Source organism: Clostridium sp. Ade.TY (genome assembly GCF_000498355.1).
GTDB lineage: Bacteria > Bacillota > Clostridia > Clostridiales > Clostridiaceae > Clostridium.
In genome coordinates this window covers 1-57,671 of record NZ_AVSV01000028.1, presented here as the reverse complement: position 1 = coordinate 57,671, position 57,671 = coordinate 1, and the positions used below count along the sequence as shown (strand labels likewise).

Annotated in this window: 58 protein-coding genes, 1 other RNA gene and 1 riboswitch (1 of these 60 running past the window's edge); of the genes, 43 read left to right on the top strand and 16 right to left on the bottom strand. The window is 27.5% G+C overall.

What is annotated here, in order from left to right; genetic code table 11:
* From O212_RS0110790 to ppdK, 21 genes are all read left to right on the top strand, one after another.
* Nucleotides 1–688: the 3' portion of a carbohydrate ABC transporter substrate-binding protein gene (locus O212_RS0110790; RefSeq protein ID WP_024615118.1), read on the top strand. It extends 668 nt beyond the left edge of the window; the window shows 688 of its 1,356 coding nt (coding positions 669–1,356); the start codon falls outside the window, past its left edge; it ends in the stop codon at nt 686–688.
* A 75-nt stretch (nt 689–763) separates the two neighbouring features.
* The gene (locus O212_RS0110785) at nt 764–1,672 is read left to right on the top strand and encodes a sugar ABC transporter permease (RefSeq protein WP_024615117.1); all 909 of its coding nucleotides are present in this window, start codon (nt 764–766) and stop codon (nt 1,670–1,672) included.
* An 11-nt stretch (nt 1,673–1,683) separates the two neighbouring features.
* On the top strand, nt 1,684–2,529 hold the full coding sequence (locus O212_RS0110780) for a carbohydrate ABC transporter permease (protein ID WP_024615116.1): 846 nt from the start codon (nt 1,684–1,686) through the stop codon (nt 2,527–2,529).
* Between the two features lie 74 nt (nt 2,530–2,603).
* The gene (locus O212_RS0110775) at nt 2,604–4,052 is read left to right on the top strand and encodes an arylsulfatase (RefSeq protein WP_024615115.1); all 1,449 of its coding nucleotides are present in this window, start codon (nt 2,604–2,606) and stop codon (nt 4,050–4,052) included.
* A 135-nt stretch (nt 4,053–4,187) separates the two neighbouring features.
* Nucleotides 4,188–5,129: a 50S ribosomal protein L11 methyltransferase gene (gene prmA, locus O212_RS0110770; RefSeq protein ID WP_024615114.1), complete on the top strand. Its 942-nt coding sequence runs from the start codon at nt 4,188–4,190 to the stop codon at nt 5,127–5,129.
* Between the two features lie 18 nt (nt 5,130–5,147).
* A complete protein-coding gene (locus O212_RS0110765; protein WP_024615113.1) occupies nt 5,148–5,897 on the top strand; it encodes a 16S rRNA (uracil(1498)-N(3))-methyltransferase in 750 nt (249 codons plus the stop codon).
* Nucleotides 5,897–7,204 carry a tRNA (N(6)-L-threonylcarbamoyladenosine(37)-C(2))-methylthiotransferase MtaB gene (gene mtaB / locus O212_RS0110760; protein ID WP_024615112.1) on the top strand — a complete coding sequence of 436 codons (1,308 nt, stop codon included), beginning with the start codon at nt 5,897–5,899 and terminating at the stop codon, nt 7,202–7,204. Before O212_RS0110765 ends, mtaB begins: the two co-directional genes overlap by 1 nt.
* Before the next feature lie 33 nt (nt 7,205–7,237).
* Nucleotides 7,238–7,582: a histidine triad nucleotide-binding protein gene (locus O212_RS0110755; protein ID WP_024615111.1), complete on the top strand. Its 345-nt coding sequence runs from the start codon at nt 7,238–7,240 to the stop codon at nt 7,580–7,582.
* Between the two features lie 117 nt (nt 7,583–7,699).
* Nucleotides 7,700–7,876 (top strand): 30S ribosomal protein S21, encoded by a 177-nt coding sequence (gene rpsU, locus O212_RS0110750; protein ID WP_008429643.1) that lies wholly within the window; start codon nt 7,700–7,702, stop codon nt 7,874–7,876.
* Between the two features lie 22 nt (nt 7,877–7,898).
* A complete protein-coding gene (locus tag O212_RS0110745) occupies nt 7,899–8,351 on the top strand; it encodes a GatB/YqeY domain-containing protein (protein ID WP_024615110.1) in 453 nt (150 codons plus the stop codon).
* 154 nt (nt 8,352–8,505) lie between these two features.
* Nucleotides 8,506–8,793 carry a sporulation protein YqfC gene (gene yqfC / locus O212_RS0110740; RefSeq protein WP_024615109.1) on the top strand — a complete coding sequence of 96 codons (288 nt, stop codon included), beginning with the start codon at nt 8,506–8,508 and terminating at the stop codon, nt 8,791–8,793.
* The gene (yqfD, locus tag O212_RS0110735) at nt 8,790–9,908 is read left to right on the top strand and encodes a sporulation protein YqfD (protein ID WP_029699318.1); all 1,119 of its coding nucleotides are present in this window, start codon (nt 8,790–8,792) and stop codon (nt 9,906–9,908) included. Before yqfC ends, yqfD begins: the two co-directional genes overlap by 4 nt.
* Nucleotides 9,909–10,037: 129 nt before the next feature.
* On the top strand, nt 10,038–12,041 hold the full coding sequence (locus tag O212_RS0110730) for an HDIG domain-containing metalloprotein (protein WP_242829572.1): 2,004 nt from the start codon (nt 10,038–10,040) through the stop codon (nt 12,039–12,041).
* 78 nt (nt 12,042–12,119) lie between these two features.
* On the top strand, nt 12,120–12,620 hold the full coding sequence (ybeY, locus tag O212_RS0110725) for an rRNA maturation RNase YbeY (RefSeq protein WP_024615107.1): 501 nt from the start codon (nt 12,120–12,122) through the stop codon (nt 12,618–12,620).
* Between the two features lie 17 nt (nt 12,621–12,637).
* Nucleotides 12,638–13,339, top strand: a complete 702-nt coding sequence (locus O212_RS0110720) for a diacylglycerol kinase (protein ID WP_024615106.1) — start codon at nt 12,638–12,640, stop codon at nt 13,337–13,339.
* A gap of 96 nt (nt 13,340–13,435) precedes the next feature.
* The gene (locus O212_RS0110715) at nt 13,436–13,834 is read left to right on the top strand and encodes a cytidine deaminase (protein WP_024615105.1); all 399 of its coding nucleotides are present in this window, start codon (nt 13,436–13,438) and stop codon (nt 13,832–13,834) included.
* Between the two features lie 11 nt (nt 13,835–13,845).
* Entirely contained in the window at nt 13,846–14,736 is an 891-nt protein-coding gene (gene era, locus O212_RS0110710; RefSeq protein WP_024615104.1) for a GTPase Era, read from the top strand.
* Between the two features lie 21 nt (nt 14,737–14,757).
* On the top strand, nt 14,758–15,498 hold the full coding sequence (gene recO / locus O212_RS0110705; protein WP_024615103.1) for a DNA repair protein RecO: 741 nt from the start codon (nt 14,758–14,760) through the stop codon (nt 15,496–15,498).
* Between the two features lie 6 nt (nt 15,499–15,504).
* Nucleotides 15,505–16,101 (top strand): DUF4342 domain-containing protein, encoded by a 597-nt coding sequence (locus O212_RS0110700; protein ID WP_024615102.1) that lies wholly within the window; start codon nt 15,505–15,507, stop codon nt 16,099–16,101.
* A gap of 193 nt (nt 16,102–16,294) precedes the next feature.
* On the top strand, nt 16,295–16,927 hold the full coding sequence (locus O212_RS0110695; protein ID WP_024615101.1) for a helix-turn-helix transcriptional regulator: 633 nt from the start codon (nt 16,295–16,297) through the stop codon (nt 16,925–16,927).
* Nucleotides 16,928–17,000: 73 nt separating this feature from the next.
* Complete coding sequence (gene ppdK / locus O212_RS0110690; protein ID WP_024615100.1) at nt 17,001–19,631, top strand: pyruvate, phosphate dikinase; 2,631 nt, start codon at nt 17,001–17,003, stop codon at nt 19,629–19,631.
* Nucleotides 19,632–19,672: 41 nt separating this feature from the next.
* Here ppdK and O212_RS0110685 read toward each other — a convergent pair whose 3' ends face one another.
* Nucleotides 19,673–20,737 carry a CotS family spore coat protein gene (locus tag O212_RS0110685; protein ID WP_024615099.1) on the bottom strand — a complete coding sequence of 355 codons (1,065 nt, stop codon included), beginning with the start codon at nt 20,735–20,737 and terminating at the stop codon, nt 19,673–19,675.
* A 160-nt stretch (nt 20,738–20,897) separates the two neighbouring features.
* Here O212_RS0110685 and O212_RS0110680 point away from each other — a divergent pair, with 160 nt between their 5' ends.
* From O212_RS0110680 to O212_RS16950, 9 genes are all read left to right on the top strand, one after another.
* Nucleotides 20,898–21,929, top strand: a complete 1,032-nt coding sequence (locus O212_RS0110680; RefSeq protein ID WP_024615098.1) for a deoxyguanosinetriphosphate triphosphohydrolase — start codon at nt 20,898–20,900, stop codon at nt 21,927–21,929.
* Between the two features lie 201 nt (nt 21,930–22,130).
* Complete coding sequence (gene dnaG / locus O212_RS0110675) at nt 22,131–23,903, top strand: DNA primase (protein WP_024615097.1); 1,773 nt, start codon at nt 22,131–22,133, stop codon at nt 23,901–23,903.
* Between the two features lie 30 nt (nt 23,904–23,933).
* Nucleotides 23,934–25,037: an RNA polymerase sigma factor RpoD gene (gene rpoD / locus O212_RS0110670; RefSeq protein ID WP_024615096.1), complete on the top strand. Its 1,104-nt coding sequence runs from the start codon at nt 23,934–23,936 to the stop codon at nt 25,035–25,037.
* A 107-nt stretch (nt 25,038–25,144) separates the two neighbouring features.
* Nucleotides 25,145–25,843 (top strand): class I SAM-dependent methyltransferase, encoded by a 699-nt coding sequence (locus O212_RS0110665; RefSeq protein ID WP_024615095.1) that lies wholly within the window; start codon nt 25,145–25,147, stop codon nt 25,841–25,843.
* 18 nt (nt 25,844–25,861) lie between these two features.
* The gene (locus O212_RS0110660) at nt 25,862–26,656 is read left to right on the top strand and encodes a Nif3-like dinuclear metal center hexameric protein (protein WP_024615094.1); all 795 of its coding nucleotides are present in this window, start codon (nt 25,862–25,864) and stop codon (nt 26,654–26,656) included.
* 59 nt (nt 26,657–26,715) lie between these two features.
* A complete protein-coding gene (locus O212_RS0110655; RefSeq protein ID WP_024615093.1) occupies nt 26,716–26,979 on the top strand; it encodes a hypothetical protein in 264 nt (87 codons plus the stop codon).
* 47 nt (nt 26,980–27,026) lie between these two features.
* An RNA gene (gene rnpB, locus O212_RS16250) (RNase P RNA component class A) lies at nt 27,027–27,368 on the top strand.
* A 140-nt stretch (nt 27,369–27,508) separates the two neighbouring features.
* Nucleotides 27,509–28,165 (top strand): putative ABC transporter permease, encoded by a 657-nt coding sequence (locus tag O212_RS0110650; protein ID WP_024615092.1) that lies wholly within the window; start codon nt 27,509–27,511, stop codon nt 28,163–28,165.
* Between the two features lie 552 nt (nt 28,166–28,717).
* A complete protein-coding gene (locus O212_RS16950) occupies nt 28,718–29,647 on the top strand; it encodes an N-acetylmuramoyl-L-alanine amidase (protein ID WP_024615091.1) in 930 nt (309 codons plus the stop codon).
* A 35-nt stretch (nt 29,648–29,682) separates the two neighbouring features.
* Here O212_RS16950 and O212_RS0110640 read toward each other — a convergent pair whose 3' ends face one another.
* Both O212_RS0110640 and O212_RS0110635 read right to left on the bottom strand, forming a co-directional pair.
* Nucleotides 29,683–30,864, bottom strand: coding sequence for a 3D domain-containing protein (locus O212_RS0110640; protein WP_024615090.1), 1,182 nt, complete (start codon nt 30,862–30,864; stop codon nt 29,683–29,685).
* Nucleotides 30,865–30,947: 83 nt separating this feature from the next.
* Nucleotides 30,948–31,814 carry a 50S ribosomal protein L11 methyltransferase gene (locus O212_RS0110635; RefSeq protein WP_024615089.1) on the bottom strand — a complete coding sequence of 289 codons (867 nt, stop codon included), beginning with the start codon at nt 31,812–31,814 and terminating at the stop codon, nt 30,948–30,950.
* 111 nt (nt 31,815–31,925) lie between these two features.
* Here O212_RS0110635 and O212_RS0110630 point away from each other — a divergent pair, with 111 nt between their 5' ends.
* The gene (locus O212_RS0110630) at nt 31,926–32,786 is read left to right on the top strand and encodes a TraX family protein (RefSeq protein ID WP_024615088.1); all 861 of its coding nucleotides are present in this window, start codon (nt 31,926–31,928) and stop codon (nt 32,784–32,786) included.
* A gap of 114 nt (nt 32,787–32,900) precedes the next feature.
* Here the strand turns inward: O212_RS0110630 and O212_RS0110625 are convergent, their stop codons facing one another.
* Nucleotides 32,901–33,269, bottom strand: a complete 369-nt coding sequence (locus O212_RS0110625; RefSeq protein WP_024615087.1) for a DUF1667 domain-containing protein — start codon at nt 33,267–33,269, stop codon at nt 32,901–32,903.
* Between the two features lie 141 nt (nt 33,270–33,410).
* Between O212_RS0110625 and O212_RS0110620 the strand changes: the two genes are divergently transcribed.
* A complete protein-coding gene (locus O212_RS0110620; RefSeq protein ID WP_024615086.1) occupies nt 33,411–34,370 on the top strand; it encodes a D-2-hydroxyacid dehydrogenase in 960 nt (319 codons plus the stop codon).
* A gap of 40 nt (nt 34,371–34,410) precedes the next feature.
* Here the strand turns inward: O212_RS0110620 and O212_RS0110615 are convergent, their stop codons facing one another.
* Nucleotides 34,411–35,205 (bottom strand): HAD family hydrolase, encoded by a 795-nt coding sequence (locus O212_RS0110615; RefSeq protein WP_024615085.1) that lies wholly within the window; start codon nt 35,203–35,205, stop codon nt 34,411–34,413.
* 245 nt (nt 35,206–35,450) lie between these two features.
* A riboswitch (glycine riboswitch) is annotated at nt 35,451–35,557 on the top strand.
* Between the two features lie 70 nt (nt 35,558–35,627).
* Here O212_RS0110615 and O212_RS0110610 point away from each other — a divergent pair.
* Complete coding sequence (locus tag O212_RS0110610) at nt 35,628–36,950, top strand: sodium:alanine symporter family protein (protein ID WP_029699315.1); 1,323 nt, start codon at nt 35,628–35,630, stop codon at nt 36,948–36,950.
* A gap of 95 nt (nt 36,951–37,045) precedes the next feature.
* Here O212_RS0110610 and O212_RS0110605 read toward each other — a convergent pair whose 3' ends face one another.
* On the bottom strand, nt 37,046–37,318 hold the full coding sequence (locus O212_RS0110605) for an acylphosphatase (RefSeq protein WP_024615084.1): 273 nt from the start codon (nt 37,316–37,318) through the stop codon (nt 37,046–37,048).
* Nucleotides 37,319–37,460: 142 nt separating this feature from the next.
* Between O212_RS0110605 and ndk the strand changes: the two genes are divergently transcribed.
* On the top strand, nt 37,461–37,856 hold the full coding sequence (gene ndk, locus O212_RS0110600) for a nucleoside-diphosphate kinase (RefSeq protein WP_024615083.1): 396 nt from the start codon (nt 37,461–37,463) through the stop codon (nt 37,854–37,856).
* 35 nt (nt 37,857–37,891) lie between these two features.
* On the opposite strand, the gene O212_RS0110595 is transcribed toward ndk, so the two are convergent.
* Genes O212_RS0110595 through O212_RS0110575 form a run of 5 tightly spaced genes read right to left on the bottom strand, consistent with a single transcriptional unit; the run spans nt 37,892 to nt 42,191 of the window.
* A complete protein-coding gene (locus O212_RS0110595) occupies nt 37,892–38,953 on the bottom strand; it encodes an ABC transporter substrate-binding protein (protein WP_024615082.1) in 1,062 nt (353 codons plus the stop codon).
* The gene (locus O212_RS0110590) at nt 38,954–39,736 is read right to left on the bottom strand and encodes an ABC transporter permease (protein WP_024615081.1); all 783 of its coding nucleotides are present in this window, start codon (nt 39,734–39,736) and stop codon (nt 38,954–38,956) included.
* Nucleotides 39,730–40,566 carry an ABC transporter permease gene (locus O212_RS0110585; protein ID WP_024615080.1) on the bottom strand — a complete coding sequence of 279 codons (837 nt, stop codon included), beginning with the start codon at nt 40,564–40,566 and terminating at the stop codon, nt 39,730–39,732. Before O212_RS0110585 ends, O212_RS0110590 begins: the two co-directional genes overlap by 7 nt.
* Nucleotides 40,559–41,617, bottom strand: coding sequence for a spermidine/putrescine ABC transporter ATP-binding protein (potA, locus tag O212_RS0110580; protein ID WP_347452296.1), 1,059 nt, complete (start codon nt 41,615–41,617; stop codon nt 40,559–40,561). Before potA ends, O212_RS0110585 begins: the two co-directional genes overlap by 8 nt.
* 34 nt (nt 41,618–41,651) lie before the next feature.
* Complete coding sequence (locus O212_RS0110575; RefSeq protein ID WP_024615078.1) at nt 41,652–42,191, bottom strand: XRE family transcriptional regulator; 540 nt, start codon at nt 42,189–42,191, stop codon at nt 41,652–41,654.
* A 421-nt stretch (nt 42,192–42,612) separates the two neighbouring features.
* Here O212_RS0110575 and O212_RS0110570 point away from each other — a divergent pair, with 421 nt between their 5' ends.
* Entirely contained in the window at nt 42,613–43,698 is a 1,086-nt protein-coding gene (locus O212_RS0110570; RefSeq protein ID WP_024615077.1) for a GNAT family N-acetyltransferase, read from the top strand.
* Nucleotides 43,699–43,711: 13 nt separating this feature from the next.
* On the opposite strand, the gene O212_RS0110565 is transcribed toward O212_RS0110570, so the two are convergent.
* Both O212_RS0110565 and O212_RS0110560 read right to left on the bottom strand, forming a co-directional pair.
* On the bottom strand, nt 43,712–44,032 hold the full coding sequence (locus O212_RS0110565) for a hypothetical protein (RefSeq protein ID WP_024615076.1): 321 nt from the start codon (nt 44,030–44,032) through the stop codon (nt 43,712–43,714).
* Nucleotides 44,032–44,406 (bottom strand): YtxH domain-containing protein, encoded by a 375-nt coding sequence (locus O212_RS0110560; protein WP_024615075.1) that lies wholly within the window; start codon nt 44,404–44,406, stop codon nt 44,032–44,034. The genes O212_RS0110565 and O212_RS0110560 overlap by 1 nt, the downstream gene beginning before the upstream one ends.
* Nucleotides 44,407–44,690: 284 nt before the next feature.
* On the opposite strand from O212_RS0110560, the gene O212_RS0110555 reads away from it, so the two are divergent.
* The gene (locus tag O212_RS0110555) at nt 44,691–45,407 is read left to right on the top strand and encodes a hypothetical protein (protein ID WP_024615074.1); all 717 of its coding nucleotides are present in this window, start codon (nt 44,691–44,693) and stop codon (nt 45,405–45,407) included.
* 29 nt (nt 45,408–45,436) lie between these two features.
* Here the strand turns inward: O212_RS0110555 and O212_RS0110550 are convergent, their stop codons facing one another.
* Nucleotides 45,437–46,840 carry an alanine/glycine:cation symporter family protein gene (locus O212_RS0110550; RefSeq protein ID WP_024615073.1) on the bottom strand — a complete coding sequence of 468 codons (1,404 nt, stop codon included), beginning with the start codon at nt 46,838–46,840 and terminating at the stop codon, nt 45,437–45,439.
* Nucleotides 46,841–47,067: 227 nt separating this feature from the next.
* Nucleotides 47,068–49,599 (bottom strand): PBP1A family penicillin-binding protein, encoded by a 2,532-nt coding sequence (locus O212_RS0110545; RefSeq protein WP_024615072.1) that lies wholly within the window; start codon nt 49,597–49,599, stop codon nt 47,068–47,070.
* 101 nt (nt 49,600–49,700) lie between these two features.
* On the opposite strand from O212_RS0110545, the gene yunB reads away from it, so the two are divergent.
* Nucleotides 49,701–50,342 carry a sporulation protein YunB gene (gene yunB, locus O212_RS0110540; RefSeq protein ID WP_024615071.1) on the top strand — a complete coding sequence of 214 codons (642 nt, stop codon included), beginning with the start codon at nt 49,701–49,703 and terminating at the stop codon, nt 50,340–50,342.
* A 39-nt stretch (nt 50,343–50,381) separates the two neighbouring features.
* On the opposite strand, the gene hpt is transcribed toward yunB, so the two are convergent.
* A complete protein-coding gene (hpt, locus tag O212_RS0110535) occupies nt 50,382–50,909 on the bottom strand; it encodes a hypoxanthine phosphoribosyltransferase (RefSeq protein ID WP_024615070.1) in 528 nt (175 codons plus the stop codon).
* 166 nt (nt 50,910–51,075) lie between these two features.
* Between hpt and hflX the strand changes: the two genes are divergently transcribed.
* The 6 genes from hflX (at nt 51,076) to O212_RS0110505 (ending at nt 57,578) form a co-directional block, all read left to right on the top strand.
* Entirely contained in the window at nt 51,076–52,875 is a 1,800-nt protein-coding gene (gene hflX / locus O212_RS0110530) for a GTPase HflX (protein WP_024615069.1), read from the top strand.
* 128 nt (nt 52,876–53,003) lie between these two features.
* On the top strand, nt 53,004–53,900 hold the full coding sequence (locus O212_RS0110525; protein ID WP_024615068.1) for a nucleotidyltransferase domain-containing protein: 897 nt from the start codon (nt 53,004–53,006) through the stop codon (nt 53,898–53,900).
* Nucleotides 53,901–53,905: 5 nt separating this feature from the next.
* Nucleotides 53,906–55,330 carry a PLP-dependent aminotransferase family protein gene (locus O212_RS0110520; RefSeq protein ID WP_029699313.1) on the top strand — a complete coding sequence of 475 codons (1,425 nt, stop codon included), beginning with the start codon at nt 53,906–53,908 and terminating at the stop codon, nt 55,328–55,330.
* Nucleotides 55,318–55,965, top strand: a complete 648-nt coding sequence (locus O212_RS0110515; RefSeq protein WP_024615066.1) for a YigZ family protein — start codon at nt 55,318–55,320, stop codon at nt 55,963–55,965. Before O212_RS0110520 ends, O212_RS0110515 begins: the two co-directional genes overlap by 13 nt.
* Nucleotides 55,966–56,103: 138 nt before the next feature.
* Entirely contained in the window at nt 56,104–56,841 is a 738-nt protein-coding gene (locus O212_RS0110510; protein WP_024615065.1) for a YebC/PmpR family DNA-binding transcriptional regulator, read from the top strand.
* A gap of 275 nt (nt 56,842–57,116) precedes the next feature.
* Nucleotides 57,117–57,578, top strand: a complete 462-nt coding sequence (locus tag O212_RS0110505; protein WP_024615064.1) for a hypothetical protein — start codon at nt 57,117–57,119, stop codon at nt 57,576–57,578.
* Nucleotides 57,579–57,671 lie beyond the last annotated feature (93 nt).

The following is a 57,671-nucleotide window of genomic DNA, read 5'->3' as shown; positions in this document are numbered from 1 at the left end:
TATAGCATCAGCTGGTGGAGAAGGAGCTCTTAAAGATGTATTAAATTATAAGGAAGGTGCATGGAAATCAGAAGGAGCAAAAAAAGCTCTTGAAATTTTTGAAACAATAGCTAAAAAAGGCTATTTAATGGATGGAACTGTTGCTATGAGCCATACACAAGCTCAAACAGAGTTTTTAAATGGAAAAGCTTTATTTATACCAAATGGTAACTGGTTTGAAGGAGAAATGAAAGATGCAATACCTGAAAAAGGATTTTCATTTGGATTTATAGCTCCACCGGTGTTTAAAGAAGGACAAGATAGATATGCAACAACTATGATAGAACAAATGTATATACCAAAAGATTCTAAAAATGTTGAGCTTGCTAAGAAATTCTTATTATATCAATATGAAGATGAAAATATTAAGTTAAATGCTGAAAAATCAGGTGGAGTTATTCCAACTAAGAATGGTTTAGAACTTGCTAAAGAATTCTTACCTAAGTCAAATTACGAATCATTCCAAGTATTTAATGAAGGTGTTAAGCCAATAACATTATCATTTGCAACTACAGGTCAAACAGAAATCAATATTAAAGATGAAATATTTAATCCAGTTAGTTCAATAATGAATGGAGAACTTACAGCTGATAAGTGGGCAGATCAATTAGAAAAAGCAGATGCTAAACTTAGAGAAGTTATGGAGTAATTTAAATTTATAATAGGGGGAATAGTTTCCCCCTTATTATTTATAAATAAAAGATAAAATAATGGGGGGAAGCAAATGTTAGTTAAACAAAAATATAATAGCAAAAATAAAAAAAGAAATATATTTTTAGCTTTAAGTGTACTGCCTGCTTTTCTATTATTTTTAGGGTTTTTAGTGTATCCTCTTATAAAAGGTTTTAGTATGTCATTTTATAAATGGAGTGGTTTATCTTCAAATCCTGAATTTATAGGACTTAAAAATTTTGAAACATTATTTACTGATGAAAAATTTTGGCAAGCACTTAAAAATACATTAGTAATAATGATAGCATTTCCTGCTATAACTATAGTATTTGCATTATTGCTAGCTGTTTTACTTACACAAGGAAAATTAAAAGAAAAAAATTTCTATAGATTAGTATTTTTCTTTCCAAACATATTATCAATGGTTGTAATTGGGGTTTTATTTACTTATATTTATGATCCATCAATTGGTATATTAAATTCTTTTTTTAATAAATTAGGACTTGAACATTTAGCTCATGCATGGCTTGGAGATTCAAAAACTGTACTTATGGCAATAGTTATGGCAATGGTTTGGCAGGCTGTTGGATATTATATGGTAATTTACATGGCTGGTCTTGATAGTATATCGCCAGAACTTTATGAAGTTGCAGATATTGAAGGAGCAACATTTTGGCAAAAGTTTAGATATGTAACAATACCTATGCTTTGGGAAATTGTAAGAGTTACCTTTGCTTTTTATATTACAGGTGTGTTTAATTTAAGTTTTATATTTGTAACCGTAATGACAAAAGGTGGACCAGATGGCAATTCTGAAGTTTTATTAACATATATGTATAAGCAAGCATTTACTAATTCAAATTATGGCTATGCAATGGCAATAGGAGTAGTTGTTTTTGTTGTGGCAGTTGGACTAGCTTTAATTATGAATAAAATATCTGATAAAAAGGAAAGTGCATAGGGGGTGATTGAATGGCTGTATCAAATAAAAAAGATAGAATTAAAACGTGGATATTAAGAATTGTTATGATGATTGGTAGTTTAATAGTTATATTACCTTTAATATGGACTTTAATATCATCTTTAAAAACAACTAAGGAATTTTATGCAAACCCATGGTCTTTGCCAGAATCTCTTCACTTTGATAATTATATAAATGCATTTACTAAATCTAATATGGGAGATTACTTTTTAAATTCAATTTTTGTTACAGTATTATCATTAATATTTTTAATGATTTTAGTAATACCATCAGCTTATGCATTATCAAGATATAAATTTATTGGAGCAAATTTTATAAAAAATAGTTATATGGCTGGATTATTTATTCAAGCTGTATACATAATAGTTCCATTATTTTTAGTTTTAAATAATTTAAAGCTTTTGGATAATTTGATTGCTTTAAGTTTAGTTTATGCAGTGTTGCATACTCCTTTTGCAACATATATGCTTATTGGATTTATGCAAGGCATACCAAAAGATTATGAAGAGGCAGCAATGATTGATGGATGCTCTTACTTTAAAACACTTATTAAAGTTATAGTACCTCTTGCAAAGCCTGGAATAATAACTGTTTTAATATTTAATTTTATGGCTTTTTGGAATGAATATGCCCTTGCAATAACATTTATAATGACAGATGCTAAAAAAACACTTCCAGTTGGACTTCAAAACTTAATGGAAGTACAAAAGTTTGCAACAGACTGGGGAGCAATGTTTGCTGGAATGGTTATAGTTATGATACCGACTATGATAATTTATTCAATATTCCATAAAAAATTAACTGAAGGTATAAATATTGGTGGAATAAAAGGATAATTATAAAGATTAAAATATAAACCTCTGTATGATTTCATATTAGGGGTTTTTATCACATTGAGGAGGATTATATTATGAAACCTAATATAGTTTTAATTATGGTAGATCAAATGAGAAGTGATTGTATAGGAATAAATGGTAATGATGAAATAGAAACACCTAATTTAAATATGCTTGCAAAAAATGGATTTAATTTTAAAAATGCTTATACTGCTGTACCAAGTTGTATTGCATCTAGAGCTGCAGTATTAACTGGTATGAAGCAAAAAAATCATGGGAGAGTCGGATATGAGGATGGAGTAATTTGGAATTATAAAAATACAATAGCTTCTGAATTATCAAAATATGGATATCAAACACAATGTATAGGGAAGATGCATGTTTTTCCAGAAAGGAATTTATGTGGCTTCCATAATGTTATCTTACATGATGGATATTTAGATTTTAGTAGAAATAGAAATAAAAGTTCTAGAACACAATTTGAAAATGTAGATGATTATTTAAAGTGGTTTAAAGAAAAGAAAGATTTAAATGTTGATTTAATGGATTTAGGTATTGATAAAAATTCATGGGATGCAAGACCGTGGTGTTATGAAGAAAGGTTACATCCAACTAATTGGGTAGTTAGTGAGTCGATAGATTTTTTAAGAAGAAGAGACACTACTAAACCATTTTTTTTAAATATGTCTTTTGTAAGGCCACATTCCCCATTAGATCCACCAGAATATTATTTTAATAAATATATTAATGAAGATTTAAAAGAGCCTAATGTAGGGTATTGGAGTAATGAAGAAGATATAAATGATTTAGGATATAATATAAGTTGTACAAAGGGTAAAATTAGTAAAAAGGCAAATAAGCGAGCAAAGGCTGCTTACTATGGATTAATAACACATATAGATCATCAGATAAGAAGATTTATTTCTTCATTAGAAGAATATGGAGAGTTAGAAAATACTATAATAATATTTATATCAGATCATGGGGATATGCTTGGAGATCATAACTTTTATAGGAAGGCATTACCTTATGAAGGTAGCGTTAAAGTTCCTTTTATAATTTATGACCCAGGAAATTTTATTAATGGAATAAAGGGAAAAGAATTTCATGAACTTGTAGAACTTAGGGATATAATGCCAAGTATTTTAGATATTGTTGGAACACATATACCAAATACAGTTGATGGTAAAAGTGTAAAAGATATTATTCAAGGAAAAAGTAAATTTTTAAGAGAATATATACATGGAGAACATTCTTTTGGAGAATATTCAAATCATTATATAACAGATGGAAAAGAAAAATATATTTGGTTCTCTCAAAGTGGAAGAGAACAATTTTTTGATTTAGAAAAAGATAAGTTTGAACTTAATAATTTAATAGATGATGAAAAATACAAAAATAGAATAGCATATTATAGAAATATTCTTATTAAAGAACTAGAAGGAAGAGAAGAAGGATACTCGGATGGAAAAAAATTAATATGCGGAAAGATACCTTTAAATACTTTAAGTCATATAAAATAAATAAAGAGCCTGGTTTAAGTTGCCAGGCTCTTTATTTATGTTTATATTTATATTAGTAACCTTGACATATTCTTAATAAAAAGGTTAAAATTATTTATTAGTTTATTATTGACATAGAAGAAAGGAATGATTTTCATGGAAGGATCATGGATAGAGATAAAGGTTATAACAACAAGTGAGGCACTTGAACCAATAGAAGGAATTTTTTACATATTAGATTGTAAAGGGGTTTCAGTTGAGGATCCAAATGATATATTAGGAAGAGAACAAGGTCCTTTAACTTGGGATTTTGCAGATATAAATGTTTTAGAACATAAAGGTGAATTTGCAGTTGTAAAGGGATATTTCTCAGAAGAGGATAATATAGATGAAGTTGTTACATATGTTAAAGAAAAAATAGAAGAAATAAGAAATATGGGCTTTAATGTTGGAGAAGGAAGAGTCGAAGTTTCTAAAACTCATGAAGAAGATTGGGCAAATAACTGGAAAAAATATTATAAACCATCAAAGGTTGGAGAGCAAATAGTTGTAAAGCCAATATGGGAAGAATATGAAGAAAAAGATGGAGAATTAGTAGTAGAATTAGATCCTGGAATGGCCTTCGGAACAGGAGATCATGAAACAACTAAAATGTGTATTAATGCACTTGAAAAGTATGTTAAAAAAGATAGTATAGTATTTGATGTTGGAACAGGTTCAGGAATACTTGCTATAGCTGCAGCTAAACTTGGAGCAAAGAAAGCTGTTGGTGTAGATTTAGATCCAGTTGCAGTTGAATCAGCAAAAGAAAATGTAGAATATAATAATTTAGATAACATAGAAATTCTTTATGGAAACTTAGTTGAAGTAATAGAAGGAAAAGCTGATATAGTTGTAGCAAATATTATTGCAGAAGTAATATGCATATTAATAGATGATGTTAAGAGAGTTTTAAAAGAGGGTGGAGTATTCATAACATCAGGTATAATTCATGATAGAGTTGATATGGTTACATCTAAATTAGAAGAAAGCGGCTTTGAAGTAATAAAGGTAAATAAAGATGGAGAATGGAACTGCATAATTGCAAAATCAAAATAAAGGTTAGGTGATTATTTAATGCATAAATTTTTTACACCATCAGACTATGTGTTTGGAGATTATGCCAAAATAATAGGAGATGATGTTAAGCATATATATAAAGTTTTAAGACTTTCAGAAGGTGAAGAAGTTGTTTTAAATGATTGTGCTGGAAGTGAATATTTAGCAAAAATTAATGAAATTACAAAAAGTGAAGTAACTTTAGATATAGTAAAAAAGTTAAATCTAAATAATGAAAGTAATGTTGAAATAGTTTTATTTCAAGGTATGCCAAAAGCACAAAAGATGGATTTAATAGTGCAAAAGGGAACAGAACTTGGAATAACAAAATTTGTTCCTTTAATAACTGAGAGAGTTGATGTAAAATTAAAAGGCGATTTTAAAAAGTTAGATAGATTAAATAGAATAGCACTTGAAGCTTGCAAACAAAGCAAGAGAAGTATAATTCCAAATGTTTTGGAGCCTATGAAATTCAATGATTTATTAAAAGAAATTAAAGAGTTTGATTTACTTATAGTTCCTTATGAAAACAAAGAAGATTTTGGTATAAAGTCTTTGATGAATGAAATAGATAAAAATTCTATAAAAAGAGTTGGAATTGTTGTAGGTCCAGAAGGTGGATTTGAAGAAGAAGAGATAGAAATTTTAAAAAGAGAGGGAGCATATATAATAACACTAGGGAAAAGAATCCTTAGAACAGAAACGGCAGGTTTCGTTGCTACCTCATTGATTCAATATGAATTAGGTGACTTAGGAGGAAATATTTAATGAAAGTTGCATTTGCTACATTAGGATGTAGAGTAAATATGTATGAATCAGAGGCTATGACAGAAAAATTTATAAGAGAAGGTTATGAAGTTGTAGATTTTTCAGAAGTTTCTGATGTATATGTTGTAAATACATGTTCAGTTACTAATATGGGTGATAAAAAATCAAGACAAATTATAGGAAGAGCTAGAAGATTAAATCCTGAGGCTATAATAGCTGTTGTTGGATGTTACTCACAAATAGCGCCAAAAGAAGTTTCAGGTATTGAAGGAGTAGATGTAGTTCTTGGAACTAGAAATAAAGGAGACATAGTATACTATGTAAACAAGGCTAGGGATGAGAAAAAACCTCAAGTTAAAGTTGGAGCTGTACTTAGAAATAAGAAGTTTGAAGAACTTAAAATAGAGGATTATAGAGATAAAACTAGAGCTTTCTTAAAAATACAAGATGGATGTAATAGATTTTGTGCATATTGTTTAATCCCATATACTAGAGGAGCTGTTTGCTCAAAAGATTTTAATAGTGTATTAAATGAAGTAAAAGAGCTTGCAAAACATGGTTTTAAAGAAATAATTTTATCAGGAATACATACAGCATCATATGGATTAGATTTAGACGGTAATGTAGATTTAGTAACATTATTAGAAGAAATTGAGAAGATAGATGGAATAGAAAGAGTTAGAATTGGTTCAATAGAGCCAGCATTCTTTACTGATGAAGTTGTAGAAAAGATAAAGAATATGAAAAAGTTATGTCCTCAATTCCATTTATCACTACAAAGTGGTTGTAATGAAACCTTAAAAAGGATGAATAGAAGATATTCTGCTGAAGAATATGAAAGAATAGTTAATGTTTTAAGAGAAAATTTAAAAGATGCTTCAATAACAACTGATGTAATTGTTGGATTCCCAGGAGAAACTAATGAAGAATTTGAAGAAACTTATGAATTTTTAAAGAGAAATAAATTAACTAAAACTCATATATTTAAGTTTAGTCCAAGAACAGGAACAAAAGCTGCCACAATGGAAAATCAAATAGATGGAAATATAAAAGAAGAGAGAAGTAAAAGACTAATAGAACTTAATAACATAAATGAAAAATCTTATACTGATAGCTTAATAGGCAGAGAAATGGGAGTTTTAATTGAGCAAGAAGTTAAGGGATTAGAAGGTGTATTTGAAGGATATACTAGGAATTATGTTAAAGTTCATGTTATAGGTGCATCAAAAGAAGATGTAGGAAATATAATAAAAGTAAAACTTTTTGATTCAAAGGGTGACTATGCAGAAGGAAAAGTGGTAAAATAATAAGGTAACTACTCTGTAAAGGGGGTGAAACTTATGACAGATTGTATTTTTTGTAAAATAGTAAAAGGTGAAATTCCTTCAAATAAAATATATGAAGATGAGTTTGTGTATGCATTTTATGATATAAGTCCAGAGGCTCCAGTTCATTTTTTAGTTATACCAAAAGAGCATATAAAAAGTGCTAATATGATATCTAGTGAAAATTCTCATATTATAGCACATATTTTTGAAGTTATAAATAAAATAACAAGTGAGCTAGGTATTTCTGAGGATGGATATAGAATAGTAAACAATTGTGGAGTTTTAGGTGGGCAAACTGTAGACCATATGCATTTCCATATTTTAGGCGGCAGGGAATTAAAATGGCCACCAGGTTAAAAATGTTTACGTAAAATGTTGACATAAATAACAAACCTAATGTATAATATAGCTTGTGTTATTAAGCCCGTAGCTGATTGAATTTGTAATTTAAGCTAGCGGAGGGAGGGATAATAGATGTCAGAAATAAAAGTTGGAGAAAACGAAACACTTGAAAGTGCATTAAGAAGATTCAAAAGAAAATGCGCTAGAGCTGGAGTTCTTTCAGAAGTAAGAAAGAGAGAACATTACGAAAAACCAAGCGTAAAGAAGAAAAAGAAATCAGAAGCTGCTAGAAAGAGAAAGTTCAAGTAGTATTTTGAAAGAAGGTATAAAAATGCCAGGAATTAAAGAAAGACTTCAAGAAGATTGGAAAACTGCTTTAAAGGCAAAAGACAAATTTAAAGCTAATGTGTTAAGTACCGCTAGATCTGCCATTTTATTAGTTGAAAAAACGACCGGTAAACAAGTAGAGGAAAGCGAAACAATTGAGATATTAGCTAAAGAAGTCAAGCAAAGAAGAGAAGCTGTGCTTGAGTTTGAAAAAGGTAACAGACAAGATTTAGTAGATGAAGCTAATGCTGAAATCAAGATCTTGCTAGATTACCTTCCTCAGCAATTAAGCGAAGACGAAATTTTAAAGATAGTAGAAGAATCAGCTGAAGAAGCGGGTGCATGTAGCATAAAAGACATGGGAAAAGTTATGGCGTTAGTTAGACCTAAGACTGTAGGGAAAGCTGATGGCAAGCTTGTAAGTCAAATAGTTAAAAATTATTTAAATAATAAATAATAAATAGCAAAAGAGCTCTTTTAGAGCTCTTTTTGCTATTTATTATTAAAAAGATAGGAGAGTTTTTAAACTCTCCTATTTTTTTGTAATTAAAATTATTTAAAAATCATAAATTACTATGATAGAAGTATTAATTTAAGGGGGAGGGTTTGTTTTGAAAGAAAGTATAAATAAAAAAAAGAATAATTTAATAGAAAAAATAGATTTGCCAAAGGATGTACTTCTTAATTTACCTAAAATAACTGTTGTTGGCAAAGAAGAAATAAGTATAGAAAATCATAAGGGAATAGAAGTATTTGAAAAAGAATTTATAAAAGTAAAAACAAATATAGGAATTGTTAAAGTTGAAGGCGAAAATTTTGAAATATTATATATAGCATCTGAAACTATAGTTTTAAGTGGTAAATTCAAATCAATATCATATGAGGGTATAAGTTTATGAGGTATTATACAAAAAGAATATCTATAATAACAGTTGAAGTTGTTTGTATGAATACAGAACAAATATTAAATGGACTATGGAATAATGGTATAAAGAGTAATAAAATAAAAAAAATAGATGCTGTTACATTTCATATGGATATATATGGAGATGATTATGGAGATTTAAAGAAAATAGTAAAAAGGTGTAATGGAAAAGTAAAAATAATAAATAGAAAAGGGAAAATAATAAACATATCAAAGTTAAAAAAGAAACTAACATTTACTATCGGTGGAGTAATATTTGTTTTAATATTATTTGTTTTATCAACAAGAATATGGGCCATAGATATATATACAGAAAAAAATGTTTCTCCTTTTGAAATAAGAAAAATATTGAATGAATTTGGAATAAAGCAAGGTATTGGGAAAAGTGAAATTGATGTTTATAGTTTAGAGAAAAAACTTGAAGATATACATGATGAAATATTGTGGGTTAGGGCTAGGGTTGAAGGTTCTACTTTAAAAGTGAAAATAGAGGAAAAGGTAAATCCACCAGATTTTCTTGAAAATGAAAATAAAGAAATATTAGCTAAAAAGGATGGTGAAGTTAAGAGAGTTTATACTCAATTTGGAACTGCTGCTGTAAGTCCGGGTGATATGGTGAAAAAGGGTGATATTTTAATATATCCATATGATGGACTTTTAGAAGAAAAGTATGAAGTTAAACCAGAAGGAACTGTTATAGCTAATGTGTTTTATGAAAGAAGTTTAGAAGTTCAAATAAATGGTGAAAGGTTAGTCAAAAAAGGAAATAAGGAGACTGATTTATATTTAAATTTATGGGGAAAGAAAATTTACTTAAAAAAGGCTACAAATTCATTTGAAAATTATGATAAAATAGAAGATAATACTGGAATCATTAGGTCAACTACTTATTATGAAATGGAAGAAGAAAAAATACATTTAGATAAAGATACTGTAGTAAAAGACTCTTTAAAAAAGCTAGAAAGCCTTTTGTTAAAGGATTTAAGTAATGAAGCTAAAATAGTTAAAAGAAGTCATAAAGTTGAAAATACATCAGATGAAAAAATTCAAATAACAGCGCAGTTTGTAGTAGAAGAAAACATAACGTAAAATTTAAGTAGTATGTAATTGATAAGAAGGTGATAAACATTGGGTATAAAGGAAAAGTTGTTTTTTAATAGAAATTTATCAAATAAGGCTAATAAGTCTAAAAGGGTATATGTTAGAACATTAGTAAATATAGTTACAATACTTATAACATATGTATTACTTATTACTGCTATAGCACCTAAGCAATATGACTTAAAAGAAGGGGATATAGCTAGAGCGGATATAAAAGCACCTAGAGATACAGTAAATGAAATAGCGACTAATGAACGAATAAAGGAAGCAACAGAAAAGATAGATAAGCCATATACTTCTAAAGGTGAAGTTAAAACGGAAGCTATAAAAAATATAGATACCGTTTTAAATAAGGTTATAAATTTAAATGCAACAGTAGAAAATGAAAATGATAAATTAAAAGAACTATCTAACCTTAATAATAAATATTTAAATGAAAATGATTATAAAATATTATTATCGCTTCCAGAAGCAAAACTTAATGATATAAAATTTGAAGTAAATACAATAATAAATGAAGTTTATCAAAATAATATAGAAGATGGAAATGAAGAAAGTCTAAATAATGCAATTGATCTTGCAAATAAACAAATTGAATCAATAGATACTAAATCTTCAGTTCAGAAGGTTATTAAAAAATTAGTTATACCAGAAATAAAACCAAACTTTTTTTATGATAAAGAAAAAACAGAAGAACTAATAAAAGAAGTTCAAAAAAGTGTACCAAAAGTAATAATCAAGAAAAATCAAACAATAGTAAGTGAAGGTGAACCTGTAACAGCAGAGCAAATAGCTATACTTAAAGATTTAGGCCTTTTAGACCAAAATGGGGGAAGTGGTTTTTTGCTTCTTTACTCAATGCTTGCTATATTTACAGTTGTAATGTTTTTTATTCAGTATTTTTATATATACAAACATCATAAAAAAGTGTACAAAAATACTAAGCTTATAATACTTATAAACATAATAAATATATTTAGTTTTATTTTAGCTAGAGTTATTGGAGAAATTTCTCCTTTTGCTATTCCTTTAGCATGTGCACCAATACTTATTGCATTACTCATTGATTATAAGTTATCTCTTATTGTATGTAGTATTAATGTTATAATTATAGGGGCTTTAGTTAACTTTAATCCTCAAATAATGATGCTTGGAATATTAAATGCTATTTTAGGTGCAACAAGCTTTAAGAAAATGCAACAAAGAAATGATATATTTTATTCATCAATATGGCTTGTGATAATAAGTGCTATAATTACATTTACAACTGGGGTACTATTATCAAATAACTTTAAAGAAATACTTATATTTAGTGGATTATCAGCTGTAGGTGTTATATTCTCAGCAATACTTTCAATAGGTGTATTGCCATTTTTAGAATCAAGTTTTGACGTTGTAACGACACTTAAGCTTTTAGAACTTTCAAATCCTAATAATCCATTACTTAAAAAACTTTTAATGGAAGCACCAGGAACATATCATCATAGTATGTTAGTTGCAAACTTGGCAGAAATGGCTGCTGAAGAAGTTAATGCAAATCCTGTTATAGCAAGAGTAGGAGCTTATTTTCATGATGTTGGTAAAACTAAAAGACCTTACTTTTTTGGTGAAAACCAATTTGGAAAAGAAAATCCTCATGATAAAATTACAGCTAACTTAAGTACTCTTATAATAACATCTCATGTTAAAGATGGTGTTGAACTTGCAAAAGAATATAATATACCAGATGTTATAAAAGATATAATAGAACAGCATCATGGAACAACTTTAGTTAAATATTTTTATTATAAGATGAAAAATAGTGCTGAAAATCCAGAGGACGTAAAAGAGGAAGATTTTAGATATCCAGGTCCTATACCAAGCAGTAAAGAGGCTGGAATAATAATGTTAGCAGATAGCACAGAAGCAGCAGTTAGGTCGATTTCTGAGCCGACTAAAGGTAAAATCGAGGAAATGGTAAATAATATAATAAAGGATAAACTTTATTCAGGACAGTTAGATAATTGTGATTTAACTCTTAAAGATTTAGAGAAAATTAGAAAATGTTTTTTAAAAGCTTTATATGGTATATATCATCAAAGAATAGAGTATCCAAGTGAAAAGAAAGAGAAAAATAATTAATTATTATGGGGAGTGTTAAACTCCCCATAATTTAGTTTATAATATAAATATAAAAATAAATATAAAGGGAGAAAAAATATGATATATGTAGATAATAGACAGGATAAAATAAATATAACAGAAGATTTTATAAATAATTTAGAAAAAGTAATAACCTTTGCTTTAAAAGAAGAAGAAGTAAACGTTGATTGTGAAATATCTATGTTATTTGTTGACAATAATGAAATAAGAGAAATAAATAATGAAACAAGAGGTATAGATAGAGCAACAGATGTTTTATCTTTTCCAATGTTAAACTATGATGATAAAAAAGTATTTAAAGAAGTTTATTTAAACAAAGATTTTGATGAAACATTCTTAGATGGAGAAGAATTAGTGTTAGGTGATATAGTATTATCACTAGAGAGAACTTTAGAACAAAGTAAGGAGTATAATCATTCCTTTGAAAGAGAAGCTTGTTATTTAGTTGTTCATTCAGTTTTACATCTTTTAGGTTATGACCATATGGAAGAAGATGAAAAGAAAATAATGAGAAAAAGAGAAGAAGATATACTTTTAAAATTAAATATTACTAGGTAAATTATAAGGGTGGTTTTATGAGACTGAAAAAAATGGTAGATAGTTTTAATAATGCTATAGATGGGGTTATTTATACAGTTAGAACTCAAAGAAATATGAAAATACATATGATAGTTTCAGTATTAGTTCTTATAGGTTGTTTGTTTTTTGATGTTTCAAAAATTGAATTTCTAATATTAGCTATAACTATATCTATGGTAATAAGTGCAGAGCTTTTTAATACAGCTATAGAAGCTGTTGTTGATATGAATACAAATTATTATCATCCATTAGCTAAAATAGCTAAAAATGTTGCAGCAGGGGCAGTAATAATTACTGCTATAAATGCTGTTGTAGTTGGTTATGTTATCTTTTGGGATAAATTATCTAATTTTTCATTTATATTACTTCATAAAATAAAAAGTTCAGAGCCATATACAATATTTATTGTATTAGTTGTTGTATGTATATTAACTGTAATTATAAAGGCTGTATTTGGTGAAGGAACACCTCTTAAAGGTGGAATGCCAAGTGGCCATAGTGCTTTGGCATTTTCAATAGCAACTGCTATATCATTAATAACAGAAGAACCAATATGTATAGTTCTAAGTTTTATTATGGCTTTTATTACAGCACAAAGTAGAGTCGACTCAGAAGTACATTCTACTTTAGAAGTTTTAGTTGGTGCTATTTTTGGAATATTAATTACTCTACTTATATTTACAATATTTAATGGGTAAACATATAGATATAACTTTTTAAATTTTACTATTAGTGATATAATATATAGCACATATGGTTAAATAGATTATACAATTTAAAGTGAGGGATTTTATATGGTAAATAAAAACTTAATAAAAGAAGCTATAGAAGTGAGAGAGAAAGCATATTGTCCATATTCAAACTTTAAAGTAGGAGCAGCAGCTCTTTTTGAAGACGGAAATATATATACAGGATGCAATATAGAAAATGCTTCATATGGAGCTACAAATTGTGCAGAGCGTAGTGCAATATTTAATGGAGTTTCAAAAGGAAATAGAGTGCTTAAGGCTCTTGCACTTATAGGTGATCCAAATAACTATACTTATCCTTGTGGAATTTGCAGACAGGTAATAAGTGAATTTGCAGAGGATGAAAATATAAAAATTTATATAATAAAAAATGAAAATGATTATATAGAAAAAACTTTAGATGAGATAATGCCAGGAACTTTCACAAGAAAGGACCTAGAGTAACAGGAGGAAAAATGTTTAAATCAGGATTTGTTTCAATAGTAGGAAGACCAAATGTTGGGAAATCTACATTAATGAATTATATAATGGGAGAGAAACTTTCAATAGTTTCTAATAAACCACAAACAACAAGAAATAATATACAAACAATTTTAACAACAGATGACTATCAAATGATATTCGTTGATACACCAGGTATTCATAAGCCTAAGCATAAACTTGGAGAGTATATGGTTAATTCAGCAAAAGATTCAACTAAAGATGTTGATTTAATTCTTTTTTTAACTAATCCAGGAGAAGAGATTGGAAGAGGAGATAAATATATATTAGAATCTTTAAGAGACAAAAAAGCACCAGTTTTTTTAGTTTTAAATAAAATTGATGAATTCAGTAAAGAAACTGTAGCTAAGTCATTAGCAGATTTTTCAAAGGAATTTGATTTTAAAGAAATAATTCCAATATCAGCAATGAAAGGTAAAAATGTTGATAAATTATTAGAACTTATGGTAGAAGAATTACCAGAAGGACCTAAATATTATCCAGAAGATATGATAACTGATGTACAAGAAAGATTTGTTGTAGCTGAAATTGTAAGAGAAAAGGCTCTAAGAACATTAAGAGATGAAGTTCCACATGGTATTGCAGTAGATGTAATTCAAATGAAACAAAAAGAAAATGGAACTTATCATATAGAAGTAGATTTAATATGCGAAAAAGATTCTCATAAAGGAATAATAATAGGAAAAAATGGGCAATGTTTAAAGAGAATAGGTGAATCTTCAAGATATGAATTAGAAAGATTTTTAAGAAGTAAAGTTAATATAAAAATATGGGTTAAAGTCAGAAAAGAATGGAGAGATAACCAAATACTGCTTAAGGAACTTGGATATAAAAAACTTAAGTAAATATTTGGAGGTTGATTTTAATTGTCTTTAATAAATACAAGAGGTGTTATTATTAAAGCTCTTGATTATAAAGAAAATGATAAATTAATTTGGATTTACACTGAAAATTTAGGTAAGATTACAGCTGTAGCTAGAGGAGCTAAAAAGAGTAAAAGTAGTTTATTTGCAATCACTCTTCCTCTTTGTTATGGAGATTATACAATTTTTAAAGGTAAAAATTTATCTAACATGCAGGAAGGTAAAATAATTAACTCATTTCAAGGCCTTATGAGTAACTTAGATAAGCTTACATATTCTTCTTATTTATGTGAGCTTATTGATATAGCATTAATAGAAGGAGAGAAAAACTTATATCTTTATAAAGAATTTATAACTACATTATACCTTTTAGATACAGATGCTATAGATTATGAGTTACTTATAAGGTCATTTGAATTAAAACTTTTAAAAGCAACGGGTTATGGACTTATTTTAGATAATTGTGTTAATTGTAGAAAAAAAATTAATGTATCTAATTATATAAGTCTTTCAAACTTTGGTGGAGTTTGTGATGAATGTGAAAAAACTCATGGACTCTATGTTTCTAAAGGGTGTTATAATTCCTTAAAGTTTTTATCTAACACTACTGCAGATAAAATTTTTAGACTTAATTTATCAAAGGATATAAAAAAAGAAATTGAGAGAGTTACAAGCTTTATAATATCATCAAATTATTCAAAAAAACCTAAGAGTTTAGAAATGTTAAATTACTTAAAGGAGTGATAATTCATGAAGGAAATTACTTTAGAAAAAGTAGATCAAATAAGAGAAAGAACAGGAGTTACTTATGAAGCTGCAAAAAAAGCTCTAGAACTTAATGATGGAGATGTTTTAGAAGCTTTAATATATATAGAAAGTAATGTTGTAGTTCCATTTGCTGAAGAAAATTCAAACAAGAAAGAAGATGAAAAAAAATCAGTAAGTATAGATGAACTTAAGGCATGGTTAAAAGATATTATAGAAAAGGGAAATGTAAGCAGAATAAGAGTTAAAAAAGATGATTCTGTAATAGTTGATGTTCCTGTAAATGCTGGAATAGCAGCAACTGTTATAGCTGTTATAATTCCACCAATATTAGCATTTGGAGTAATTGCAGCTGCTATAACAAAATTAACTATTGAAATAACAAAATGTGATGGTAGTGTTGAAGTAGTAAATAAATATGTTGAAAATGCTGCCAAAGAAGTTAAAGGTAAAGCATTAGATTTTACTGAAATGGTTAAGGATAAGTTTAATAATGTAAAAAATAAAAAAAATAAAACTAATGTTTATACAGGAGATGATACTGTATATACATATACAGTAAAATTTGACGATAAAGAATAAACAAAAGAAATTATAAGAAAAACAGATTAAATTTTAAGATAAAATCAATAAACAAGGAATATTTTATGGATTTATTACAAATTTTTGAAAAAATAGTATAGTCAAATTGGAATTACATGGTATAATTAGATTATAATTTCAAAAATTTAACAATTTGTTCAATATTCCTTGTATTTGGAAAGAGGGATCGATTTTGAAATTGTCAGAAAGACAAGAAGAGATAATTAAACTAGTAAAAGAGGGACAGCCTGTAACTAGCGAAGCTTTAGCAGAAAAATTAGGGGTTACAAGAGCTGCTTTAAGGGCAGACCTTGCAATTTTAACAATGATAGGAACATTAGATGCAAGACCTAAGGTTGGATATGTATACTCAAATAAACCAAAAAGCAGTTTAGTAAATGAATATATAAACGAAATAAAAGTTAAAGATATTATGTCAAAACCTTCAATAGTAAATGAAAGTACAACGGTTTACGATGCAATCGTATACTTGTTTTTGAATGATGTTGGAACTTTATTTGTTGAAAATGCAGGAGTTTTAACTGGTGCAGTTTCAAGAAAAGATTTTCTTAAAATTGCAATAGGAGGGACTGATATACACAAAGTACCTGTAGGTGTAATAATGACTAGAATGCCCAATATAGTATGTGGTACAGTTGATGATCCAGCTTATGATATAGCAAAAAAAATAATAGAACATGAAATTGATAGTATTCCAATTGTTGAAAAAATTATGGTAGAAGAGAGAGAACAATACAAAATAGTGGGTAAAGTGTCAAAGACTAACGTTACAAAGTTATTTGTTAAATTAGGAAATAATAAATAATTAAATTAAGCTAACTGCGGTAAATATTACCGATAGTATAGATAACATTAGTATTGAACGGAGGAGTATTGAGATGGAGAAAAAGTACGTTTATCTTTTTAAGGAAGGAAACGCATCAATGAAAAATTTGCTAGGTGGAAAGGGTGCCAACCTAGCGGAAATGTCAACCCTTGGAGTGCCGGTGCCACAAGGATTTACAGTTACAACAGAGGCTTGTAACAAATATTATGAAGATGGCAAAGTAATTTCATCTTCAATAATAGAAGAAATAGAGAAGTGTATGAGAGAATTAGAAAATATTACTGGAAAGGAATTTGGAAGTACTGAAAATCCACTTCTTGTTTCAGTAAGATCAGGGGCTAGAGTTTCAATGCCTGGTATGATGGATACTATATTGAATCTTGGACTTAATGATATTTCTGTTGAGGCAATTGCAAAGGCTACAAATAATCCAAGGTTTGCTTATGATTCATATAGAAGATTTATTCAAATGTTCTCAGATGTTGTTATGGGAATTGAAAAAAGATTATTTGAAAATAAAATTGATGAAATGAAAGAGCGTAATGGAGTTGAATTTGATACAGACTTAACTGCTGATGATTTAAAAGAGCTTGTTTCAATGTATAAAGCAATATATTTAAAAGAAAAGGGAGAAGAATTTCCTCAAGATCCAAAAACACAATTAATAGAATCAGTAACAGCTGTATTTAGATCATGGAATAATCCAAGAGCTATAGTATATAGAAGATTAAATGACATACCAGGTGAATGGGGTACAGCAGTAAACGTTCAAGAAATGGTATTTGGTAATAAGGGAGAAACTTCAGGAACAGGGGTTGTATTCTCAAGAAATCCAGCTAATGGAGAAAATGAAATATATGGAGAATACTTAATGAATGCTCAAGGTGAAGATGTTGTTGCAGGAATAAGAACACCTCTTCCTATAAAAAAATTAGAAGAACAAAATCCAGCAATATATAAAGAGTTTGTTGAAATTGTTAATGTATTAGAAAAGCATTATAAAGATATGCAAGATATGGAAATAACTATTGAAGAAGGTAAACTATACTTCCTTCAAACTAGAAATGGTAAGAGAACAGCACAATCTGCACTTAAAATTGCCGTTGATTTAGTTGAAGAAGGAATGCTTTCAAAAGAAGAGGCAATACTTAAGGTTGAGCCTAAACAATTAGATACACTTCTTCATCCAGCTTTTTATGATAATGATTTAAAGAAAGCAAATCCAATTGCAAAGGGTTTACCTGCTTCACCAGGAGCTGCATGTGGTAAAATATCATTTACTGCAGAGGAAGCTAAAGAAAGAGCTGCAAATGGAGAGCAAGTAGTCTTAGTTAGACTTGAAACATCACCAGAAGATATAGAAGGTATGATAGCAGCACAAGGAATACTTACAGTTAGAGGTGGTATGACTTCACATGCAGCTGTTGTAGCTAGAGGAATGGGAACTTGTTGTGTTGCAGGATGTGGAGAGTTAAAAGTAAATGAAGAAAATAAAACTTTAGAAGTTAACGGTAAAGTTTATACTGATAATGATTACATTTCAATAGATGGAACTACTGGAAATGTATATGGAGAAAAAATAAAAACAGTAACTCCAGAAATTACAGGACATTTTAAAACATTTATGGAGTGGGTTGATGAAATAAGAGCATTAAAGGTTAGAACTAATGCTGATACTCCAAGAGATGCTAAACAAGCTGTAGAGTTTGGGGCAGAAGGTATAGGACTTTGTAGAACAGAGCATATGTTCTTTGCTGAAGATAGAATATTAGCAGTTAGAGAAATGATAATAGCTAAGACAGAGGAAGATAGAAGAAAAGCACTTAATAAAATACTTCCAATGCAAAGAGCAGATTTTATAGGAATTTATGAAGCACTTAAAGGAATGCCAGCTACAATAAGACTTCTAGATCCACCTCTACATGAATTCTTACCTCATACTGATGAGGATATGGAAGTATTAGCTAAAGAGCTAGATGTTGATGTAGTAGAAATTAAAAATGCTGTAGATAGTAAGCATGAATTTAATCCAATGATGGGACATAGAGGATGTCGTCTTGCAGTAACTTATCCTGAAATTGCAGAAATGCAAACAAGGGCAATTATTGAGGCTGCAATAGCTGTTAATGTTGAGAGAGGGTATAATGTAGTTCCAGAAATTATGATTCCATTAATTGGAGAACTTAAAGAGTTAAAATATGTTAAAGATATAGTTGTTAATACTGCAGAATTAGTGATGGATGAAAAGGGAACTAAAATAGAATATAAAGTTGGAACTATGATAGAAATTCCAAGGGCTTGCATTACTGCTGATGATATTGCAAAAGAAGCTGAGTTCTTCTCATTTGGTACAAATGACTTAACTCAAATGACTTTTGGATTCTCAAGAGATGATGCTGCTAAGTTCTTAGGTTCATACTATGAAAAAGGAATTTATGAACAAGATCCTTTTGCAAAACTTGACCAAGATGGAGTTGGTAAGCTGGTTAAAATGGCAGTAGAAAAAGGTAGAGAAACAAGAAAAGATATAAAACTTGGTATATGTGGAGAACATGGTGGAGATCCTTCATCAGTTGAATTCTTCCATAATATAGGATTAGATTATGTATCTTGTTCACCATTTAGAGTTCCGCTTGCAAGACTTGCAGCAGCTCAAGCACAAGTTAAAAATAAAAGAAAATAATCTTAATAAAAATCCTAGAGATAATATTCTCTAGGATTTTTTTAAAGTTTAACCCCATATTCTGATTCAATTCTAGGTAATATTTCTTGAATAAATTTTAGTTGGAAATAAGTTTTATCATTAGATTTTTGAAGTAAATTTAAGAAAGCTGTTTTATTACATTTAGTTATATTCTTGTAGTAATCTCTTGAAAGTTTCCAAAATTTTTGTGGGAATGATGTATATGCTAAAATATATCTTAAATCAGAAGGAGTGAGTTTTGATATATTATTGTATTCTCTTAAAAGAGATAAAGTAAGCTCAACATTAAAACAAGTATTATCTCTTTTTAAAAGCCTTCTAAGAAAATAAGCAAAATCTCTAGGAGAATAATCAAATCTACATTTATCTAAGTCTATTACCCATATATTAAAGTCATGGTCAAAAATAATATTTTTATTAACATAATCACCATGACATAAAGATTTAGATAGTTCATTATCATTTATATTTGATGTTAGATATAATGAAGTTTTAGCAAGTTCTAAATTATCATCAAAGTGTTGTAAAAATTCATTAGAAAATTTATCTGATATTTTATAAGCTAAATTATAGTATGATAATAACTGATTAAAATGTTTTGCTGTAGATATGTAATAATCAGAAAGGCCTATACGATTTTCACTCCCAGGTATTGGTTTAAATTTCCTTGAAGAAGCATGTATTCCTGCAAGCTGTCTTATTGAGATTATTAAATGATTTGAATTATCAAAATCACATTTAATACCATCTATCCAAGTAGTCAGTATGAAAAACATATTTTTAAATTTTACATACTTTTCTTTAGATAATGTATTTAAAAGTCTTGGAGTTTTTATTCCGTTTTTCCATAGCCATTCTAAAGCTGAATAAACAAAAAGTAGATTTTTTTCATCAAAATAAACTTTTTTTAAGCAATAAGAAATATTATCTTTAGTAACTTTATAAACTACTCTTTGTTTATCAGTATCTTTAAATTTTATTATTTCAAGTTTTGCATTATCTAAACCATAATGAATTAATATTTTCTTTTTAATATTTTCTTCAGAAAATATATCTTTATAATTATCTTTAAACTTTTTATTCATTAAATAATCTCCTTAAATAAATTGCTTATTACTATGTTTATTAAAGTATTTATCTAAATAGAATAATAATAAAATTAAAATTTTTGCAAATACTAAGATGAAGTCATAAATAGAGGATTTTAGTGATATATATAGAATTGTTTAATAAGAGGTGAATTATGTGTATATAAGAGAAAAAATTGAGAGTTTTGAGAGTTTGACATTAAGAAAAGAGGCACAAAAATCTTCAAAAAGTAGGGGAAGAAGAATTAGTGAAGAAAATGATGATATAAGAACTTGCTTTATGGTAGATAGAGACAGGATAATACATTCTAAAGCTTTTAGGAGATTAAAAGATAAAACGCAAGTATATATAAGAACTAATGGAGATCATTATAGAAAAAGATTAACTCATACTTTAGAAGTATCACAAATTGCAAGAACTATAGGAATAGGAATAGGTCTTAATGAATACTTAATAGAAGCTATAGCATTAGGGCATGATTTAGGTCATGTAGCATTTGCACATAATGGAGAAGAAGTATTAAATGATTTTTTAAAAGAAGGATTTAGACATAATGAACAAAGTGTTAGAGTTGTTGAAAAATTAGAAAGAGATGGAAGAGGTTTAAATTTAACAGAAGAAGTTTTAGATGGAATTATAAATCATAGTGGGCTTTCAAAAGAAATAAAAAATAATGCTTTTACTTTAGAAGGAAGAGTTGTTAAATATTCAGACAAAATTGCGTATTTAAATCATGATATAGATGATTCTATAAGAGCAAATATGTTAAGTGAAGATGATATTCCAAAAGAAGTAGTTAAAGTTTTAGGGAATAATCACTCAAAAAGAATAGAGAGCTTAGTTAAGGACTTTATAAATGAATCTAATAAGAATTTAGAAAAAGGTATTTTGAAGGTTGGACTTAGTGAGGAAAAAGATGAAGCTATGATAGAACTTAGAAAATTTATGTTTAAAAATATTTATTTAGGTGAATTTTTAAAAGTAGAGAGAGAAAAAGCTAAGTTTATATTAGAACAAATATTAAATTATTATATAAAAAATCCAGAAAAAATGCCTAAACTTTATTTGAAAATTGTTGAGAATGAAGGATTAGAGCGAGGTGTTTGTGATTATATTGCTGGAATGAGTGATGATTACTGTTTAAATAAATTTAATGAAATTTATGTACCTAAACTAGTTATTTACTAAAAAAAGGAATAAAAAATACAAAATTAGGAAAAATAAATTTGTATATAAAAGAAGGAATTTGAATATTTAAGAAGAATATGTATAAAAAGAGCAACAAAATATAATATTCTACAAAAATGTTTATAAGAAAAGAAGGGATAAGCAAAAAAATGTCGAATATAAAATAAGTTGCATAAAAAAGCTGAGGAGGGAGAGAGCTCCTTGCGTATTACAGAAGAAACTATTGAAAGAATTAAGCAAGAGAATGATATTGTTGATGTTATTTCAGATGTAGTAAAACTAAAAAGATCAGGTAGAAATTATATGGGACTTTGTCCGTTCCACAATGAAAAATCACCTTCCTTTAGTGTTTCGCAAGATAAACAAATATATAAATGCTTTGGATGTGGTGAAGCAGGTAATGTGCTTACATTTGTTATGAAACAAAAAAAATTAAATTTTGTTGAGGCATGCAAACTGCTTGCAGAAAGAGCAAATATTCAGTTAAGTCTTGGAAATGGTGAGGAAAGTCAAGTAGTTAAAAAGAAAAAGCTTTTATATAAAGTTAATGTAGAGGCTGCTAGATACTTTTTTTCTAATCTTCAGAGAGACTCAAAATCTAAAGAATATTTTAGTAACAGAGGGATTAAAGATTTAACTATAAAGAGATTTGGACTTGGCTATTCAAAAGAAGGATGGCAAAATTTAAGATATTATTTAAACAAACGTGGTTTTAGTGATGAAATAATGCTTGAGGCAGGACTTATAATAAAAAGCCAAAAAGGAACATTATACGATAGATTTAGAAATAGAGTTATGTTTCCTGTGTTTAATATAAAAGGCGATGTTATAGGATTTGGAGGAAGAGTTCTGGATGATTCTAAACCAAAATATTTAAATTCTCCAGAAACTTTAGTATTCCAAAAAGGAACTAATTTATATGGGTTAAATTTTGCAATAAAAAATAATCTAAAAGATAGATATTTTATAATAGTTGAGGGATATATGGATTTAATATCTCTCCATCAGTATGGAATAACTAATGTAGTTGCATCACTTGGAACTGCATTAACTGTAAATCAAGCACGTCTTCTTAAGAGGTATGCAGATAAGGTAATTATTTCATATGATGCAGATGTTGCAGGACAAACAGCTACACTTAGAGGACTTGATATATTAAGAGAAGCTGGTTTTGATGTTAGAGTATTGCAAATACCTCAAGGGAAAGATCCAGATGAATTTGTAAGAAGTAATGGGAAAGATGCTTTCTTAAAGTTAGTTAATAATGCCGAAGATTTAATATCTTATAAATTAAAAAAAGCAAAAGAAGGAATAAACTTCAAAGATAAAACTTCTATTATAGAATATGGTGATAGGGTTACTGAAATATTAGCGAAATTAAATCCTGTAGAGAAAGATATTTATGTAAAGAGTATATCTGAAGATACAGGAATAAAAGAACAATCTTTATATGATTTAATCGCTATAAATAGAAATACGAAAACTGATGATTTAATGAATAAAAAGGAAGAATTTGGAACAAAATTATATGTAGAACCTGGTTATTTAAAAGCTGAAAAAGCATTAATAAAATTAATGTTAGATGAAGATTTTTATGGTGAGATAGTTAATAATATTTCATCAGATGATCTAATTTCTAATTCTTACTCTAAAATTTTCAATCTTATTAAAGAAGGAAAAGAAAATGGGTTAAAAGATATTATTTTACATGTTGAGGCTGGTTGTGATGATGTAGAATCTTCTAAAGAATGGGTAAAAATAAAAGAATTCCAAGTTTTAAAAGCTGCAGATAAACAAAGACTAATATTAGATTACATAAAAGAGGTTAAGAGTTTTAAATTAAAAAAAGAAATTGAAGAGCTTAAAAAGAAACAAAAGGAATTAGCTGAAAAGGGATTAATAGAGGATTCAATAAAAATCGCACTTGAATTAAATAAATTAAATAGTGAACTAAAAAAGGGCGAGAGGGATTAAGTTGGTCATGACGGAAGGAGGTAACAAATTATGGCAGGAAAAACAAAGGTAAAGGTTAAAGAAGAAAAAAAAGATAGAAATCAAAAAATGGTTGTAGTTAAAAATTTGATAGATAAAGGTAAAAAGAGCGGTTCTTTAACATACAAAGAAATTATGGATGAAATTGATAATATTGAATTAAGTCCAGAACAAATAGAAAAAATATATGAAGTATTAGAATCAATGGGAATAGAGGTAACTGGAGAGCCACATACAGAAACTGAAGAAGAAACAGAAGAATTAGATTTAAGCGTACCAGAGGGTATAGCAATAGATGACCCAGTTAGAATGTACTTAAAAGAAATTGGAAAAGTACCTCTATTATCTTCAGAAGAAGAAATTAAACTTGCAAATCAAATTGAAGAAGGAAGTCAATATGCTAAGAAAAAACTTGCAGAAGCAAATCTTAGACTTGTTGTAAGTATTGCTAAAAGATATGTAGGAAGAGGTATGCTTTTCCTAGATCTTATACAAGAAGGTAACTTAGGACTTATAAAGGCTGTAGAAAAATTTGATTATAGAAAAGGGTTCAAGTTCTCAACTTATGCTACATGGTGGATAAGACAGGCGATTACAAGAGCAATTGCTGACCAAGCAAGAACTATAAGAATACCTGTTCATATGGTTGAAACTATAAATAAACTTATAAGAGTACAAAGACAATTACTTCAAGAACTAGGTAGAGATCCATTCCCAGAAGAAATATCAAAAGTTATGGATTTACCAGTTGAAAAGGTAAGAGAAATTCAAAAAATAGCTCAAGAACCAGTTTCACTTGAAACACCAATAGGTGAGGAAGAAGATAGCCATTTAGGAGATTTCATTCCAGATGACGATGCTTTAGCACCAGCTGAAGCAGCAGCATTTACAATGCTTAAAGAACAACTTATAAATGTATTAGATACTTTAACTCCAAGAGAAGAAAAAGTATTAAGACTTAGATTTGGTTTAGATGATGGAAGAGCAAGAACTCTAGAAGAAGTTGGTAAAGAATTTAATGTAACTAGAGAAAGAATTAGACAAATAGAAGCAAAAGCTTTAAGAAAATTAAGACATCCATCAAGAAGTAAAAAACTTAAGGACTATTTAGATTAGTCTTAAAATAGCACCAAAATGTGGTGCTATTTTAATTTTTAATTTATGATATAATAAATACCTAAACAAAAGAAAATAAATCATCATTAGAAAATAGGAGAAGACATATGGAATTAAGTAAAAGATTAAATTTAATAGCTAATTATATTGATAAGTGTGATACTTTAGTTGATGTTGGGACAGACCATGGATATATTCCTATATATTCAGTTTTAAAAGATATATGTAAAAAGTCTATTGCCACAGATATAAATAAAGACCCTTTAGATAAGGCAAAGCTAAATTCAATATTTGAAGGAGTAGATGAAAGTGTTGAAGTTAGATTAGGTGGAGGTCTTGAACCTATAACAAAAGGTGAAGCACAAGGATTAGTTATAGCAGGTATGGGAGGAAATTTAATAAGAGATATACTTGAGGCTGATAAAGAAAAAGCTAAAGGGTTTGATTTTATAATACTTCAACCAGCTCAAAATCCAGAAGTTTTAAGAGAATATATTTATACAAATGGATATGAAGTAATAGAAGAAGACTTATGTATAGATGAAGAAAAGTATTATGAGTTATTTAAAGTTAGGGTGAAAGATGGAGAAAGTACAGAATTAGATCCAATATATTATGAAATTAGCCCTAAATTATTAAGGGATAAAAATCCAATAATGAAAGAATACATAGCTTCTAAAATTGAAAAATATAATAAGATTTTAAATTTTATAGATGATGATACAGAGAGTGCAGTAGAAAGAAAAAAAGAATTAAAAGAAAAAATAGATATATTAAATAATTTAGCACAATATATAAATAATTAATATATGGAGATGAGATTTATGGGTATAACAGTTAGAGATATAAATAATTTTATGAATAAAATGGCTCCAGAAATACTTAAAGAAGGTTTTGATAATGTAGGTCTTATGGTTGGAGATGAAGATAAAAAGGTTTCTAAAATTTTATTAGCTCTTGATTGTACAAATGATGTAATAAAAGAAGCTATAGAAAATAAATGTGATATGATAATAACACATCATCCATTAATATTTAGGAAACCAAATAAAATTGTTAAAAACGATTTGCTTGGAAATAAAATAATAGAGCTTATAAAAAATGATATATCTCTTTATTCAAGTCATACTAATTTAGATTCAGTTAAAAATGGAATTAATGATAAAATTGTAAATATATTAGGATTTGATTCTAATATTATAATAGAAAAATCAAAAAATCCAGAGTTTAATGAATCTGGACTTGGAAGAGTTATAAATTTGAAAGATAATTTAAAAGTAGAAGATATAGTTAATTTAATAAAGAAAAAACTTAACATTGAAAGTTTAAGAGTTGTTAAGGGAAATGAAGTTGTGAAAAGATTAGCTATAATAAATGGCAGTGGTCAAGATTTCTTAAGTGATGCAGTAAAGCTTGGAGCAGACTGTATAATAACAGGGGATACTACATATCATTTTGCATCAGATTATAAAGAACTTGGAATTACTATAATAGACCCTGGGCATTTTGGAACAGAATGGCTAGCTTTTTTAGAAGCTATAAAACCATTAAAAGATAACTTTACTGATATAGAATTTATAGAATCTAAAGTTACTAAAGATCCATATACATTTGTTTAGTTAATAAATTTATAATATCATCATATATTAAATAATAATAATGTTTAATGGATGGTGTTATGAGTAAGAAGGCAAAGTATAGAGGGAATAGTGAAAAAAATGGATTTAGTAAATTTATGAATGGATTTAAAAATTTAGGATCAAGAAGAGGCTCACCTTTTAAGCAATTTAAAAATACAATTTTCTTTTGGTGGTTTACACCGGCAAAATGCATTGTTTGTGGTGCAATGGTTTGTGCATTATTGTTGTTTGGTGTTGGACTGACAGGTGTAGTTATAATGGCATTATTACTTATAATATTACTATTGCTTTGCGAATTGTAAAAAATTTCATTTGTAAAAATAAAAGATATATGATAATATATACGATGTGAGTAAGACGTGCAATCGCTGCTAGCCTTTGAGCTAGGAGAGGAAAGTCGGAGCTCCATAGGGCAGGGTGCTGGCTAACGGCCAGTCGAGGCGACTCGAAGGATAGTGCAACAGAAATATACCGCCTATATTTTAGGTAAGGATGGAAAGGCGAGGTAAGAGCTCACCAGCATAATGGAGACATTATGGCTATGTAAACCCCACCTGGAGCAAGACCGAGAAAGAAACATTTTGGGGCTGCCCGTCCCGTTTCGTGGTGTGTCGCTTGAGCTTGCTAGCAATAGTAAGCCTAGATAGATGATTGCTTAATACAGAACTCCGCTTATGGCTTATCTCATATATGAAAAACACTAGGGGATTACCTAGTGTTTTTCTTTTTTTATATTTAAAATTTAAAAAAATTTAAAAAGAAGTTCCCTATTAATATTTAATATAATGATATCATTTTTTATGTTGATATTATAAAAAGGGGATGAAAAAGATGTTTGATTTAAAAAAAGAAATAAATTTATATAAGCTGATTTGGATATTTATGATAGGTTCAGTTTTAGGTTATGCTATAGAAATGCTTTGGTGTTTTATAAGAAATGGATATTTTCAAAGTAGACAAGGATTATTATATGGACCTTTTAGTCCTGTGTATGGAATAGGTTGTGTTCTTTGTACAATACTTTTATATAAAATTGCAAAATGGGATGGATTTATAATATTTTTAATAAGTGCAGTTTTAGGTGGATTTTTTGAATATACTTGTTCATTGGTTCAACAAAAGATGGTAGGAACAATATCATGGGATTACACTAGTAAAGCACTTAGTATTAATGGTAGAACAAGTATTGAGTATTGTGTTTTTTGGGGAATATTAGGTTTGTTTTTTATAAAAGAAGTATATCCTTGGTTTAATAAAATTATTAATCATTTTTCAAATAAAACAATAAAAATTTGTACATATATTTTTATAATTATTATGGTACCTAATATAATATTATCAGCACTTGCAGTAAGAAGAGAAGTAGCTAGAATAAATCATGTAAAGGCAGATAATGCAATAGATAGGTTTTTGGATGAACATTATCCAAACTCATATTTAAAAAAAGTATATCCAAATATGATTTTCCCAGAACCAAAAAATAAATAAAAGTAAAAAAGCATTAAAGGTAACTTTAATGCTTTTTATAATTAATAGAATCTTAGTCCTGATAATTCTGATACATTTATCACTGTAATATCTTTTGCTTCTATTCCAATTTCTCTACATAAAAGTTCAATTAATTTTTCTTTTGACAGTTCACAATATGCATGATAACTCGTTTTGCCAAACTTTGACCATTTTATAGTATTTTTCAATTGCTTGTAATGATTAATATTAATGTTATTATTTTAAAATTTAACTATATAGCAAGTTATAAATGAATTTTTAGGAAAAAATTTAAAATGATTTTTTGAGTTCATATAATCTCTCCTTTTATTATTTATATATTACATTAATTTATATTTTTAATTACAGCTAAAAATAAGTTATATAATATATTTTACTTTTAAATTTAAAATTCTTTTTAAGATAGTAGAATCTTTAGAAAAATATTATATTTTTATTTATAATAGTATAAATAAAAAGCAAAAGTATAATAAAATGCATATTTATATATAGAGCGTTAATTTTTACTAAAGTTTAAAAGGAGGGTTTTATATGAAAATAGCAATAAGGGCAGGGCACACATTTTCAGTACGAGGTGCTAAAGGTATATTAGATGAAACGACAGAAAATAGAAAAGTAAAAGATGCAGTAATAAAATATTTAAAAATTGCAAAAGTAGATGTTGTAGATGTAACACCAAGTGATTCATACAACACAGTAGGTTCAGAATTAGCTTATGGAGTAAATAAAGCTAATGAATTAATGGTAGACTTATTTGTAAGCTGTCATTTTAATAAGGCATATGATAAATATGATGGTGCTATAGGCTCAGAAGTGTGGACTTATAGTGACAATTTTATAGAAGCGAAAAGAGTAGTAGATAATTTAGGTAAGCTTGGATTTAAAAATAGAGGTGTTAAAAATAGTACAAGTCTTTATGAACTTAGAAATACAAATATGAAAGCAATGATAATAGAAGTATGTTTTGTAGAAGCAACTAAAGATGTAGAACTATATAAGGCCTTAGGATATGATAAAATAGGTAAAAAGATAGCAGAAGGGATAATAGGAAAAGAAATAATAGAAGAAGTAATTAAAGAACCAGATAAAGATTCAACTTCAGCTAAACCTAACACAAATATATCTAAAAAATTATGGGAAAAATCAATAAGTGGTCAGGAAGTTAAAAATCTTCAATTAGAATTAAATAATCAATTTAATAGAAACCTTAATGTAGATGGATATTTTGGAGAAGAAACATTAGATGCATGTGTAACTTTAAGAAAAGGAAGTAGTGGAAATATAACTAAGCTAGTTCAAAAAAGACTTTTATATAATAAATATAGTTTAGGCCCATATGGAGCAGATGGAACTTTTGGAGAAGTTACAGAAAAAGTAATAAGGAAATTTCAAAAAGATAATGGATTATTAGTGGATGGAATAGTAGGAAAGAATACTTGGAAGAAATTATATGAAAAATAAATAAAAATAGCCAGGCTAAAAGCTTGGCTATTTTTTTACCATTCATTTGGATAAGCTATTATAGTTACTGTAACTTGTTGTCTACCAAACTGAGTACATTCTGCTTCTGAATTCATAAATAAATCAATTATATTTCCTTTAATAACTCCACCGGTATCTGATGCTATAGCGTATCCGTATCCACTTACATATACCTTACTTCCAAGAGGAATAACATTTGGATCTACAGCTATTGTGCTTATTCCATTTGGATCTCTAACAGGTTTTAAACCCATAGCTGTAGTTGTGTGTCCAGAATAAGCTGTAGCCTCCATAGTCATAGTTTTTTTACCACCAGATGGTTTACCAGGTGTTCCGGAATTATTATTTTGAGCAGGAGCTTTTTCAGCTTCATTTTTTTTATTAATTAAGCTATTTCCTTTTGAAATATAAGAATTTGCCTTATCTATAACTGATGAAGTAGATAATTGAGGCAATAATTGTTTTAATGTTTGAACAGCATTTTGTAAATCACTAATAGATGAAGATGATGAATCTATAATATTTATTGGGTAAGAAATAAGTTTTGATTCATTTTCTTGTATTACTGCTTCAACTTGTGATTTTTGAGAATCGAATTTAGCTTTAGATTCTTTTAGTTCATTTTGTTTAGAAACAACTGTTTTTAAATTTTTAGAATTTTCCTCATTGAGTTTTACTATTTCATTTTTTTGATTTGTTAAATTAGTTATATCATTTTGTAAATTGCTTTGATTATCTTTAAGTTCTTTAATTGTATCATTATCAGCATTTATAAGTTTTTCAATAGCTTCAATTCTTCCAATTAAATCACTTAAGCCTTTAGATTGAAATAGAAAAGTAACATATGATGAAATAGAGTAACTACCAGATTTATATGCTGAACGTAATCTTTCTGATAAGATAGCTTGTCCTTTATCTATATCTTTTTTAGTTTCATCTATTTTACCTTCTGTTGTATCAATTTCTTTTTCGATTGAATTCATTTTTGATTTGTTATCGTTAATGCTTTGATTTATTCCGTTTATTTCTGAATCTAAATTTGCTATTTTGTTATCTAAATTTTTAATTTCCTCACTTAGTTGTTTGTACTCAGCTTTACTTTTTTCTATGTCGGCTTTTGTATCAGCAAATGCAGGCATTGCAAAGTTTAATATTAAAGCTGTCATAGTAAAAAAACATATCAATATTTTTTTCATATGAATACCTCCTTCAGAAGAAAATCTGATATTAAGTAGTATTATAGCACAATAATAAAAAATGAGGAAATTAATTGCAAGTATTAGTTAATACTAGAAAATATTGCCGTACACCATTCGTTGCTTTGTATCTTTTCATCCATTGTAAATCCATTTGATTCTACAATAGATTTTATAGAGTCAAAACTCCATTCCACAAGTCCAGAAACGAGTAATTTACCATGTGGTTTTAAATGTTTTTTTATAAGTGACATAAACATTTCTGTTTCAGCACCACCTATATTTATATAAATCCAATCAAATAAACCTTCAATTTCTACTTCATTTGATAAGGCATCACCAACTAAAACATTAATAGTATTTATATTATTTAATGATGCATTTAACATAACTTCATCATATACATCTCTAATATCTAAGGCAACAACTTCACTTGCACCTTTTATTGCAGTTGCTAAAGAAAGTATACCAGAACCAGTTCCTATATCTAAAACTCTTTTATTAGAAAAGTCTTTTTCAAGTATTACAGATAGTAAGTCTTGAGTAGTTTCATGAAGTCCTGTTCCAAAAGCACCTTGAGATATAAAGTTTATTTTATTTTTTTCTTCTATTTCTTCTTCAGGACTAGCTAAAACCCAATTATCATTTATTGAAATAGGAGGCATGCTAAATTCTTCATATTCATAATTAATGTCTTCTATTAATAATGGCTGTCTATTTAATAATAAATTTACTTTTTCTTTAAATTCCTCAAAATAATTAATATCTTCATCATAGGCTATTTTTAAAATTATAGGTTCATTATTTTTTTCAATGAATCCATATCCAAATTCATCTGTTGTTATTTCTAATGGATTTTCATAAAATACATTAAAAATATCGTTTATTTGTAATTTTGTAATTATGTCATCTACCTCGATATATTTAACTTCATAAGATAAAATTTTCATTATGTCACCTCTTTAATATTATATATTAGTTATAGTATTACAAAAGACTTTTAATGTAAAGGTTAAAGATGTATAATCTATTAATGTGGAATAAATACAAAGGAGAAAGAGATGGACAGATTTAAACTAAAATTATTAATGGTACTATTTATGTTATTAGATAGTATAAGATTTTTCTTTAATGGGGCACCTTTTTGGTTTACTTATGTAGGGAGAGTTGTTATGCCAATATTTTTCTATCTTTTAGTAGAAGGATATTTTAAGACATCTTCAAAGAGCAATTATCAAAAAAGATTATTATTAGCAGCAGAGATAATGTTTATAGGAAATTTAATATTATCTATTTTAGTATTAAAAGGAGTAGACGGAAGTAATTTAATGTATAATAATTTTAATTTATTATCATATGGTATTACTTTATTAGTTTTAATGTTTGCTGTAGCTATTTTAGTAGTAACTTTTAAAACTGAAATATTAACAGATAAGATGGCATCTATAATTATATTTTTAATAATATGCGGAGGATATGCTTTAAGATACGCATTTTATAATAAAGTATATATAATGCCAAATAATATGTTTTTAGCTTTATCTGCAGGATTTGTTATGCTAAATGGACTTGTACAGTTTAGAGGGAAAGATTTTAAGTCAGCTTTTATAAAAATTTTAGTTGGAACATCATTAGGGATATTTACAGAATCTTTAATATTAGGACCTGCTTTTGTTTTTATATTTTATAAATGTTTTAATAATAGAAGAGATATGTATCTTGCTATATTTGTTTTTTCAGCATTATTTTTCCCAGGGTTTAATTTAGAAGCTTTATTAAAATATCCTCAATGGATGATGATATTCACTATACCGTTTATATTTATATATAATGGGGAAAAAGGAAAAGATTTTAGATGGTTTTTCTATATATTTTATCCATTGCAATTGTGGATATTATATTTACTTTCAGTATTACTTTAAATCAAATATTAAAAGCCCAATTATTATTTAATTGGGCTTTTTTTAATATTAGATATTAGAAAATAATTTTTAGAGAGGTATTGTTACTATAAAGTATACGTTTAATTTTAAAAATTATGAATATAATTGAACATTTCCAGCTGCAATTATATTTATACCAGTATTGCAAATATTTTCTTTTATTATATCTCCATTATTTATAGGAGCATTTACAGTTAAATCGTTAAGTTCATTTAAAATTGAAAAAATAAGTGACTTTGGAACTCCTAGTTCACTTTTAACAGGTAATGTTCTAGAAGAACCATTATTAACTTTAATAATAGTTGTTACTATCCTACATGGGATTATATATTGTTTATTAGCATATAATATTCCTTTATTACATTTATTACCTTGTACTGATATTAATTTAGAATTTTCTAAATTTAATGCAAGAGTACAAGAATAATCACAAGCTAAACAAACTAATTCTTTTGTTTCCATTTAATATATGTGCTCCTTCCTATATAAATACTTATTATAATTTTTGTCAAAATTTTATTTTTTTACTCATATCATTAAAATTTATTGAAAAAAATATGATAAAATAAAATTAAAATTTTATAATAAATTGGAGTGGTAAGTTTGAAAAAGATAGTAGTTTTAGATGGCAATACTTTAGGTGACATGAATTATAATTTACTTGAAGAATTTGGAGAAGTTAAAGTATATGGAATGACTAAACAAGATGAAGTGTTAGAAAGAGTAAAAGAGGCTAACATAATTCTTACTAACAAGGTTAGTTTAAATAAGGATAATTTAAAAGGATGCAAAAACTTAGAACTTATATGTGAAATGGCAACAGGATTTAATAATATAGATATTGAATATGCTAAAAATAATAATATAGCTGTTACTAATGTAGCAGGATATTCAACTAATACTGTTGTTCAACATACATTTGCTACTTTATTACACTTATATGATCAAGTAAACTATTATGATAATTTTGTAAAATCAGGTGATTATTCAAAATCAGTTATGTTTACAAATTTAGATAGACCATATAACGATTTATCAGGAAAAACATGGGGTATAATAGGACTTGGAGCAATAGGAAGAGGAGTTGCAAAGGTTTGTGAAGCTTTTGGAATGAATGTAATATATTATTCAACATCAGGTAAAAATAATGATTCAAAATATAAAAGAGTCGATATTGATGAGCTTTTAAAAACTTCAGATATAATTTCAATTCATGCACCATTAAACGAAAATACTAAAGGTTTAATGAATTATGAAAATATATCAAAAATGAAAAGTGATGCATTTTTAGTTAATATGGGAAGAGGTCCAATTGTTATAGATGAAGATTTAGCTAGAGCAATTGATGAAGAAAAAATAAAGGGAGCTTCATTAGATGTATTTTCAGTGGAACCTATATTAGATACAAATCCATTGTTATCAGTGAAAAATAAAGATAGATTAGTATTAACACCACATATTGCTTGGGCAAGTGTTGAGGCTAGAAATAGATTATTTAAAGACTTATTAGAAAATATAAGGGCATTTAATAGAGGCGAAATAAGAAATAGAGTAGAACTTTAAAAAAATGATTCTTCAAAATAATTTTTGAAGAATCATTTTTTTATTTTATAATGTTGTTAATTGCTTCAATTACACCATTTTCTTTATTACTTTTTGCTATAAAATTTCCATGTTTTTTAACTTCATCTAAAGCATCTTCCATAACATAACTATAATATGCCGCATTAAGCATTTCAATATCATTAAAATAATCTCCAAACACCATAGTTTCTTTAGGTGTTATAGAATTTATAGATTGAATTTTTTTAATAGCGTTACCTTTATTAACATTTTTATTAGTTACATCTGTCCAATATTTTCCTGCAACAACTACTTTAAATTCATCTCCTAAAACTTCGCTTATTACTTTAAATGAATTTGTTAGTGCATTATCCATATCACATATAGATATTTTAAATATTTCATCATCAACAGTTTTTATATAATCATAACAATCTATTATAGTATTATCTAAATAATATTTATTAATTTCGTCTGTAAATTTTTTATCACAAGCTATATGATAAAAGTTTTTAACACCGCAAAATACAGCTACAGAATTTTTAAGTTTTTTGCAAGCATCTACTATTTTTATAACAGACTGCTTGTCCATAACTTCAATAGATTTAATTTTACCATTTTCAACTACCATTGCACCATTATCAGATACATATGATATTTCGTCAGATATTGGTTTGAAATTTTCATATAAAGTTTTATAAGGTCTTCCACTAGCTACTACAAATTCTATATTTTTTTCTTTTAGTTTCTTTAATGTATCAAAAAACTCACTAGGTACTTTGCCCTCCGGAGTTAATAAAGTTCCATCCATATCAGATGCAATTAATTTTATCATAAATACCACCTTTTCCTTAAGTAAATAACAATAATTATTATAATAACACAAATTGTTAATTAATAATAGCAGTACATTTATGTAAATATCAAATTGATAATTTGTTATAAAAAAACTTGATTTATTTATAAGTTCTATATATAATTAAATAAAATTTAAATACGTTCGGATGAAGGTAGTGGGAGAGAGACTAATTTTTTAGTCCACCGAAGAGGGAAAATCTTTCAGGTTGTAGGACCGCTACTGGACGAGCCTCTGGAGAGACTCAAAAAATTTTTTTTGAGCACCGAAGGAGCAAGGCATAAAAATTTTTTATGCTGAAACTCTCAGGTAAAAGGACAGGGGATTTTTTGAAGCTAAATTTAATATAATTTTGGCTTTATTTAATCTCCTCCAAAATGATGAATTAGGGGGATTTTTTTATGGAAAAAATATTACAAACAATTGACTCTATTGTATGGGGTCCACCACTTTTAATTTTATTATTAGGTACAGGAATTTATTTAACGTATAAATTGAAATTTATACAAATAAGAAAGCTTCCTCAAGCTATAAAATTTATATTTGAAAAAGAAGAAGGAGCTAAAGGAGATGTATCTAGTTTTGGAGCTTTGTGTACAGCTCTTTCAGCTACAATTGGAACAGGAAATATAGTTGGTGTAGCAACAGCTATAAAGGCTGGAGGACCAGGAGCTTTATTCTGGATGTGGATTGCAGCATTTTTTGGAATGGCAACTAAATATGCAGAAGGAGTTCTTGCTATAAGGTATAGAGAGTTTGATGAAAATGGAGCAGTAAAAGGAGGTCCTATGTACTATATACAAAATGGTATGGGAATAAAGTGGCTTGCAAAGTTATTTGCTTTATTTGGAGTTTTAGTAGCACTATTTGGCATAGGTACTTTTGCACAAGTAAATTCTATATCAGAAGGTTTAAAAAATAGCTTTAATGTTCCAATAATTATAACAGCTATTATAGTTACTATTCTTGTAGCATTAGTTACTTTAGGTGGTATTAAAAGAATATCAAAAGTATCAGAAGCTATAGTTCCTTTTATGGCAGCTTTTTATATTTTAGGAGTTATATTAGTTATAATATTTAATTTTAAAAATATTCCTGATGCTTTATATATCATATTTGAAAGTGCATTTAATCCGAAAGCAGCCATGGGAGGCGTAGCTGGTTTATCAATAATTATGGTTATGCAAAAGGGAATTAGTAGGGGAGTTTTTTCAAATGAAGCTGGACTTGGAAGTGCACCAATTGCAGCAGCTGCTGCAAAAACTAATTCAGCAGCAAGACAAGGGTTAATATCAATGACAGGAACATTTTTTGATACAATAGTAATATGTACAATGACTGGACTTGTAATTGTGTTAACAGGAATGTATAATTCACCAATTGATGGTGCAAGCTTAACTACAGCTGCTTTTGAAGCAGGACTTCCTATAGCTAATGTTGGAAAATATATAGTTAATATAGGATTGGTGTTTTTTGCCTTTACTACAATATTAGGTTGGAATTATTATGGCGAAAAATGTGTTGAATATTTATTGGGTGAAAAAGCTATAATTCCATTTAAAATAATTTATATAGTGCTAGTTGCAATTGGTGCATTTATATCATTAGATATTATATTTATATCAGCAGATATAGTAAATGGACTTATGGCTATACCAAATCTTATTGCAATAATAGCACTTAGAAAAGTAATTTTTGATGAAACTAATAAATTTTTATGTTAAATAAAAAGAGTCAATTTTAAAATTGACTCTTTTCTTATGTATAATAACATGATTATTAAAATAGTTATTATATAAAAGTATAGAAGATAAAAAGTTTAATATAAAACTTTGAATTTTTTATCAGAATTAATAGGTTCTAATTCGTTAATAGAAATAGATTTTACCTTACAGAATCCGTTACCTTTTTTTAGTTTTTCTATAAATTTTTTTATATTATTTTTTTCACCTTGAGCTTCTAAATAAACATCTCCATCTGAAAGGTTTTTTACGAACCCAGTTATATTAAATAGAGAAGCTTGGTACTGAGTAAAGAATCTAAAGCCAACTCCTTGTACAGTACCTGTTACTAAAGCCTTTATTCTACTCATTATAAATTACCTCCAAAAACCAATATATATTTTAATAAATTATAACATAATAAAATGATTAAATTTATATTGAAATTGTAAAAATATAACTATAGAATATAATAAACAGATATAAAATACTTTTTATAAGGGGTATAATATTATGGAAAGAAGTTTAGTTTTAATCAAACCAGATGGTGTAGAAAAATGTGTAATAGGAAACATAATTTCTATGTACGAAAAAAATAACCTAAAGGTAGAAGACATAAAGATGGTTAAAGTTACAAAAGAACTTGCGGTTAAACATTATGAAGATCACATAGGGAAAAATTTCTTTGATAAACTTATTAAGTATATAACAAGAGGTAAGGTTTGTGCTATGATTTTAGGCGGTGAGAATGCCATTAAAATAATAAGAGATATAAATGGATATACAAACCCTAAAAAAGCTAAAGAAGGAACTATAAGAGCATTATATGGAACTAACATTACAGAAAATTGTGTACATTCTTCAGATTCAAAAATAAATGCAGAAAAAGAAATTAATATATGGTTTTAAAAAAAAGAAGGAAAGATATTTTATCTTTCCTTCTTTTATGATCTAACTTTAATCCATGCATCATTATAATTTCTTAATGCTTCAGAATTTAAATCTTTAAATACTTCACATCTTTTAAGTTCTGATTCTTTAGGATACTTATCTTTTACATCTTGAGGAAGCATTTCATAAGCTTTAGTAATAGGTGTTTGATATCCTATATATTCAACATTTTTTAAAGCGTTAGAAGGTTCACATAAGAAATTTATAAATTCTTCAGCTTCTTTTTTGTGTTTAGCGCCCTTTGGAATAGCTAAAGCATCATACCAAAGGTTAGAACCTTCTTTTGGTATTACATATTTAATATCTGGGTTTTCATCCATTATATACATTGCATCTCCAGACCAAACTGGTGCAACAGCAACTTCACCACTTATTAAAGCATCTTTAACTTCATCAACCATATAAGCCTGAACTAAAGGTTTTTCATTTCTAAGTTCTTCAGCTGCTTTATCAATTTCTTGTGGATTTGTAGTGTTTAAGGAATATCCTAACTTCTTTAAGGCAACTGCCATAGCATCTCTAACTGAATCTACCATAACAATTTGATTTTTATAATCTTTATCCCAAAGTATATTCCAACTATCCACAGGTTTTTTTATTATTTTACTGTTATAAGCAATTCCTACTGTACCCCACATATAAGGAACTGAATATTCATTATGAGGGTCATAAGGTAAATTTTTAAATTGCTTACCTACATATTTATAATTCGGAATATCTTTATAATCAATTTTTTCTAAAAGATTTTCTTTTATCATTTTTTCAATCATATAATCTGATGGTATAACTAAGTCATAATTGCTAGAACCATCTTTTATTTTAGAATACATAGTTTCATTTGTATCAAAAGTATTATAGTTAACTTTTATTCCAGTTTCATCTTGAAATTTAGTAACTAAATCAGGGTCTATATAATCTCCCCAGTTATATATATTTAAAACTTTTGAATTTTCAGAATTAGTGCTAGCACTAGAGTTACTACATCCAGTAAAAAGAGTAGTCGCTACAATTCCAAGTAGGGCAATAGCAGTGCATAAAATCTTTTTTCTTTTCATTTAATTCACCTCTACTTTTTTCTTTTTATTAACTATAAGAAGTAGTATAAGAACAGTTACAAACATTAATGTAGAAAGTGCATTAATTTCTGGTTTAATACCACGTCTTGCCATAGAATAAATTTCTATTGAAAGATTTGTAACTCCAGGACCTGTTGTGAAGAAACTTATAACAAAGTCATCAATAGACATAGTAAATGCCATTAAAAATCCGGCAAATATTCCTGGTTTAATTTGTGGTATTATAACTTTTCTAAGTGCATACCAAGGAGTTGCTCCAAGGTCCATTGCTGCTTCTATAGTATTATCAGGGAGTTGCTTTATTTTAGGCAAAACTGATAATATTACAAATGGTATATCGAAAGATATATGGGCTAGAAGCATTGTATTAAAACCAAAATCAAATTTTAAAAATATAAATAAACTCATTAATGCAATACCAGTAACTATATCTGGATTAATGATTGGAAGGTTATTTATACTAAGTAATAGAGCTTTACTTTTGCCTCTCATTCTACTTATTCCTATAGCTGTTATAGTTCCAACAATAGTAGCTATAATAGAAGCGATTAAAGCTATCAATACTGTATAATATAAAGCTTCCATTAATGTATCATTTTGAAATAATGATTTATACCATTTTAATGTAAAACCACTCCAATGGCCCATTGATTTAGAATCATTAAAAGAAAATACCATTAAAGTAACTATTGGAGCATATAAAAATATAAAAATTATAATTAAATAAAATCTCTTTATAAAATTATGAAATCTATTTACCATAAACGACCACCGCCTTCAGCTTCTTCACCGTCAAATTTAGACATTAAAGCCATTGATATTAATATTAAGATCATAAGTATAATTGCAAGGGCTGATCCAAAATGCCAATCACTTAATGTTGTAAATTGTTGTTCTATAACATTACCAATTAGCATATCTTTTCCGCCACCAAGTAATCTAGGAATAACGAAAGTAGAAACTGCTGGCATAAATACCATAGTTATTCCAGAAATTATACCTGGCATACTTAAAGGTAATATTACTTTAGTGAAGATTTGTTTTTTATTTGCGCCAAGGTCAGCTGCAGCATTTATTAAGTTTTGATCAAGCTTAGATAATACTGTATATATTGGTAATATCATAAATGGTAAGAAGTTATAAACCATACCAAGTAAAATAGCACCATTAGTATACAAAAATTGAATTGGCTCTATTCCAAATAAGCCTAAAAAATTATTTACTATACCATTTCTACTTAATATAGGCATCCAAGCATAAGTTCTAAGTAAGAAATTCATCCACATAGGAAGAATAAATAACATTATTACTAAATTTCTTTTTGATTCAGGCATTTTTGATATTATATAAGCAACAGGATAACCTATGGCTAAACATAATACTGTAGAAATAAATGCTAAATACATTGAACGCCCAAATATTCTAATATATATAGGGTTAATTAATCTTTCAAAATTTTCAAGTGAAAATTTATATCCAGAACCTGTATCTATAGTTAAACTAAAAAATAAAATCATAAGTAAAGGAACAATTATGAATAATGCGCTCCATACTATATAAGGATAAGCTGCTAATTTACTTCTTTTATTCATATTCTCTCACCTTTTTCATTACGTGAATATCTTCAGGATATATATCGATTCCGATAATTGATCCAACTTCAGCAGATTTTGTATTATGAATAATCCATTTATCATTACAATTTTCAACTTCAATTTCTATTTCGTAATGAACCCCTTTAAAAATAACTGATATAACTTTAGCTTTAAGCATACCTTCTGAAGCTTTAACCATTTTTATATCTTCAGGTCTTATAACTATATCAACTTCTTCATTTTTATTAAATCCAAAGTCAACGCTTTCAAATACTTTTCCTAAGAATTCAGTTTTATAATCACAAATCATAATTCCATCAACTATATTACTTTCACCTATAAAGTCAGCAACGAATGCATTAGCAGGTTCGTTATATATATCTTGAGGTGTTCCCATTTGTTGAATAACACCCTTATTCATTACAACAATAGTATCTGACATTGTAAGAGCCTCTTCTTGATCGTGAGTTACAAATATAAATGTAATTCCAAGTCTTTGTTGTATTTTTTTAAGTTCTATTTGCATTTCTTTTCTAAGTTTTAAGTCTAATGCACCTAAAGGCTCATCAAGAAGTAAAACTTCAGGTTCATTAACTAATGCTCTTGCTATTGCAACTCTTTGTTGTTGTCCACCACTTAGGGAGTCAATCTTTCTATTTTCAAAGCCACTAAGTGCAACTAATTTAAGCATTTCAGTAACTTTTTCTTTTATCTCATCTTTTGGAAGTTTTTTGATTTTTAAACCAAATGCTATATTGTCAAAAACATTCATATGAGGAAATAAAGCATATTTTTGAAACACTGTATTTACAGGTCTCTTATATGATGGAAGGCTTGCCATATCTTTGTCATCAAAAATAACCTTTCCACTATCAGCTGTTTCAAATCCCGCAATTATTTTTAGTGTAGTAGTCTTACCACAACCACTAGGACCTAAAAGTGTTAAAAATTCATTTTTCTTTATATTAAGATCAAGTTTCTTTAGAACCTCATTATCCTCGTATTTTTTGCTTATACCTTTCAATTCTAGAATGTTATCTTTCACAATAAACACCTCTTTCTATATAGTCTTAATAAATAATTTAAAATGATGGGGGAGTACTTATCCAAATAACCTTTGCAGTTGTTTTACCTGGATTTGAAAGATAATGGTTTAATTTAGGTTTAAAATAAAAGCTTTCACCTTTTTTCACCTTATATCTTTTTTCGCCTAAATGTAAAATTACACTTCCATTTAGAACAAATCCAAACTCTTCTCCCTCGTGAGGTTCTTCCTCTATGTATCTGCCATCTGGCTCTAAAGTTAGCATTATTGGCTCCATGTCATTTTTTTGAGCACTAGGTACTAACCATTTTAAACTGTATTTTAAATCTTCATCTTCTGTTTCAAACATGTCATCACTTTTGTAGGTTATTCTTTCTTCACCTTTTTCACTAAAGAACTCTGTTAAATTAGTTCCAAGTATTTCTAAAATATCAACTAATGTAGCAATAGATGGGGAAGTTAAATCATTTTCAACTTGAGATATAAATCCTTTAGATAATTCGCATCTATTAGCTAGTTCTTCTTGTGTGAGACCTTTAGCTATTCTAAGACTTCTGATTTTATCGCCTATTTCCATTTTTCACACCACATTTCTGTTTTAAAATATAACTTTTACTAAACATAAAGTTTAAAATTACTAAACAAACAAGAATTATTATAATTATTATATATTCAAAAATCAATATATTTGATAAAAAAATAAAAAAAATTTTTCTTTAAATTCATTGATAATAAAAGGATAGAGGATATATTTTGAAAAAAAGTTTAATAAAAAGGTAAGAAAAGTTTAGAAATACTAAGATAGAGAATTTATATTGATATATTAAAAAACTTGTTATAATGTCATTTTCTAAAAAAATAATAAAGTGAGACATTTATATAAAATAATAAAAAATTTATTAATATACGAAAAAGTGTTAAAAATTTGATATAATAAGGTAAAATGAGTATTGTTCTATAAATGGAGAAGGGTGAATTTTTAGATAAAGGTGATTACAATGAAACTAAGAGACGGATTATATAGAAGGAATGGTAAAAAGGTATATATAAAACAGCCTGAATACAATGAATTAGAATTTGTTAAAGAACTTTGGTCTCATAAACAGACTATGAAAGATATTGGTGGAGTTTTTTATTTTACTGAAGAAAAGTGGGATATGTTTTATAAAAAGATGGTTAACCCAACTGATGGAAAGAATTTTTATTGTTTAGTATATGATAATAATGATGACCCAGTAGGAGAAGTTAGTTTTCATGGATATGATTCTGCAACAAAAATTGCAAGATTTAATGTAAAGATACATTATGATTATAGAAATAATGGATATGGAGAAGAGGCTGTTAGATTGCTCCTAGAATATTATTTTACTGAATTTGGCGGGGACATGCTTATGGATAAAATATCAACTATAGAAGGTGAAAGGGTAGCCCAAAAGCTAGGTTTTGAAGAAGTTAGAAAGTTTGGAAATAATACAACCGTTAGAATTAATAAATCTGACTTTTTAAATTTTGATAAAAGTAAAAATACTAATATAGGAATATTAATGATTGAAAATATGAACATGTTAGATTATTCTATGGCAGAAGATTTGTTTTTAAAAGCCAATAGAATAATTGGTAGAAAAATGTTTAATGTATTTGGAATAGAAGTTGATAATAATATAAATATTAGTAAAAATATAAAGCTTCATATAAGTGAGAATAATATAAAGCCTAATATACTTATAATACCAGGTGGAAATAAAATAATAAATGAAAACAATAAAGAAAAAATAATAAGTTATATATTGAAATATTATAAAGAGTGTGATTTTATATGTGCTATGAATGAGGGGATTTATTATCTAGCTAATTGTAAAGAATTAAAAGGGGTTTTAGTTCCTTATGGTGATTGGATAGAAGGATTAGATATAGAAAAAAACGAATTTAGATTAGTAAAAAGAAATTATACAGACAATGGAAAAATAATGTTGAGTACAAATATAATGGGAAATTTAGAGCTTTATTTAAATTTAATAAAAAAAATAGGTGGTAATGATTTAGAAGAAAAATTAGCATCTAATATAGGATTAAAAAACAAGTAGGAAATTATTTTTCCTACTTGTTTTTTAAAAATACTCCAGAAACAATGCTTGTAATATCTTTTATTGTTTCTAAATGTCCTTGAATATTTTCTTTTGCAACAATTACATCAGCAGTTGCTTCAGTTGCAACATCAGTAATATCCTTTGCATTATCTGAAATATCTCTTACATTAGTTAGAGTATCATTTATATTTTTTTTGTTATTAGTTAAAATAGTATCTACTTTAGTTAAAATAGTAGATAATTTTGTTAGACAAATTACTAAAAAAACTAAAGCAACAACGCCTAAAATACCAATAATTATCCAAAATAAATCAATTAAATTAATATACATTAGTTATTAACCTCTGAATTTGTTTCTTCTTTAGTTTCATCTATTAAATGTTCTTCATCTTCTTTAGATGGTGATTCTTTAATATTTTTATTGTTTAAATATTCTTTTATTTTAGATTTAGCTTCTAATACATTTTCTTTACAAGTATTTGTAGCTTTATTAGCTGCTACTTTTACTTTTTCATTAACATCTTTAGCAGTATCTTTTAAATTATTTCTAGTTTCTTTACCTGATTTTGGAGCAAATAAAACTCCGCTTAAAGCTCCTGCTAATGCTCCAACTGCAACTCCTGTTGCTAAAGTTTTAGCTGTTTTCTTTTGAGATTGTCTAACTTTTTCTCTTCTTTTTTGTTCGATTAATTTTGATAAACTCATATACATAACCTCCTAAAATTTGATAATTTTATTATCTTAATTATACTATAAAAAAACTTTATAATTTAGATTTTTAGGATAATTATAACAATGTTTACAAAGGTAAGTAATATATTTTCAAAACAATAACTATGGTGTAAAATAATTATATAAAATAAAAAAAAGGTAGTGGGGGAAAAATGAGGTATATCAAGGGAAAATGGATTTGTTTAATACTGATAATTTTGTTGTTATTAATTATTCCATTAATTTTACATATTTTTCACGGGCAAGGTAGTAAGCAAGTGGAATATGGAAATAAGTTTGTGGAGACTTTAAAAGAAAACAATATCATTGAATCAAATAATGATAAACTAAAATTTAATATAGAAAAAAGACATGATAGTAAAAATAATGATGAGATTTATGTATTGACTAGTGATTTTTATATGTTAGAACTTAATAATGAAAATAAAGTTATAAGCTTTGTTGATAAAAGTGAAACAGGAAAGGTAATTAATATAACTTTAGATGAAAGCGCTAAACTTGCTGAAAAATATATTAAAAAAATAGATGGAAATAGTTATAAGATAAAAGAATTGGACAAGAATAATACAAATAAAGATTCAGATTTTTATTCTGTTATATTTTCAAAATATGAAGATGGATATCCATATTTATCAGAAGACGTTATTTTAAATATAAATAAAAATAATGGAAAACTTCAAGGATATATAAATAGAACAAAAAGTAGTAAACATAAGGATATAAGAATAAATATTTCAGGGGAAGAGGCAGAAAAAATAGCATTAGAATCTTTTAATAAAATAGAGAAGAATGGAAAGTTAAAAGGAAAACCATATTTAGCTTTTTGTAATGATAAAAACAGTGATAAGTTAGAATTAGCTTATGTTGTAGAAGTTTTAAATGATAATTCAAATAAGGTAATTTGTGTATCATCAAATTCAGGTGAAATAATAAATAGTACAAACAATATAATTGAAAAAATAAAAGTTAAATGAAAAAAGCAGATCATTAGATCTGCTTTTTATTATTTCCACTCAGTAACATTTTTTAAGCCTGGTATACTTGAAGCTCTAAATAAAGGTTCTTTTATGCCAGATCTTTTTTGATCTTGATAATCTTTTAATGCTAAGAAAGCTTGCTTACTAAGCAATGTAATTGCTATTAAGTTTGTAATTGCCATAAGTCCCATAAATACATCAGCTAAATTCCAAACTATATCTATTTCAGCTATTGATCCGAATAATACCATACCAACAACTAAAAATCTATATACATATAGGACTATTTTATTTTTACTTAAGAATTCTATGTTGGATTCTCCGTAGTAGTAGTTACCAACAATTGAACTAAAAGCAAAAAGAAGTATACATATTGCTATAAAAGTATTTCCCCATGGTCCAACTTGAGCACTTAAAGCTCTTTGAGTAAGTTGTATTCCAGTAACCGATTTATCTAAGTAATTAACACCTGATAAAAGTATTATAAAAGCAGTACAGCTACAAATTATAATAGTATCTGTAAATACTCCTAAAGTTTGAATAAGGCCTTGCTTTACAGGGTGAGTTACATCTGCTGTTGCAGCTGCATTTGGAGCACTACCCATACCAGCTTCATTTGAGAAAAGACCTCTTTTAATACCCATAAGTAAAGCACCACCAAGTGTACCACCGACAAATTCTTTAAATCCAAAGGCATTTTCTATTATTAATTTTAATATAGAAGGCACTTCAGTTATATTTGTTATTAATATAAATAGAGCAACAGCAATATATGCTAAAGCCATTATAGGAACAATAACTTCTGATACCTTAGCAACTCTATGAACTCCACCAAAAATTACAAATAGAGTAATTAAAGTTAATATAATACCGACTATTAATCTATCTACGCCAAAAGCATCTTTAAATGCTAATGTTATAGTATTTGATTGTACAGAGTTAAAGATTAAACCGAATGCTATAGTTATAAGTATTGAAAATATAACTCCCATCCATCTTTTATTTAATCCTTTTTGCATATAGTACGCTGGGCCACCTCTAAATGATCCATCTTCTGCCTTTTCTTTATATATTTGAGCAAGAGTAGATTCAACAAAACTTGATGCAGCACCTATAAGTGCAATAAGCCACATCCAGAATATAGCACCAGGACCTCCAATTGAAATAGCAATAGCAATACCAGCTAAGTTTCCAGTACCAACTCTTGAAGCTGTACTAATACAGAATGCTTGGAATGATGAAATACTACCTTTTTTCTTATCTGCTGAAAATCCATCACCAAGAAGTCTAAACATTTCTTTTATGTACCTGAATTGTACAAATTTTGTTTTAAAAGAAAAATAAACCCCCAAAACTAATAGCATGGCTATTAATATATAAGTCCACAAAACGTCATTAAATTTTAATATAAAATCATTAAGTAAATTCATTAAAAATCTCCCTTCTAAAGTAATGTCTATTATAATCATTTATTACATTGTATAATAAAAACTTATAAAATGCAAGAATATGATAGGAAAGCTTCAAAAAATGCTATATAATCAGCTAAAATAAATAAATATAAATAAATATAGAGTATGATTGCAAGAAATAGGAAGAATTAATTCATATATGTTAAAAAAATAAGCATCTAAAGATTAGATGCTTATTAAAACTATTAATTATTTGCAGGTTTGTCACCATTATTACCATTATTTTGATTATTACCATTGTTTTGTGAATTATTATTGTTATCTGGAGTAGTTCCAGTAGTTTGATTATTATTTGTATTTGAATCAGGCTTTGATGAGTTTTCATTGTTATTAGGTTTTTTATCCTTCTCATCTTCCTTATTTTTATCCTTGTCTTTATCCTTATCTTTGTCCTTTGATTCTTCCTTTGGAGCAGATGTTGTATTGTCGTATGATGTAGGAAGAATATATTTATAATCAGCAGTTACTGGGTTTTTATAATCTTTTGTTATAAAAATTCTAGTTGTAACTAACTGAGGTGGTGTATTGTCATTAGCTAATAATCCATTAGCACTATTAACCTTAGCGCTTACATGAGTTTCACAGTAACTTGAAGGCTGAGTTCCTTCTATAAATAATTCTGTATAAACTTGACTTCCTCTAGGATCATTTTTACAAAGATCGGTAGGAAGTAATCCAGAGTCTTTACATACAGAAACTGATACAATACCAGATGGTTTTTTAATATCTTGAGTACTTAAACCTTCATTGGCTTTTCTCATAATTTTTCCCCAAAGATTTGATGCAGTAGCACCAGATCCGCCACCTTTTATAGCGGCTTGATTATCATAACCAACCCAAACAGCTGCGCTAAGATGAGGAGTTAAACCAACAAACCAATAATCTTTATTATCAGTAGTAGTACCTGTCTTACCAGCAGCAGGCATAGCTCCAAGTTGAGCATAAGTTGCATTGTAAGTTAAAGGTCCCTTCATCATATCATATGTTATATATGCAGCTTGAGGAGAAAGTATTTTTTTATCTTCTTTCTTACTTTCTAATATTATATTTCCACTAGAATCAACAACTTTAGTGTAAAGTCTAGGTTCAACATAAATACCATTGTTACCAAAAGTTCCAACAGCAGATGCCATTATGAATGTGTTACCACCATCAGGGTTTTGGGCACTATTTGCAAATTGACCTAGAGCATAAGTTGAAGGTCCTTTAGAAGCATCAGAATATTTTATTCCAAATTTTTCACCATATGAAAGTGAAGTTTCATTTCCAACCATTTTTTGAGTTAATGCAGAACCAACATTACTTGAGATTCTCAAAGACTCTCTTAAAGGAATTAAACCTTGGTAAGTGTTGCCGGCATTTTTTGGTTGATATGAATATACTGATGAAGGTATTGGTGAGTCATCAATTGTAGTTGCTGCAGTAGCTTTTTTAGTATCAATTGCAGGTCCATATACTGTAAATGGTTTTGTAGTAGAACCAATTGATCTTAATGAACTGTAAGCTCTATTTAATGAACGAGCACCTTGACTACCTCTTCCTCCAACTAAGGCTAGAACTTCACCATTTTTGTAGTCAGTTACAGTAGCTGATGATTGAAGTAAAGGAACACCGTCCTTATCCAACTTATCATATCCTGGAATATTATAATTATTATAATTATCTAGTACTTTTTGAGTATAGTTTTGTAAGTTTCTATCCATTGTTGTGTAAACTTTAAGTCCACCAGTTTGAATTAAACTTTCAACTTGTTCATCACTATATTTATACTTTTTCTTTAAATCTTTTTTTACTTGATCTACAGATGCATAAACGAAATCTTCATATGGTAATCTGTAGTCTACTTTTGCTTTTTTAAATTTAAGTTTTCCATTATCTAAATCTTTTATTGCCTTATCATATTCTTGCTGAGTTATATAATTATGTTCAAGCATTTTTGATAACACAAGTTTAGTTCTGTTAATATAAACAGAAGGGTCTTTTTGTGTATAACCACTATAAGTTGTTGGTGCTTGAGTAACACCAGCTAAATAAGCACATTCTATAAGATTTAAATCTTTAGCATTTTTATCAAAATACATTTTGGCACCAGCTTGAGCACCATATGCAATACCACCTACAGGGAAGTGGTTAAGATAAGCTGTTAGTATTTCATCTTTTGAAAGCATCTTTTCAATTTGAAGTGAAAGGTACATTTCACGAACTTTTCTTTCAATAGATCTTTCGTTAGTTAAAAGAGTATTTTTTACTAACTGTTGAGTTAATGTAGATGCCCCTTGGATTCCGCCTTTTCCAGTGACTACGTACACAACATCATTTACAGCAGCACCAAGTATTCTTTTAACATCAATACCACTATGTTCATAAAATCTTTCATCTTCTATAGCAACTAATGCATCTTTAAGATTTTTAGGTATATCTTTTGAGTCTATTTTTTGATAGTCTTCTTTACCATGTAAAGAGGCCATGAATTTTCCCTTATTATCATATGTTTGCAGAGTTTGGTCAACATTAACGACCTTATTGATATCTATAGGCGGAGTATTTTTTACAACAGCTACAACATATCCAACTCCTATTACGGCTATGGCTAGCATTATAAATAATATACTAAGGCCTATCCATTTAAAAATTTTCTTTTTTGTAGAGTTTTTATTTTTTGGAGCTTGGCTATTAGCACTATATTTATCTTGTTTTAAGTCTTTCTTATTTGCCATCTCATCCTCCCAATTATTTTTAAAATTAATAAATAATATTCTTATCCATTATAGCATAATTATAATATTATTAAACTAATAACTCAATAAAAAGGTGTTTTATGAAATATTATACAAGGACACGAAAAAAGAGGCGTAAATCAGTTATAGCAGTTAGTATCACCATTTTTATATTTTTTAATCTTATGGTAATGGTTTTTGATAAAAAAGTTATGCCTTCAGTATTAGCAATTTCACAGACTTTAATGAGAGCAGAAGCTATTAAAACTATAAATGAAGTTAGTATTGGTGTTTTTGACGAAATAGTTGGGAGAGAAGAGATAGTAATTATAGAAAAGGATGATAAAGATAGAATAAATTTAATAAAATCTAATACAAAACTTATAAATAAGGTGTCTGGAGAAATTGCAATTAGGTGCAATGAAAGGTTAGATGAGCTTGGAAGTAAAGGAATTGAAGTTCCTCTTGGGTGGATGACAGATAAAAGTATATATTATAATTTAGGTCCCAATATAACTATACAGATGGAACCTCTTGGTAACATAGAAACTTCTTATGATTCTGTATTTGAAAGTGCTGGAATAAATCAAACAAGACATAAAATATATTTAAATGTGAAGGCTAAAATGAAAATAATAATACCGATGTATAGTACAGAAATGGATGTAGATACACAAATACCATTATCGGAATCTATAATAGTTGGAGAAATTCCAGATACGGCAATAGAATTAAGCGATTAAAAAAGAGACAAGTCTAACTTGTCTCTTTTAAAGTTTAATTTAATTAGTTTCCCAGTTGAAAACGTAAGGTATGTTTCTATAATGATCTCCGTAGTTTAATCCATAACCTACAACAAATAAATCTTCGATTTCAAAACAACAGTAATCAGGAGTTATATCAACTTTTCTTCTTGAAGGTTTATCTAAAAGAACGCAAGTCTTAACTGATTTAGCTCCTAATTTTTTTGTATGGTTAACAACAAAATCCATTGTTATTCCACTATCAACTATATCATCAACTATTAAAACATCATAACCTTCTATGTTGTCTGGAATATCATTTACAATTTTAACCTGTCCAGAACTTGTTTCTTCATTTCCATAGCTTGAAGTTGTCATAAAACCTATTTTAGCCTTTGTATCTATGTATCTAACTAAGTCCGCTGCATATATAAAGCTACCTCTTAATAAAGATAAAACATAAAGATTTTTATCTTTATAGTCCTCTGTTATAACCTTTCCAAGCTCAGCTATTCTTTTTTGAATTTGCTCTTCTGAAAATAAAATATTACGTTTCTTATCATCCATTAGTAAAACCTCCAAGTATTTTAAAATATCAATTTCTTTACTAAATAAAATACTTTATTATAGAAGAAAAATCAAGTAGAAATTTAATTCATTAGTTTACAAGACGTATTTATTAGTATAGAATTATATTCAAAATTAAGTATATATATGAAAAAAGGGTGATTAAATGATACATGGAAATACAGAAGGAATAAGAAATTCTATTCTTTCAGAATTAGACAGTTTATATAATATAAAAACGCAAAAACAAGAAGTTTGCAATGTAGAAATTATAGATGTAATAACTAAGGTTTCTTCTAATATAGAGAGAGAAGTAAGTGTTGCTATTGATAGAAAAGGTAAGGTTACTTCAGTAGCAATAGGAGATTCAACATCAGTAGAACTTCCTATTTTAGATATATATGAAAAAAGACTTTCAGGAGTTAGAGTTATTCATACACATCCAAATGGATATAGTAATTTATCAGCACTTGATTTAACAGCCCTTATAAAACTTAAATTAGATGCTATAGTAGCTATAGGAATAACTAACGGAGAAGTTGTTGACTTTTCAATAGCAAATTTAATGGTATTAGATAAAAATTTAGTATATGAAGAAAAAAATAATCTTAATATTGAAGAATTAATGAAAATAGATATATTAGATAAAATAAAATATGTTGAAAAGCTTATAAAAGAAAATGATGTTATAGAAAATGATGAAGAAAAAGCTATATTGGTAGGTTCAGATACTAGAGAAAGTTTAGATGAATTAGAAGAGCTTACTAAAGCTTGTGATATACCAGTACTTACAAAAGTATATCAAGGCAGAAATAAAATAGATCCAGCATTTTTTATAGGAAGAGGAAAAGTTCTTGAAATTGCTCACTTAAGACAAACAGAAAGAGCAAATGTTATAATATTTGATGATGAATTATCAGGTTCACAAGTTAGAAACCTTGAAAATGCAATTGGAGCAAAGGTAATTGATAGAACTACATTAATACTTGAAATATTTGCAAGAAGAGCAAAGAGTAAAGAAGCTAAAATTCAAGTAGAACTTGCTCAGCTTAAATATAGGTTAGGAAGACTTCAAGGACTTGGAACTGTTCTTTCAAGAACTGGTGGTGGTATTGGTACTAGAGGTCCTGGAGAAAAGAAATTAGAAACAGATAGAAGACATATAAGAGAAACTATATATGATTTAAATAGAGAACTTAAAAAAATAAAAAAGACTAGAGAGGTTCAAAGAGAGAAAAGAAATAAAGAAAGTATACCTAAAGTTTCTTTAGTTGGTTATACAAATGCAGGTAAGTCAACACTTAGAAATGCATTGTGTAAAATTGCTGCATCAAAAGATACTAGAAATAAAGAAGAAGTTTTTGAAGCAGATATGCTTTTTGCAACATTAGATATAACAACTAGGGCAATAATACTTAAAAATAAAGGGTTAATAACTTTAACTGATACAGTAGGTTTTGTAAGAAAGCTTCCTCATGATTTAGTAGAGGCATTTAAGTCAACATTAGAAGAAGTTATTTATTCTGATCTTTTATGTCATGTTGTAGATGCTTCAAGTGATGATGCTTTAGAGCAAATAAAAGCTGTTGAAGAAGTATTATCAGAACTTGGTTCTATTGATAAAGATACAATATTAGTTTTAAATAAAATAGATAAAGCAACAGAAGAACAAATAGCTAATATAGAAGAAAAAATATCTTATTATGATGATATTATAAAAGTTTCAGCTAAAGAAGAAATAAACTTAGATAAATTATTAGATCAAATAGAAGAAAAACTTCCATATAAGTTCAAAAAAGTAGAATATATAGTACCTTATGATAGAGGAGATATTCAATCATTGCTTCATAGAAGTGGTAGAGTTTTAGAAGAAGAATATGTAGAAACTGGTACTAGAATGATAGTTGAAGTTGATGATGAAAGTTTTAATAGAACTAAAGATTATATGATAAATATATTACAGTAAGTATTTAAAAAAATTCCTAGAATAGCTTTTGTTCTAGGAATTTTTAATTATTGTAAATAATATTTTAACATATGAAACAGTTTTGTTATAATAAAAGTAGCAATACAAAATTGTGGGGGCGAAATTTTATGAAAGATATAATAATAGAATATCAAAAAGCATTTAATATTATGATGGAATCTTTTGAAAATAATGAAAATGTAATAGCAGTCTTTACTTTTGGAAGTATGGTATCAGGAGATATATGGGAAGAATCCGATATAGACTTCTTTGTAATATATAAGGATGAGTTTAATAAAACTAGAGATATATATTCAGAAGTAAATGATATTCCAGTTCACACAAAATTATTAAGTAAAGATAGTTTTGTATATTCATATGAAAATGAAGGAAAAAGAGGTATAGTAAAAAGTATACTTAGCTTTTCAAAATTAGTATTTTCAAGAGATCAAGATATAAATGTTATATATAATAAAATTATATATGGATTTGATGAATATGCAGGTATAGAAAAGCTTGAATATTTAAGTAAGGTAATAAAAGATATAAAAATAGCTAAAAAATATATAAATTTAGGAAGAATGTATACAGCATATGAAGTTATGGTTAGAAGTTTAGATAGTTTTTCAAAACTTTATTTAAGTTTAAATGGATATACAGTAAGTAAAGATGCAATTAGAATGGTTATAAATTTAGATGATTCATTTAAAAGAGTTATTGATGAAAAATTATTTGGTAAAATGAACAAGGAAGATATTTCTTATATAATAAATTATATAGAAGTATTCGTAGATGAGCATATAGTTATATCTGCAAAAGTTATAATTGATATTTTAAAGAGTAATTCAGATTATTTAAGTTCAACTGAAATTATAAGAGATGAAATTCTTACAGGATACAATATAAGAGTTGAACAAATACTTAAAAAGCTTCTAGAGAGAGGAATAATAAAACATAAAAAGAGAAACGTTTATGACATGAAGGGTAATTTAATACTTACTCAAAATGTTTATGGTATTTTATAAAGGTGATGATTTTTTTGAATGAAATAAAAGAAATAGTATATTTAGAAGATAAGCCTAAGTATGTTCAAATAGCAGATAAGTTTAAGGAACTTATAGAGAATGGAACTATAAAAGATGGAGAAAAATTACCTCCAATTAGAGAACTTACAAAAATTCTTAATGTAAATAAAATTACTGTAGTAAATGCATATAAAAAATTAAATGATGAAGGATTTGCATATCAGAAAATAGGGAGTGGAACTTTTGCAAAGAAAAGAGAGTTGCACTCTAATTTTATGAAACTTTATTCTAAAACTTTTAAATTACTTAAAAATTGTAATTTGGATAATTATGTTGATTTTTCTGGAGAAACTACTAAAGAAATATTTTTTCCAATAAAAGATTTTAAAGATATAATAACTACGGTTTTAGATAGAGATGGGGAGGAAGTTTTACTTTCTCAAAATACATTAGGATATGATCCTTTAAGAGAAACAATAAATAAAGTATTTTGGAATAATAAATTAAATGTTGAAGATATAATAGTTGTTTCAGGTGCTCAACAAGGTATAGATATAGCATCTAAAGCAATGATAAATATAAATGATAATGTTATTGTTGAAAAACCAACTTATGGTGGTGCTCTTTCAGTTTTTAAATGGAGAAGGGCTAATATATTTGAAGTTCCTATAGAAAAAGATGGAATAGATACAGAAATGTTTGAAGAAATTTTAAAAAAGAATAAAATAACTTTATTTTATGCAATGAGTTATTTTCAAAATCCAACAGGAATTTCATATAGCTTAGAAAAAAAGAAGCATTTAATACAATTAGCTAAAAAATATGATTTTTATATAATAGAAGATGATTATTTATCTGAACTTGTTTATGAAGAAGATGTAAAATATATACCATTTAAAAGTTTAGATAAAGACGATAGAGTAATATACATTAAAAGCTTTTCAAAAATATTTATACCAGGAATAAGACTTGGTTATATGGTAGTTCCTGAAAAGTTTAGAGAAAGATTTTTAAGTACTAAGTTAAATACAGATATTACAACATCAACGTTAATGCAAAGGGCTTTGGAGTATTATATTGCAAATAAGGATTGGAAAGAAAATATTAAAAACCTTTCAAATGAATATAAAAAAAGATATGACATTATGGAAAAGCTAATAGAGGAAGAACTTTCAGATTATGTTTATTACAATAAGCCTAAAGGTGGGCTTAATTATTATTTAGAAATTAAGGACAAAGATATTTCTTCTAGAGAATTATTTTTAAGATTAAAGAGAAAAAATGTTTATATTACTCCTGGGGTTTTGTTTTTTAGAAGTAGTAGAGAGGGAGACAGATTTTTTAGAATAGGATTTTCACAGACTAATTGTGAAGCTATAGAAAAAGGAATTAAAACAATCAAGGAGGAATTAAAATCATGGCATATATAACGATTAGAGATAGAGGCGAAGATAGATTTGAAGAAAAAAAATCTGAGTTTATAGGATATGCAAAAAGAGTTGAAAATGAAGAAGAGGCTAAAGCTTTTGTAAATGAAATAAAAAGTATGCATAAGCAAGCTAGACATAATTGTTGGGCATATGTTATTGGGGAAAATTATGGAATACAAAGATATTCAGATGATGGTGAGCCACAAGGTACAGCTGGTATTCCAATACTTGAAGTTATGAAAAAACAAGGGATAACAGATTGTGCTGTTGTTGTAACTAGATATTTTGGAGGAATACTTTTAGGCGCAGGAGGATTAACTCGTGCATACACTAAAGGAGCAAGTATTGCAGTTACTGCAGCAGGAATTGTTGAAAAAGTTCATGGCTTTAAGGTTTCTATTGAAATAGAGTATGATTTAATAGGAAAAATCCAATATCTTTGCGGACAAAATAATTGGCATATAGAAGACTCAGAATATACAGATAAAGTTATTTTACATATATATGCAGAAAATATTACAATTTCTTTAATTGAGAAAGAAGTTACAGAAGTAACAAATGGTAAAGCAATAATATCAAAATCAGAAGAAGGAATATACTTTAAAGAAAATAATAGATTATTTAAGGCTATATAAAAGAGATATAATTGTAAAGAAAGTATAAATAACCATTATAAAAGTATTACTATATTGAATAAAAGTAATTTAGTATGATATAATTTTAAGGTGTAATTTATAAATTTATAGTTTAACAAAATGTAAGGAGGAATAGACATGTCAGGACACTCAAAATGGCATAACATCCAAGCTAAAAAGGGCAAAATGGATGCAAAAAGAGGAAAGATTTTCACAAAAATCGGTAAAGAAATTATGGTTGCAGTAAGAAGCGGTGGTCCAAGTCCTGAGTCTAATGCAAAACTTAGAGACGTAATAGCAAAAGCAAAGGCATCAAATATGCCTAATGATACTATACAAAGATCAATTAAAAAAGCATCAGGTGAATCAGGTTCAGTAGACTTTGAAAAAATAGTTTATGAAGGATATGGTCCATCAGGAGTTGCAGTAATTGTTGAAACATTAACAGATAATAAAAATAGATCAGCAGGTAATGTAAGAAGTGCATTTACTAAAGGTGGCGGTAACATGGGTACATCAGGATGTGTTGGATTCATGTTCCAAGAAAAAGGAGAAATCGTTATTGAAAAAGGCGATTTGGATGAAGAAGAAATAATGATGATGGCATTAGATGCTGGTGCTGAAGATTTCCAAGCTGAAGATGAAGTGTTTGTAGTTTATACAACTCCCGAAGATTTCGGAACAGTAAGAGAATCTTTAGAAGAAAATGGAATAGAATTCTTAGAAGCTGGAGTTAAAATGATTCCAGATACAACTTCAGAATTAAATGAAGAAGATGCTAAGAAATTCCAAAAAATGCTTGACTTACTTGAAGATGATGATGACGTTCAAGAAGTTTACCATAATGCTGAATTCCCAGAAGGATGGGAAGAATAATACTGTTAAGTGCAGTAATATAGCTAATTAGCAGAGTTTTTACAATATGTTTTACAGAAGGTAAAAGTAATATGAAGTAGGAAAAAGCCTCTTCATTATGATAAATGTTTATAAAAACCATAGTTATGATTATGGTGTTCATTTATCAAGCTACTTTTCAAAGCAGATTAATAAATGATTTGTTTTGAAAGGTGGCTTTTTTATTATTGGATGAATAGTAGATAAATTTATAGTTCAAATGATATAATTAAGAGTAAATATAAGGAGGAGAGAGCTTGGAATCAAACAGAAAGTTTAAACCATGTTTTGGTAGTATGATTAAAGTAGGAAATAAGATATTTAAAAAGTATTTTCTTTTATTTAATTTAGTAATATTAATATATATAGGACTTATATTATACTTTGGAAACTATAATATAAATAAATTATTAGATTTTGATAGAATTATTATTAATACTATGTTTTGGGGAACATATATGTTTATATTATGGATTGGATGTCTTTTAAGTTATATTACGAATATTGTAAATAATCTTGCAATAAATATTATGTATAAAGATAAAGAAGAAAGTAGCTCATTTAAAATAATTGTATTTACAGTAACTTTTATATTGATGGAATTTTTGATGATGTATACTATGAATATTCAAAATTTAGAAAGTAAACATATGTTTTATCTTTATTCAATGGCGAATTTTATAGGTTGTTATTTTGGAATAGTTAAAAATATTAAATAAATATTTAAAATAGCTTAGGTTTAAAAAAATCTAGGCTCTTCTTAATTTAGCTTAATTAAAATATAAATTAAATTAAAAAATTGTTGAATAATG

Bases quoted from the DNA above. Each gene is read 5' to 3' on its own strand.
- O212_RS0110785 (WP_024615117.1), top strand. From the start codon at position 764: ATGTTAGTTAAACAAAAATATAATAGCAAAAATAAAAAAAGAAATATA.
- O212_RS0110780 (WP_024615116.1), top strand. From the start codon at position 1,684: ATGGCTGTATCAAATAAAAAAGATAGAATTAAAACGTGGATATTAAGA.
- O212_RS0110775 (WP_024615115.1), top strand. From the start codon at position 2,604: ATGAAACCTAATATAGTTTTAATTATGGTAGATCAAATGAGAAGTGAT.
- prmA (WP_024615114.1), top strand. From the start codon at position 4,188: ATGGAAGGATCATGGATAGAGATAAAGGTTATAACAACAAGTGAGGCA.
- O212_RS0110765 (WP_024615113.1), top strand. From the start codon at position 5,148: ATGCATAAATTTTTTACACCATCAGACTATGTGTTTGGAGATTATGCC.
- mtaB (WP_024615112.1), top strand. From the start codon at position 5,897: ATGAAAGTTGCATTTGCTACATTAGGATGTAGAGTAAATATGTATGAA.
- O212_RS0110755 (WP_024615111.1), top strand. From the start codon at position 7,238: ATGACAGATTGTATTTTTTGTAAAATAGTAAAAGGTGAAATTCCTTCA.
- rpsU (WP_008429643.1), top strand. From the start codon at position 7,700: ATGTCAGAAATAAAAGTTGGAGAAAACGAAACACTTGAAAGTGCATTA.
- O212_RS0110745 (WP_024615110.1), top strand. From the start codon at position 7,899: ATGCCAGGAATTAAAGAAAGACTTCAAGAAGATTGGAAAACTGCTTTA.
- yqfD (WP_029699318.1), top strand. From the start codon at position 8,790: ATGAGGTATTATACAAAAAGAATATCTATAATAACAGTTGAAGTTGTT.
- ybeY (WP_024615107.1), top strand. From the start codon at position 12,120: ATGATATATGTAGATAATAGACAGGATAAAATAAATATAACAGAAGAT.
- O212_RS0110720 (WP_024615106.1), top strand. From the start codon at position 12,638: ATGAGACTGAAAAAAATGGTAGATAGTTTTAATAATGCTATAGATGGG.
- O212_RS0110715 (WP_024615105.1), top strand. From the start codon at position 13,436: ATGGTAAATAAAAACTTAATAAAAGAAGCTATAGAAGTGAGAGAGAAA.
- era (WP_024615104.1), top strand. From the start codon at position 13,846: ATGTTTAAATCAGGATTTGTTTCAATAGTAGGAAGACCAAATGTTGGG.
- O212_RS0110700 (WP_024615102.1), top strand. From the start codon at position 15,505: ATGAAGGAAATTACTTTAGAAAAAGTAGATCAAATAAGAGAAAGAACA.
- ppdK (WP_024615100.1), top strand. From the start codon at position 17,001: ATGGAGAAAAAGTACGTTTATCTTTTTAAGGAAGGAAACGCATCAATG.
- O212_RS0110685 (WP_024615099.1), bottom strand. From the start codon at position 20,737: ATGAATAAAAAGTTTAAAGATAATTATAAAGATATATTTTCTGAAGAA.
- rpoD (WP_024615096.1), top strand. From the start codon at position 23,934: ATGGCAGGAAAAACAAAGGTAAAGGTTAAAGAAGAAAAAAAAGATAGA.
- O212_RS0110665 (WP_024615095.1), top strand. From the start codon at position 25,145: ATGGAATTAAGTAAAAGATTAAATTTAATAGCTAATTATATTGATAAG.
- O212_RS0110660 (WP_024615094.1), top strand. From the start codon at position 25,862: ATGGGTATAACAGTTAGAGATATAAATAATTTTATGAATAAAATGGCT.
- O212_RS0110655 (WP_024615093.1), top strand. From the start codon at position 26,716: ATGAGTAAGAAGGCAAAGTATAGAGGGAATAGTGAAAAAAATGGATTT.
- O212_RS0110650 (WP_024615092.1), top strand. From the start codon at position 27,509: ATGTTTGATTTAAAAAAAGAAATAAATTTATATAAGCTGATTTGGATA.
- O212_RS16950 (WP_024615091.1), top strand. From the start codon at position 28,718: ATGAAAATAGCAATAAGGGCAGGGCACACATTTTCAGTACGAGGTGCT.
- O212_RS0110640 (WP_024615090.1), bottom strand. From the start codon at position 30,864: ATGAAAAAAATATTGATATGTTTTTTTACTATGACAGCTTTAATATTA.
- O212_RS0110635 (WP_024615089.1), bottom strand. From the start codon at position 31,814: ATGAAAATTTTATCTTATGAAGTTAAATATATCGAGGTAGATGACATA.
- O212_RS0110630 (WP_024615088.1), top strand. From the start codon at position 31,926: ATGGACAGATTTAAACTAAAATTATTAATGGTACTATTTATGTTATTA.
- O212_RS0110625 (WP_024615087.1), bottom strand. From the start codon at position 33,269: ATGGAAACAAAAGAATTAGTTTGTTTAGCTTGTGATTATTCTTGTACT.
- O212_RS0110615 (WP_024615085.1), bottom strand. From the start codon at position 35,205: ATGATAAAATTAATTGCATCTGATATGGATGGAACTTTATTAACTCCG.
- O212_RS0110610 (WP_029699315.1), top strand. From the start codon at position 35,628: ATGGAAAAAATATTACAAACAATTGACTCTATTGTATGGGGTCCACCA.
- O212_RS0110605 (WP_024615084.1), bottom strand. From the start codon at position 37,318: ATGAGTAGAATAAAGGCTTTAGTAACAGGTACTGTACAAGGAGTTGGC.
- ndk (WP_024615083.1), top strand. From the start codon at position 37,461: ATGGAAAGAAGTTTAGTTTTAATCAAACCAGATGGTGTAGAAAAATGT.
- O212_RS0110595 (WP_024615082.1), bottom strand. From the start codon at position 38,953: ATGAAAAGAAAAAAGATTTTATGCACTGCTATTGCCCTACTTGGAATT.
- O212_RS0110590 (WP_024615081.1), bottom strand. From the start codon at position 39,736: ATGGTAAATAGATTTCATAATTTTATAAAGAGATTTTATTTAATTATA.
- O212_RS0110585 (WP_024615080.1), bottom strand. From the start codon at position 40,566: ATGAATAAAAGAAGTAAATTAGCAGCTTATCCTTATATAGTATGGAGC.
- O212_RS0110575 (WP_024615078.1), bottom strand. From the start codon at position 42,191: ATGGAAATAGGCGATAAAATCAGAAGTCTTAGAATAGCTAAAGGTCTC.
- O212_RS0110570 (WP_024615077.1), top strand. From the start codon at position 42,613: ATGAAACTAAGAGACGGATTATATAGAAGGAATGGTAAAAAGGTATAT.
- O212_RS0110565 (WP_024615076.1), bottom strand. From the start codon at position 44,032: ATGTATATTAATTTAATTGATTTATTTTGGATAATTATTGGTATTTTA.
- O212_RS0110560 (WP_024615075.1), bottom strand. From the start codon at position 44,406: ATGAGTTTATCAAAATTAATCGAACAAAAAAGAAGAGAAAAAGTTAGA.
- O212_RS0110550 (WP_024615073.1), bottom strand. From the start codon at position 46,840: ATGAATTTACTTAATGATTTTATATTAAAATTTAATGACGTTTTGTGG.
- O212_RS0110545 (WP_024615072.1), bottom strand. From the start codon at position 49,599: ATGGCAAATAAGAAAGACTTAAAACAAGATAAATATAGTGCTAATAGC.
- yunB (WP_024615071.1), top strand. From the start codon at position 49,701: ATGAAATATTATACAAGGACACGAAAAAAGAGGCGTAAATCAGTTATA.
- hpt (WP_024615070.1), bottom strand. From the start codon at position 50,909: ATGGATGATAAGAAACGTAATATTTTATTTTCAGAAGAGCAAATTCAA.
- hflX (WP_024615069.1), top strand. From the start codon at position 51,076: ATGATACATGGAAATACAGAAGGAATAAGAAATTCTATTCTTTCAGAA.
- O212_RS0110525 (WP_024615068.1), top strand. From the start codon at position 53,004: ATGAAAGATATAATAATAGAATATCAAAAAGCATTTAATATTATGATG.
- O212_RS0110520 (WP_029699313.1), top strand. From the start codon at position 53,906: ATGATTTTTTTGAATGAAATAAAAGAAATAGTATATTTAGAAGATAAG.
- O212_RS0110515 (WP_024615066.1), top strand. From the start codon at position 55,318: ATGGCATATATAACGATTAGAGATAGAGGCGAAGATAGATTTGAAGAA.
- O212_RS0110510 (WP_024615065.1), top strand. From the start codon at position 56,104: ATGTCAGGACACTCAAAATGGCATAACATCCAAGCTAAAAAGGGCAAA.